The sequence below is a fragment of the Dyella jiangningensis genome, from assembly GCF_003264855.1.
In the GTDB taxonomy this organism is placed as follows: domain Bacteria; phylum Pseudomonadota; class Gammaproteobacteria; order Xanthomonadales; family Rhodanobacteraceae; genus Dyella; species Dyella jiangningensis_C.
The window spans coordinates 115,344-173,014 of record NZ_NFZS01000005.1 but is presented as its reverse complement, the minus strand read 5'-3'; the positions used below and the strand labels follow the sequence as shown (position 1 = coordinate 173,014).

Genomic DNA, 57,671 nt, shown 5'->3' with positions numbered 1-57,671 from the left:
GGTGGGTTGACGATCGCCAGCCTAGGGCGGACAGTACCATTCTGAAAATCGGAAAATATGGGACTAATGGTCCCAAAAAGCCGGATGGTTACCATGCGACGCGTAAACTTCGATCTCGACGTGCTGCGCACGTTTGTCACGGGCATCGAGCTGGGCAGCTACGCCAAGGCGTCTGACCGGCTCGGCCGTTCCACCTCGGCAGTCAGCGCCCAGCTGAAGAAGCTGGAGGAGCAGGCGGGCACGCCCGTGCTGCGCAAGTCCGGGCGCGGCATGGTGCTGACCGAGGCGGGCGAGACAATGCTCGCCTACGCCCGTCGCCTGCTTGAATTGAACGACGAAGCCGCCGCGGCCCTGCATGGGACCGAACTGGAGGGATGGGTTCGCCTCGGCCTGCAGGAGGATTTCGGCGAAAGCCTGCTCACCGACGTGCTGGGCCGCTTCGCGCGCGCTCATCCGCGCGTGCGGGTGGAGGTGCGTATCGCGCGCAACACGGAGCTGCTGGAGCGGGTGACCTCCGGTCGCCTCGATCTGGCGCTTGCATGGGACGCCGGCGTGCTCAGCCCACACGTCGACCGCCTGGGCGAAGTGCCGTTGCGCTGGATTTCGGCCGCGGGTGCCGGCATGCCCTGGCCGGCGAATGAGCCGCTGCCGCTGGTGATGCTCGAGGCGCCATGCATGATGCGCAGCGCCGCCACCGCCGCGCTCGATCGCGCCCATGTGCCTTGGCGCATTGCGTTCACCAGCGCCAGCCTTGCGGGCACCTGGGCCGCGGTGGCGGCGGGACTGGGCGTATCGCTGCGCACGCCGCTGGGCCTGCCAACGACGGTGCAGGCGCTCTCGCCCCACGAAACACCGCTGCCCGCGCTTGGCAGCCTGGGCTTGTGCCTGCATCGCGCCGAAGCCGAATCGTCAGCGCCGGTGCAGCGACTGGCGACCCTGCTCGCGCAGCAATGGCAGGGCCTGTCGGTGGCTGCCTGATGCAACGGGTGTGACGCGCGTCGACGCCGATGGCCGACGTCGACCGGCCCATGGCAGCGGTCGCGTGGAATAATGATCGTTCCCCGAATGGAGCGTGCGAGTGGATAGCCACCATTTTCTGGAGACGGCGCTGGTATTCCTGGTGGCGACCGTCATCGCAGTGCCGCTCACCAAGCGTTTCAAGCTGGGCTCGGTGCTGGGCTATCTGCTGGCCGGCATCGTCATCGGCCCGAAGGAGCTGGGGCTGGTGAACGACACCGCCGGCGTCAGCACGATCTCCGAATTCGGCGTGGTGTTGATGCTGTTCGTCATAGGCCTGGAGCTTTCGCCGCAGCGCCTGTGGGTGATGCGCAAGCAAGTGTTCGGCACCGGTCTGCTGCAGGTGCTGGCGACCAGCCTGGTGATTGGCGCGGCGGCCTATTACCTGTTCGGCTTGACGGTGAATGCAGCCACCATCGTCGGTGGCAGTCTTGCCTTGTCGTCGACGGCGTTCGGCCTGCAGATACTGGCCGAACGCAAGGAAGCCGGATCGCGCTACGGGCGCCAGGCGTTCGCGATCCTGCTGTTCCAGGATCTCGCCGCCATTCCGCTGATTGCCGCGGTGCCGCTGCTCGCCAGCGCATCGGGCAAGCATGGTTTTGACCTGTACGCGGTGCTGCGCACCGGTGGCGCCATCGTTGCGGTGATGGTGGGCGGCCGTTACCTGTTGCGCCCCGTATTCCGTTTCGTCGCCCGCACCGACAGCGTGGAAGTGTCCACCGCCACGGCGCTGCTGGTGGTGATGGGCACGGCATGGTTGATGGAAATGGTGGGCCTCTCGTCCACGCTGGGTGCGTTCCTTGCCGGCGTACTGCTGGCCGATTCGGAATACCGGCACGAGCTGGAATCGCACATCGAACCGTTCAAGGGCCTGCTGCTCGGCCTGTTCTTCATCAGCGTCGGCATGTCGATGGACATCACGCTGCTGTTCGACCAGCCGCAGCGCGTGCTGATGCTGGTGGCGTGCCTGCTGCTGATCAAGGGCGCCCTGCTGTGGCCGCTGGGCCGCGTGGTGGGCGGGCTGGATCGGCGCGACGCGCTGCGCCTGGCCGTGCTGCTTGCGTGTGGCGGCGAGTTCGCCTTCGTCGTGCTCAAGCTCGCGCGCGAGCAGGACCTCATCACCAGCGAACAACATGGCCTGCAGGTGCTCGCCATCACGCTGTCGATGGCATTGACCCCGCTGCTGGTGGCGCTGCTTGGCCGCGCGCTGGGCGCCAAGCCCAAGAAGACGCGCGAATTCGACACCATCGTCGCCGACTCGCCGCGCGTGATCATCGCTGGCTATGGACGCATGGGCCAGATCGTGGCGCGCGTGCTGCGCGCGCAGGGCATCTCGTTCGTGGCGCTCGACCATTCGGTGGAGCAGATCGATCTGGTGCAACGGTTCGGCGTGCAGAACAACATCTTCTACGGCGACCCGGCGCGCCCGGAACTGCTGCGTGCCGCGCAGGCCGACCAGGCGGAGGTGTTCGTGCTCGCGGTGGACGATGCCGAGGCGAGCCTGCGCACCGCGCGCGTGGTGCGCCGCATCTATCCGAACCTGAAGATCATCGCGCGTGCGCGCAACCGCCAGCATGTGTGGCGACTGATGGACCTGGGCGTCGACATGCCGGTGCGCGAGACCCTGTATTCCAGCCTCAAGATGACGCGGCAGACGCTGGAGGCCATTGGCCTGTCGCCCGAAATGGCCGCCGATCACGTGGAGCGTTTCCGCCGCCAGGACGCCGAACTGCTCAAGCGCCAGTACCTCGTGTACGACGACGATGCCCGCATCGTGCAGACCACGCGCGAAGCACTGGCCGACCTCGACCAGCTGTTCCAGGCCGACGCCTCGCCCGAAGCCGAACGCGAGCGCGAGAAGCCGACGGACGTGACGCCGGACGATGAGGACGTGACGCGCTGATCCGGCGACGCACCCTCCTGTAGGAGCGCACCCAGTGCGCGACCGTGGCGCTGCAGTGTGCAGAGCCGATGGATCTTCGCCACGCCATCGCCTCCCCGCTCTGTCGGCTCGTCGCGCACAGGGTGCGCTCCCACAGAGCGCGCACAAAATAGTCCTGCACTGCATATGTAGGAGCGCACCCAGTGCGCGACCGCGGCGCTGCAGTGTTCAGAGCCCTTCGGCCCTTGCCACGTCATCGTTTCACTGCGCTGTAGGCTTATCGCGCACTGGGTGCGCTCCTACAGTTGAGCGGTGCGAACATGAAAAGGCCCGCTTGCGCGGGCCCTTTCGTTTCAGTCCGCCGGCTGCGCCGGTTGCCGTAGCATCTGCCGCACGCTGGGTATGGCGCCGGTGCTGCGTGCCGCCAGTTCGTGCGCGATATCGACATAACCGATGGTGCGCGCCACGTCAGCGGCGGTACGACCGAAGGCGTCGGCGGCCTGGCGGTCGGCGCCACGCGCCAACAGCACGCGGGCCGGCGCCAGCAGTGCATGCATCGCGCATGCATGCAGCGCGGTGACGCCGCGCTGGTCGGCGTGTTCGAGCGATGCGCCCGCGTCGAGCAGCACCGGCACGAGCGCGCCGATATGCGTGGCGTCGCATTCGCTGCCCGGTCGCAGGTGCGCGCCCAGCAACAGCAGCAACGGCGTCTTGCCTTCCTTGTCGGCCACGCTCACGTCGGCGCCGCGCTTGAGCAAGGCGTCGAACAGGCGACGCGCACGCAGGCTGTCGTTGTGGTCGAAGCCGTACTGCGCGGCGGCATGCAGTGCGGCATGGCCGCGCGCGTCCACCGCGTTCACATCGGCGCCGCCATCGAGCAACTGCTCGGCGATCTCCGGATAGCCCATGGCGGAGGCGATCATCAGAACGGTGGCATCACCGGGCAATCGCTGGTCGACGGCCACGCCGTGCTGCAGCAGCAAGGCCACCAGCGCTTCGCGTCGCGCGCTCACCGCGGCGGCGAGCGGCGTGATGCCGTTGTTGGCGGCGAGCGTGGCGTCGGCGCCTTTCTCCAGCAGCAGTGCCGCGACGTCGCGATGTCCCGCGCCGCAGGCATGCAACAGCGCCGTCGCTCCCTGGTGATCGCGTGTATCCACCGCGAAGCCGAGTTCGAGCAGGCGGTCCACCGCGGTAAGCGCCCCTGCTGCCGCGGCATGCGGCAGGTCGTCGGCCCGCACCGGGCGAGCGGGACGCTTCCACTCGCCCCAGTTCAACCAACGCTCGACCGCATCGTGTTCCAGCGCGAGGCCGAGCGGCGTCTCGCCGTTGGCATCGATTGCCTCCGGATCGGCGCCATGCGCCACCAGCGCGCGGACCAGCGGTAGCGCGAGTTCGCCGTGTTCGAGCGCGGCGAACAACGGCGTGCGGCCGTTGATGTCGCGGGTGTTGGGATCGCAGCCACGCGACAGCAGCGTCTGCAGCAGCGGCAGGTGGCCGAACGTGGCGGCCAGGTGCACCGGCGTGCGCTCGCGCGCGTCGGCACCGAACGGATCGGCGCCGCGCTCCAGCATCGCCAGCGGCAGCCCGGCACCTTGCACGCTGTCTTCCAGGCGCAGCAGCGCCTGCGTCAGCAGGCCGGCACCGGCGGGCGTGGCGCCGGCCTGCAGCAGGTCTTCCACCGCTTCGGTGGCGGCGGGCAACTGCTGCAGCAGCGCATCGAACAGGCGACGACCCAGCGGCGGCAGCTGCGCTTCGCGTGGTTCGTCGACGTCGGCGTCATCCACCAGCTGCGGTTGGAGGCGCGCTTCGGGTTCGAGTGCGTGATCGAGCAACCAGCGGCGAGCGGCGCCCAGGCCTGGCGTGGCGAGGTCGAGATAGAGCTGGGCGAGTTGCGCCTGCGGCCACTCGCGTACCCGCACGGCGAAGGTGGAGACGATGGCCCAGTGGCCGAAGCGCAGCGCGTCGAGCAGATGGGCCGGCGTGTCCGCGCCTTCGGGCAGCGCGTCGAGGCTGAGGCTGGCCGGCAGTGGCGTTTCCGGATCGAGCAGCGCCACCAGATCCCAACGACCGGCGGCAGCGGCATGGTCGAGGGCGCTGCGGCCGTCGCTGCCCGGCGTCTTGGGCTCGGCGCCGAGCGCGAGCAGCGCACGCACCATCTCGGCATGCGCACGCGGCGACTGGCAGGCGAGCGTGAGCGCATCGCGGCCGTGGCTGTCGCGCATGCGCGCGTCCGGCTGCGCTTCGGCAAGCAGCTTCACGATGCCGACAGCGCCGGCGCGGGCGGCCTCCATCAGCGCCGTGCTGCCATGGCGATCGAGCAGGTTCACGTCGGCGCCGGCTGCGCGCAACGCGCGTGCGATCTGCTCGTGGCCTTCGGAGCAGGCGGCCATCAGCGCGCTGCGGTGGCGCGAATCGACGGCGTTCACCGAGGCGCGATGCTTGAGCAGCAGCTTGATGCCTTCCACGTCGTCGTCGGTGACGCCCGCAGCGGCCACCAGTGCGGGTTCGCCGTCAGCCGGCGCGGGCTTGGCGCCGCGCTCCAGCAGGAACTTCGCCACGGACCAGTTGGCGGCGCGGCAGGCGACGGTCAGCGGACTGAGGCGCGTCTTGTTGAGCGCGTTGATCGGTGCGCCTGCATCCAGCAGCATCGCCGCCACGATGGGTTCACCGCTCAGCACGGCGCCATGCAGCGGCGTGTTGCCCTCGGCATCGGTGGCCAGCGCGTTGGCGCCGTTGGCGAGCAGGGTCATGACCGCTTCGGCACGGCCATGCCAGCTGTCGCGCGTGGCGGCGAGCAGCGGCGTGAGGCCGCCGGTGGCACGGTTCACGTCGGCGCCCTTGGCGATCAGCGCGCGCAGCAGTCGCGTGTCGGGCAGCAGGGCCGCGAGCATCAGCACCGGGCGCTGGTCACGATCGCCATGGGCCGGCGCGGTATTGGGATCGGCGCCGGCTTCCACCAGGGCGAGCGCGCGCTCGATGTCGCCGTCGCGCGTGGCCGCGAGCAATGCCTGCGCCTGCTCGGGCGTGCCGGCAATGCGTTCCTGTTCGCTCAGCTGCGGCGCGGGCCTGGGCTTCGGCGCGGGCGCCGGCTCGACCACGCCGGCAGCAGGCTGGCGGCTGGGGCGGCGACTTTCGCAGAGCAGGGCGCGCAGCGTGCGGTTGGCGATGACCAGGCAGCCGAGCGGCATCAGCAGCACGCCATAGACGACAAGCGCAGCCGTGCGCAGCTCGGATGGCATCACGCCGTAGAGCCCGGTCAGCGCGATGCCGATGAAGGCCAGCACCAGCAGTGAAAAGGCCGCCGGCAGGAAATGGGTGAAAAAGCGTTCTTCGCGGGAAAGATGGCGACCGAACGCCAGGCTGCGCGCAGTGGCGGTGAAGATCCACGAACCGTCGCTCTGCGCCGGATAGGCGTCATCCCATACGTAGACCAGGCCGAACGCCGGCCACACGCGCCACAAGGCCGCGAGCGCGACCACCAGCGCACCCGCCAGCAGCAGCGCGGCGCCCAGGCTGGGCGACTGGTTGAGCCGCAGCATCGGCCAGGCCACCAGCGCGAACACCAGCACCACGTAGCCGGTGAACATCACGAGGTAGGCCGCACCACGACGCAGCACGGTGCGGCCGAAACGCGGTTCCGGATCGAAACCGATCGCGTGGCACACCGCCGCCATGGTCAGCGCATTGGCGACCAGCAGGGGGATCAGCGCGAGCGGATGCGCACCGAGCGCCGCGATCGCCGTGGCGACGAGACCAGGGATGAACCAGGCGAGGGCTTGCAGGAACGGAGGCGGGCGACGCGTTTTTGAATAGGCCATGGCGCGAAGTATAGGAATCGTGATGGCGCCAGACGGTAATCCCGTGTTAACCGCGGCCCCGCGGGAACATCATTGGTCGCCGTGCGGCTTGCTCTTGTACTCAGGATGGTTGGCCGAGGCCAAGGTCTCCTGCGGCGGCAGCTGCAGGTGCCAGCCCTGTCCTTCGAGATGGTCGAGCACCACCTGCGGGTCTTCGTGCGGCAGCTTGCGCTGCCCGGTCAGTTCCACTTCGAGCGCCAGCCGCAGGTCGCCGAGCATCAGCGCCAACGGGGCGGGGATGCAGGCGAAATCGTCGCGTTCGCGCAGCCACAGGTAGCTGTCGGGCTTGCGCTGGCTTGCATAAACGTAACAGTGCATAGCGACACCCCGTCGGTTGCTTCGGAAGAGGAGGGCGCACGGGCACGGCGCGGGTAGACAAGGTTACCAGCCCGACACCGACGAGTCCCGGTTCGCAAGTGGGTCTCATCTTCGCCATTTATCGACGATCGTCATGGAACCGGGCGGCGAGATGTGAAATTTTTGCTGCGGCCGCACTTGCAAGCCCCGCAGCGAGTGGGCACAGTCTCGCCCTGGGGTGTCAAACGCGCGTATGAAAATCAAGCGCGCTCGTCAAGTCCCTGTTACACACCGAGCAGACCAACGATAAGCAGGAGCACGCAGATGCAGATGTCTTTCCGCCCCTTTTCCCGTACGGGCCGTCCGCTCGCGCTCGCCGCGCTGAGTCTGGCGATCCTCGGTTCGTTTGCTGCGCCGCAGAGCGCCCAGGCGAGCGCGTTCCAGCTGCACGAAAACAGCGCCGCCGCCATGGGCCGCGCCTACGCCGGTTCGGCCACCGCGGGTGGCGACGTGTCGGTGGTGGTGAACAACCCGGCCGCCATGACCGAGCTGCAGGGCACCTATCTGCAGGCTGACGTCACCGCGATCAATTTCGGCACCACCTTCAGCGGTACCGCCCATGACGCACTGGGTCGCCCGATCAGCGGCGGCAACGGTGGCGATGCGGGCACCACCATGCCGGTGCCGGCGCTGTTCTTCGCCACCCAGTTCGCCGACAAGTGGCACTTCGGTGCGGGCTTCACCGTGCCGTTCGGCTTCCAGACCGAGTACGACTCGAACTGGAAGGGCCGCTACAACGCCATCAAGTCCAAGTTCGAATCGCTGGACGGCACGCTGTCGCTGTCCTACGACGTCACCGACACCTTCTCGCTGGGCGTCAGCGGCATTGCGCAGAAGACCTCGGCCGAGCTGACGTCCGCCATCAACTACAACGCCGTGGGCCTGGGCCTGGTGCAGCAGGCGGTTGGCGCTGGCGCGATTCCGCCGGCCGCCGGTGCGCAGCTTGCTGGCCAGGTCAACACGATCGTGCCGCCGGGCTCGGACGGCCTCGCCCGCATCAAGGGTGACGACTGGGCCTATGGCTGGCAGGTCGGCGCATTCTGGAAGCTCTCGCCGAAGGACAAGTTCGCGCTGAGCTACCGCTCGAAGATCGCGCACACGCTGGAAGGCACCGCCAACTTCACCGTGCCGGCCAACGTGCAGGCCCTGCTGTCCAACCCGACCGTGGCCGCGCTGCTGGCCGGTGCGGGCGGCGTGCCGTTCACGCATACCGACGGCACCGCGCCGTTCACCACCCCGGCGGTGGCCACGGCCAGCTACTGGCACCAGGAAGAGAAGTTCGGCCTGGGTATCGATGCAGCCTGGACCAAGTGGGACGTGTTCAAGAACTTGAACGTGTACTACGCCAACCCGGCCCAGCCGACCACCACCGAAGCGTTCAACTGGAAGAACAGCTGGTACGTCTCCATCGGTGGCGACTATTACGTCAACGACAAGCTGACCCTGCGCGGCGGTCTCGCGCTCGACACCACGCCGACCCAGACCTCCACCCGCGACCCGCGCGTGCCTGACGGCACCCGCCAGCTGGTGAGCTTTGGCGTGGGCTACAAGGCCAGCGAGCATTTCGTGATCAACGCGTCGTACGCGCACATCTTCGTGAACAGCGCGCGCATGAACGTGGCGAGCTCGACCGGCGACGTGATCACCGGCAGCTCGGACGACTACGGCAACCTGCTGAGCCTGTCGGCGCAGTACAAGTTCTGATCGCGCGAGCGACGTAGAAGAACGAAAGCCACCCCGCGAGGGGTGGCTTTTTTCTTGCCCGTCTTCTTTTGTAGGAGCGCACCCAGTGCGCGAAAAGCCTACGGAGCGGTGACGCCGTTGCTCTGCGGTCGCGCACTGGGTGCGCTCCTACATAAGAGGCACTGCTTGCCTCAACCCAGCCGCATCAGCAGCTTCAACATCCGCTTGAACTGCGCGCCGTAAGGCGGGTTGAGCATGCCGGCGCCGTTGATGCGCGATTGATGGAACACCGGCTTCATGTGCGAAAAGGTGCGGAAGCCCGCCTCGCCGTGATAGCCGCCGATACCCGATGGCCCCACGCCGCCGAATGGCAGGCCGTGCTGGGCGATGTGGTACAGCGTGTCGTTGACCGTGACGCCGCCGGCATGCGTGCGCGACAGCACGCGATCGATCGCGGCACCATCCTGTTCGAACAGATAGAGCGCAAGCGGCTGCGGATGAGCGGCGACGTAGCCGATCGCTTCGTCCAGCGAGTCGTAGGGCAGCACGGGCAGCAGCGGGCCGAAGATCTCTTCCTGCATCACCGCCATGTCGTCGTTCACGCCGGTCAGCATGACGGGCGCGAGCAGGCGCTTTGCCGGGATGTCCTGCGCTTCGCTCAGCGGCACGATGTTCGCGCCGGCGGCAAGCGCACCGTCACGCAGCCTGGCCAGACGCTCGTATTGACGGTCGGAAATGACCGAAGCGTATTGCTCCTGCTTGCCCAGCGAGGGATACAGGCGTGATGCCGTGGCGCGCGCGGTATCGATGAACTCGGCCATGCGCCCGCGCGGAACCAGCACGTAGTCCGGCGCGATGCACGTCTGTCCTGCGTTGACCAGTTTGCCCAGCACGATGCGTTCGGCCGCATGGTCCAGGCGCGCGCCCGGACCGACAATCGCGGGCGACTTGCCGCCCAGTTCCAGCGTTACGGGCGTCAGGTTCGCGGCCGCGGCGCGCATGACGTGATGACCTACGGCGGTGGAGCCCGTGAACAGCAAGTGGTCGAACGGCAAGGCGGAGAACGCCTGCGCGACCTCGGCGTCGCCGGTGACCACCACCACCTCGTCGGCCGTGAAGTAACGCGATACCTGTTCGGCGAACAGCGCCGAGAAGCGCGGCGTGTATTCGCTCATCTTGAGCATCACGCGGTTGCCCGCGGTGAGTGCGTCGATCAACGGGCCCACGGCGAGGAACAGCGGATAGTTCCACGGCACGATGATGCCCACCACGCCGCGCGGTTGCGGCATGAGCGTGGTGCGCGCCGGCAGGAACACCAGGTTGGCGAGGCCACGCTTGGCGCGCATCCAGCGCTTGCCATGCTTCAGCGAGTGACGCAGGTTCGAGATGCTGGGATAGAGCTCCAGCAGCTCGGTTTCCTCCACCGGGCGATGGCCGAAGTCGGCGTTGATCGCCTCGGCGAAAGCCCCTCGCTGTTCCGTCAGCAGCTTTTCCAGTGAACGAAGGCGCGTGGCGCGCGTATCCCAGCTGGGCATGGGATCGCGCGCCTGCGCTTCGCGCAACCGCAACAGCGTGGCGTGCAGGGAGGGGCTGGGCTCTTTCATGGTCAGAACTTCGCGCGCAGTTCGAGGCCCCACATGCGGGGCGGAGAGATGGACGCGAACGGTGTGCCGAACACGGTGGTGGTGATGTTGTTCACGCCGGTCACGTAACGCTTGTTGAAGACATTGGTGCCATACAGCGCGACGCCCCAGCGGTCGCCCGGCGCGTGCCAGTCAAGGCGCGCATCGGTCCGCTGCTGGCTGGTGCCGACCTTGAAGCTCGGGCTGATCACGCACTCGCCCTGGAACTCCGAGTCGTTGTTGCAGCGCGACTTGCCACGGTAGGCCTGCGCCACGTCGAACTCCAGGTCGCCGTTGAACACCTGATGCCAAGTGTAGGCCAGCGATGCCGTGCCGGAGAACTTCGGCGTGCCGGTGGGCTGGCCGGTGAGCACGATGCCGTCCGGCGCGACGCCCTTGCGATAGGTCGAGTCGATATACGCGCCCATGAAGCTGAGGCGCAGGCTGTCGACCGGCTGCCACTGCGCTTCAAGCTCCAGGCCCTTGGCCTCCTGGTCGGTGCTGTTGACGATGTAGATCGGCACGCCCGAGCCGCTGTAGTTCGGATCGAGCTGCAGCGATTGCTTGTTGTCGTAGCGGTAGTAATACGTCGAGGCGTTGAGCAGCAGGTTGTGCTCGGGGAACAGCGTCTTGATGCCCGCTTCGTAGTTGATCACCTTTTCCGGCGCGAACTCCGAACCCACCTGCACGCTGTTGTAGCCGCCCGCCTTGTAGCCCTTGGTAACGGAGAAGTAGCCCATCACGTCAGGCGTGAACTTGTAGCTGGCCACCACGCGCGGGCTCACGTTGTTCCACGTGTTGCTCGCCTTGATGTGCTCGCCCACGGCGTTGGGGAAGATCACGTTGCCGCCGAACGCGGCCAGCGCCATCTGCGCTTCCGGCGGCAGCATGTCGACGATGCCAAGGCCCTGCAGGCCGGCGATCGTCGCATCGAACTGCGGCGCGCTGCGCGGCATGGTGTACCAGCTGAAATCCTTCTTGTCGCGCGTGTAGCGCAGGCCGGTGGTCAGGTCGAAGCGGTCGGAGATGTGCCAGATCACGTCGCCGAACGCGGCATAGGCCTTGAAGTTGCCGTCATTGCTGATGCCCTCGTGCCACGGATCGCCCAGCAGCGATACCGGCAGCCCCATCGCCGTGATCGCATTGCCGATGTCGGTGAGCGGCGTGCCTACGCCCATGACGTTCTGCGCCAGCGTATCGAGGCTGTCCGTGAAGACATTGGTCTGGCTGGTCTGGCGCGCCTGCTCCTGGTAGTAGCTCACGCCCCCGACCCAGTCCATCAGGTCCGTATTGCCGGAGAGCTTGAACTCCTGGTACCAGCTGTTGTTGTGCTCGATGTTGGCAGTATCGAGGTAAGTCACGATGTGGTTGGTGCCGTCGTAGTCACCCTTGTTGAACGTGTCGAAGCCGCGCCAGGCAGTGGTCGACACGAGGTCGCCCCAGGAGAACGCGTGGTCGATCTGCAGCGTGCCATCGTCGAACCGGCGCGTCTCCTTGCCGCCGACGGTGTCGTTGTAGAGCGGCGCGTGCAGCGGGTTGTAGTACGTCGACGGATCCGCGGGGAAAGGCGCGCGTTGATTGGTGTCGTTGGACAGCGGCACCAGGCCGATCGCCGGCTGTGGCGGCTGGTTGAGCTTCTCGTGGTCCCATGACAGAAGCACGCGCGTGTTGTCGGTGACGTTCCAGCGGAACACCGCGCGGGTGCCCCAGTCGTTGTCCTTGCCGTATTCCTTGCCGGTGGCGGCATCCTTGATCCAGCCGTCGCTCTGGTTGTCGACGACGCTCAGGCGCAGCGCCATGTCCTTGTTGATCGGAATATTCACCAGTGCATCGGCGTAGCGGCGGCCGTCATTGCCCACGCGCACGCGCCCCTTGCCTTCGAACTTGTCGGTCGGTTCGTTGGTGACGATGGAGATCGCACCTGCCGCCGCGTTGCGGCCGAACAGCGTGCCTTGCGGTCCCTTCAGCACTTCGATGCGCGCGATGTCGTTGAAGGCCAGCAGCGAGCCGCCGGAGCGCGCGGCGTACACGCCGTTGATATAGACACCCACGGCCGATTCGGTGCCGATGCCGAAGTTGCTGGTGGCGATGCCGCGCAGCTCGTAGGTCGGCTGCGTGGGCTGCTCGGCGCCGATCACCAGGCCCGGCACGAAGATGTCCATCTTGCTGAGGTCGGTGGCGGCCAGCGTGTCGATCTGCTTGGACGTCACGATCTGCACCGGAATCGGCACCGACTGCACTTCCTGCGTGCGGCTCTGCGCCGTCACGGTGATGTTGCCGAGCAGCTTGGCCTTCTCGGGATCGGCCTGTGTGCTACTGCTGCTGGCGCTGCTGTCTTGTGTGCCGCTCGGTGATGCTTCGGCGGCGAAGGCGCCAAGCGGGACGCCGGCGATCAACACGGAACTGCCGAGCAACAGGCGGCGCAGACAGACGGACAGCGGACGCGGATGAATCATCATCACCAGATCTCCCCTCGAATAAGAAAAGGCCGCGACCTTGGGGTCGCGGCTTGGTGCTTCCTTAGTGAATCGCGACGCAGCCCCCCGACTGCGCCGCAATCCATGCCTTGATCAGTGCAACACCCTCTCGATGCACCGTACTTCGGCCCAACTCCGGCATCATCACGCCCGGGTCGGCGGAATCCATGCGATACGGCAGGATGGAGTCCTCCGGCAAACCGGGAACGATGTCGAACAGATGGTCGCCGGTACCACGTCCCGCCGCGACCGGCGGCTTGCAGACGCCCAGGTGGCGGTCTTCCGGAACACTCACGTCGAGCGTCAACCCGGTCGTGTTGGCTGCACCCTTCGGGTTGTGGCAGTGACCGCAGTTGATGTCGAGGTAGGCGCGCGCGCGGGCGTCGAGCGACGCCTGCTCATCCATCCAGTTCGCGTTGCGCGGGGCCTGCCCCGGTTCCGGCGCACCCGCGAGGTAGCCCGCCTTCATCAGGTGCGCGAGTTGGTTTTCTTCGCCGGTCGCGTAGTGGTAATCGCGATTGAGATGGCGCGCCTTCGGTCCGATCGGATGGATCTTGCGCGTCACCCAGTCCTGCGCGTGGCAGCTCGAGCACTGGCTTTCGTCGGGTACGACGTAGTTGAAGTCTTCGCGGTCGGCGTTGTCGGCGACCAGGGTCAGCGGAATGACGGCACCCGTGCGCGCCAGTTCCGCATCGCTCTGGTCGTCCTTCCACACATACGGGATCGCCGCCCAGCCTGATTCGCGATGCACCAGGATGCGCGTCTCGATCAGGTGCACGTTCGCCAGGTCCAGACCTTCGCCGGCGAAGTCGTGCGAACTGTCGTACGTGCGCGCCACGTCGCTGAACTTCCCGGTGCCCGAACGCGGGTAGTAGAAGGTCTTGCTGATGATGGTGCCCACCGGAAAATCGAACGTGTCGGTCGGGTCGTATTTGGCCGATACGCCCTTGGGCATCCAGACCGTGCGCAGCTTGTGCGCGTAGTCGGTGAACAAGGGCGTGTTCAAGTCGTACGGCACGACGCCCTGGTTCAACACCAGCTTGCCGCCACGCACTTCCACCACGTGCCAGTCACTCAGGTGCGGTGGACGGCCATCGGCATGGAACGCCACCGGATCGAGATCGCGGTGGCATCCAGCCGCCAGCAATGCCAGGGACAACAACAGCAAACGCAGGCAGGACTTCATCAACACGCGCACCTCAAGCCTTCGGTTCGGGATCGAGCACAACCGGCGGCAGCTTCGGCAGCGTGCACTGGTACGCCTTGGTGTCGGTGCTGGGGTTCTTGTAGTCGTGCGGGCCATCGGCGTTGATCACGCCCACGTCGCCGTTCTGGATGCAGAAACGGTCTTCCGCCGGCGGCAGGCCATTCACCAGTTTCTTCTCGTCGACATAGCCGTCCCACAGGATGTCCGGGAACTTGCCGCTGAGGCCGTACACCGCGGTCTTCAGGGTCTTCAGCTTGAAGCCGTCCGGCGAATCGCCGCCGCCCTTGAAGCGGTTGTCATAGATGAAGATGCCCTTGGGATAGGGGTTGTAATCGGCCGCGACGCCCTTGGTGTTGTAGTAGTTGGTGGAGAAGTAGCTGGAGATGATCACGTTCGCCGTCTGGTTGTCGGCGATGTCGTTGTCGAAGATCTCCACCTTGTCGTTGGAGTTCACCACCACGCCCGAGCCGCGCGGCACGCTGGCCACCGCCGCGCCCTTGGCGGCGAAGTTGTCGGTGTTGTTGGCGAACGTCTTGTTCTTGAACACGCGCGTGCTGTGGCCCGCCTGCGAGAGGTTGGGCATGTTGAACACGAGGATGCCGCCGGTGTTGTTGGTGGCGGTGTTCTCGTACACGTCGGCGTTCACCGAGTTCTCGATCTCGATGCCGGCCACGTTGTACTCGGCGCGGTTGCGGCGAACGATGATGTTGTTGGACTGGCCCACGTAGATGCCGGCATCGGAGGCGCCGATCACCACGGAGTCTTCCACCAGCACGTTCTGCGTCTTCACCGGGTACAGGCCGTAGGCGCCGTTGGTGGTCTTGGGGCCACCGGTCCATTCCACGCGCACGCCGCGGATGGTGATGTTCTTGCCCTGGTTGATCTTCAGCGCATCGCCCTTGGTGTCCTCGAACGCCAGGTTCTCGATGGTGAAGTCATTGGCATTGACCAGCAGGCCCTCCGGGCCGACCACCTGTCCCTTGAAGGACAGCACCGTCTTGTCCATGCCGGCGCCCTTGATGGTCACGCCGTCGGTGCGCAGGCTCAGGCCGCGCGTGAGGTGGTAGTGGCCGGCCGGAATCTCGATGACCGTGCCCGGCTTGGCATCCAGGAACTGCTGCTGGAGCTTGGATTCGAACGTGGCATCGGCGCTGTTCTGCGCCGGCGGTGCTTCGTGGTTGCAGGCAGCCAACGCCAACGGCAAAGCAAGAAACAGAAGGGTCCTGCGCATGGTCGCTTACTCCCCAGTAGCGGTTGATTGCGTGACGAGCCACTGTCACGAATTGTTGACGGGCTGGGGAGGGCGGCAGTGGCGGCGAAGGGGGGTAATTCGGCCAGTGTGACAAGCGTTTGAATTTCCCCGAGCCGTTGCTCTTCGGAGCGCGGCGGCGCCACCCCGTCCAGGTTCGATGATGCGGCAGCCCGACAGGAGGCAGGGTGGTCGCACGCTGTGGGGCATCCGTGAGCGGACGCGGCAGCGCGTCTCGCCGGAGCCCGTGTGTGTTCGCTTGACTGGCCTCGCTGACGTCGCGCTGAAAGCCATACCTCCTCTGACAGGGAAGCAGATGGCCGGGCGGAGCGTAGACTCCCTCGTTGGAGGCGAGGCTTTCCCTTCGCGGGAACAGGGCCTGCCTATTCGGGATGTAGATCGCACTCCGGTACGGTGCACGTCAGCCCACTTCGTCTGGCGCGCTTCGATTCCACCCATGTGTGCGAGGCACTCCCATGACCAGGTCAATCTCGATGGGGCCGCCCGGGCTCAAGTCCTGCCTTTTCCGCACCCTGCTGGCGTTTTCGGCGGCGTTCGGATTCGTATCCCTTGCCGACGCCGTGCAGCCGGCGTCGTCCACCAACCACGGCCATGACCGGCGCATGCTGCCCGCGCCGCCGCAGCCGCCCAGCGCGGCCCTGCCGACGACGTTGAACGTGGTCCACGCGACGAGGATCCATGCGGCCAGCCTGACCTACGTTCCCCCCGTCCCATCGAACGGATACACCGGGGCGCCGGGATCGAACCCAAATCAGAAGACGCTGGTGGTCTACGACAGCACCGGACCCTACGGCTGGCTGGGCGAGGCCTACGCGGTTATGGCCGCCAACCTGGCCAGCCACGGCAGCCAGTACACGCTGGAGCGTGCGGTGGACTATGCCTCCGGTGATCTCAGTTACTTCACCGGCATGATCTACGTCGGCTCGGCCTACAACGAGCCCATCCCGGTGGAAATGCTCGACGACGTGCTGGCGACGACCAAGCCGGTGCTGTGGATCAACGACAACATCTGGCAGCTCTCCGCACGTTCGGCGAACTTCGCCGGCAAGTACGGATTCACCCCGATGTACTTCGACTTCAGCAACACGCTGAAGGTGACCTACAAGGGCGTGGCGCTGCAGCGCGATCCGAACTCAGTGCCTTCGGGCCTGCTGCAGACGGTGATCAACGACCCCGCCAAGGCACAGGTGCTCGCCTTCGCCACCAATGGCACCGGCGGCATCGTCAACTGGGCGACCAAAGGCGGCAACCTCACCTACATCGGCGAGATTCCCTTCAGCTATGTCGGCCCGAACGATCGCTATCTGGCCGCGGTGGACCTGATCGGCAAGGTCTCCAACCCGGCGATGCTGGCCCGCAAGCACGCACTGGTACGTATCGAGGACGTCGACCCCATGGCCGACCCCACCGAGCTGCGCGCGGTCGCCGACTACCTGTACAGCAGGCAGGTGCCCTTCAGCGTCGCGGTCATTCCGGTCTACGTCGACCCGAAGGGCTACTACAACAACGGCGTGCCGCTCACGAAGCGCCTCAGCCAGACGCCCGCCGTCATCAGCGCGTTGAAGTACATGGTCTCCAAGGGCGGGCTGATCGTGATGCACGGCTACACGCACCAGTACTCGAGCGTCGCCAATCCGTATAGCGGCGTCACCGGCGACGACTTCGAGTTCTATCGCGCGCACATCAGCCCGGACAACTACGTGGTCTACGACACGCCGGTGGCCGAAGACTCCATCGACTGGGCACTCGGGCGCATCCAGAACGGGTTCAATGAATTCGACCTGGCGGGTTTCAACTGGCCGAACTTCTTCGTGCCGCCGCATTACGCGGGCTCCGCGCTCGACTACCAGGCCTTCGATTCCCAGTTCAACGCCCGCTACGACCGCGGACTGTTCGCCAGTGGCTGGTGTCCCAAGGGGGCATGCGGTGCGGGCACGCCCGATTACACGAAGATCTACGGGCAGTACTACACCTATGTGGTGCGCGACATCTTCGGCACCATCGTGATCCCGGAAGAACTCGGCAACGTCGAGCTGGTTCCGTTCAACCACAACCCGGCGCGCTTCCCCGCCGACATCCTGTACAGCGCCAACTGCAACACGGTGGTCCAGGACGGCGTGTTGAGCTTCTTCTTCCACCCGTATCTCGACATCAGCTACCTGAAGCAGATCGTCGAAGGCGTGCAGGGCATGGGCTACACGTTCGTGACCTCACGCTCGATCAAGCAGGGCAATTGAGCGTCGATGCCGGCAGGCCATCGCATGATGATGGTCTGCCGGCCATCTGCATGGCCGCGGTATCGATGCGTGACTGGGCGAGTTTCAGCCATGGGCGCCGTTCGTCCATCGTGCCGGCCGCCTGTCGGCTGACCGGACCCGCGCGCATCACCAGCGGTAGCGTGCCGACACCGTGATCTCGCGCGGGTAACCGTAGTAGCACCAGATCGCGCTGTTGCAGGCGCTGACGTATTCGCGGTCGAACAGGTTGGCGGCCGTGACCTGGAAGCGCCAGTGGTCGATGTCGTAATGCGCGTGGGCATCGAACAAGGTGTAGCCACCGGTGCGGAACTGGTTGTTCGCGTCGCCGTAGTGCTCGCCGATGAAGCGCACGCCGCCGCCAAAGCCCAGGCCTGCGAGCGTGCCTTCGTGCACCGTGTAATCCGCGGAGACAGATGCCTGCTGCCTGGGTACCAGCGCGACCTGCTTGCCGAGCGTGGCGTCATTGGCGTGCGTCACCTTCGCGTCGGTGTACGCGTAAGCGGCAGTCATGTCGAGGTGATCGGTGACCGCCACGTTCGCTTCAAGCTCCGCGCCGCGTGTACGCGTCTGGCCCTGCTGCAGCGAGAAGAACAGGTGATCGGGGTCGACCGTGAGCGCGTTCTTCTGCGTGAGCTGGTAGACAGCGCCGGTGATCAGCGAACGGCCATCCGGCGTCTGGTACTTGAGGCCGCCCTCGTACTGGTCGCCGGTGATCGGCTTGTAGGCGCTGCCGTCGAACGTGGTGCCCACCGTGGTCTTGAACGAGTGGGAGTAGGCGACGTAAGGCACCAGGCCGATATCGGTGGTGTAGTTGATGCCGAGGCGGCCGGAGAACGCGTTGTCGTCCTGCTTGCGGCGCGTGCCGGCGATCAGGTCCTTCACGTCGTTGCTCACCCAGTCCTGTCGGCCGCTGGCGACGATGCCCCACTTGCCAAGGGTGACCTGGTCCTGCACGTACGCGCCCAGTTGCTCGAGCAGGCTGTTGGTGTGGTACGTGAACGGCGCCGGCGGAATCGGCTGGCCGTAGACGGGATCGAAAATGTCGATCGGCGCGGCGGAGCCGAAGCCCGACTTGTAGTCGTTGTGGCTATGCAGGTAGTCCACGCCCATCAGCACGTTGTGCTGCACGCTGCCCTGGTCGAATTTCGCTTCCACCTGGTTGTCCACGGCAAACAGGTTGGCGTGGTCGACCAGCGGATAGTTGTAGCGATCGAGCGTGCGCAGGTCGTCCTCAAGACCCAGGCTGCCGATCGAGCGGTGGTCCACCTTGGTGTTCTGCAGGCGCAGGTCCTGACGGAACGACCACACGTCGCTGAAGCGGTGGTTGAAGGCGTAGCCGATCGACTCGTCGGTCTTCCAGTAGTGGTCGTAACCCGGCTCGCCCGGATTCACGTCGCGCGGAATCTGCCCGTTGGGGTTGGGATACAGCGTGCCCTGCGACGGCAGGAAACCGCCCACGCCGTCGGACAGCGTGCGCTGGTAGCGCGGCAGCAGGGTGAGGGAGGTGTTGTCGTCCGGCTGCCAGGTCAGGCTGGGCGCGAAGTAGTAGCGATCGTCCTTCGAGTGTTTGATGTTGGAGTCACCCTGGCGAGCGAGCGCCACGATGCGCCACAACCAGTGGCCGTCGTTGTCGAGCTGCCCGCCGGTGTCGCCGGCCAGCTGCTTCTGGTTGAAGCTGCCCACGGTGGCCTCGATTTCGTGCGGGGCCTCCAGGCTTGGACGCTTGCTGGTCATGTCGATCATGCCGCCCGGCGGCAGTTGGCCGTACATCGCCGACGACGGGCCCTTGTTCACTTCCACGCGCTCCAGGCCGTAGGGCTCGATGCGCGAATCGGCCGTCCAGTCGCCGTTGGGCAGCGCCAGGCCGTCGAGGAACTTGGCCGGGTCGTAGCCGCGCACGAGGATCCAGTCGCTGCGCGGGTCGGCGCCATAGCTGCCGCCGACGGCGCCGGCGAGATAGCGCACCGCTTCGTCCAGGCCCTGCACGCCGTAAAGCTGCATGCGGTCCGGCGTGATGCTGCTGACGGATTGGGGAATCTCCACCGCGGGCGTTTCGGTCTTGGTGGTGGAGTAGACGACGTTGACGGCTTCGAGATTGACGCTGTTCTTTTCGGTGGTGTCGTCGGTTTTCGTGGCCGTGTCGCTGGACGCCGCGGCAAAGGCCGGACCGGACAGGGCGAGCGAGATGGCAACCAGAAGCGCGGTTCTGGGCAAAAGGGCGGGCATGTGATGTTTCCCTACAGCGGAGCGGCAATGGTCCGCAGCCTGCCGGCGCGCCCATCGAATAACGGAATGATAATGATTCTTATTGTCCGCTCAAAGGGCCTGCGTCAAATCGACCGGGCAGGCGCAGGCCACACCCCGTCTGGCGAGGCGGAAGAGGTCATCGGGTGAGGGCGCTCAGGCGGCGTGCTGGCGCGCGCTGCGCGGGGCCATGCCGGTCCACCGCTTGAAGGCGCGGCGGAATTCGCGAGGATCGCTGAAGCCGATTTCCAGGCCGATCTCGGCCACGCTCAGCGTGCCGCCGTGGAGCAGTTCCAGTGCGCGCTCGGCACGCACGCGATCGTGGATCTCGCGGAAGATGCGGCCGCTCTCGGCAAGACGCCGACGCAGGGAGCGCTCGCTCATGTTGAGCATGCGCGCCACGTCCGGCAGGCGCGGTTGCTGGCGCAGATGGCTGCGCAGCAGCCGTTCCACCGAGGCGACGATTTCCTGCTGCACGCCGCTGGCGTCGTACTGCTGCATGCACAGGGCCAGCGACTGCTGGGCGGTGAGCGGGTTGTGCGTGGGCAGCGGCTGGGCGAGCCACGACACGTCGAGCACGACGCGGTTGTAGCGCGCGCCGAACGCCAGTTCGCAGCCGAAATAATCGGCATACGCGTCGGCGTACGCCGGACGGGCATACGTCACTTCCAGTCGCGACGGATTGAACGCACGGCCCAGCAATTCGCGGGCGATGGCCAGCGCGCTCGCGAACAGCTCCTCGCACAGGAAGGGCAGCAAGGGGGCGTCGTTGAAGCGCGGCCAGGCCGCCAATGCCACCTCGCGCGGGCCCACTTCCTCGAAGGTCACGTCCAGCAGGCTGCCACTCACCCGGTGATGGGTGATGCCCACCTTCATGGCATCGCCGAAGGTGGCCGAGGTCATCATGGCAAGGCCGAGCAGGCCGAAGCTGCCGAGCGTCTCGCGACGCCCCACGGCCAGGCCCAGGCCGGCCTCGCCGGTGGCCAGCAGCGCACGGCGGATGACCGAGCGCGTCTGCCGGTAGCTCACCCGCAGGGTCGGATCGTTGAGCTGCTCGCGGGTCAGGCCCGATCCGGCGAACCACTCATCGCAGCGGATGCCGCGCGCCAACGCTAGCTGGGTGAGGTGCACGAGGACGTTCGGCGGGGTTTCGGCCGCCGTGTAGCGCGGGTCGGCACTCAGCAGCGCCGTCACCGTGTCATCGATTGGATGGCCCGTGGATACGGACGTCATCGTGGCTGCTCCCATCCCCTCACGTCGGAAAGATCGGACGTGGATTTGATCTATATCATGGCGAACGACGAATCACCTTATGCAATGCACCACGACCCGGACCCAGCCGAGTAGGAGGGGGAGCCACGTGAACAGAGCCATGATCCCTGTCGCGCATGCCGGTTTTTTGCTCGCGCTGCTGCTTGCTGCCGGCTGCGCGCCGACAAAAACCACCACGAGCGCATCTGCCTCGGCGGTGGCCACGGCCACCGCCGAATTGCAGACCGCCGTGTTGCTGCCTGCGGCGCCCAAGGCCGGTTCGCCGCGCTACGAGGCCGATCGAGGTGTCTTCCGCGCCACCCGCGCCCTGGAGGGTTCGCCGCGTTGGCTGCTGGCCCAGCAGGATGTGGACTACGCCACGCCCAAGCTGATGGCGGACTTCAGCTGTGCGATGGGCGTCCCGCTCGACGCGGCGCGTCTGCCGAAACTGGCGGCACTGGTGGACCTGGCCAGCAAGGCGGCAGACGCCTCCACCAGCCCCGCGAAGAAGGCCAATCAGCGCCAGCGTCCGTTCCTGATCGACTCCGGCGCCACGTGCCAATCCACGCTGCAGCTGTCGCGCAGCTTCGACTATCCCTCGGGCCACGCCGCCCGCGGCTGGGCGGTGGGCCTGGTGCTCACGGAACTCGCGCCCGACCGGGCCACCGATCTGCTGTTGCGGTCACGTGCGTTCGGCGACAGCCGCGTGGTGTGCGGCGTGCACAATCTCAGCGCGATCGAGGCCGGCGCCATGAACGGCGCGGCCGTCGTCGCGGTCCTGCACGCCTCGCCGTCGTTCCAGGCCGGCCTGGGCGATGCCCGCCGCGAACTGGATGCCTATCGCCAGTCGAACACCGCTGGCGCCGGTCCGCAGTGTGCGGCGGAGAAGGCCTTGATCGAGACCACGCCCTACTGATCCTGACGGATGGCGAGCGCCATCCCAGGCTTGGTGGAAGGGTATGCCGCCGCCGTGTCACGCCGGACCAAGGGTGGGCACCCTGTAGGTGCGACCAGTAGTGGAATATCGGATTTGTCTGATGTTGTCGGACTTCGCTGATTTCTAGGCTATCGGCTCCCCATCGATTGCCTGTGTCAGCCCGTTCGCATGAGCTCCCATTCCACGTCTCCAGGTAAGCCAAGCTGCCTTTATCCACCCGTTCCGAGAAGGCTGCGCCTGTGGGCGCGTTACGTTGGCGTGCTGTTCGCGGCTGCAACCTTCATCGCCATGATGGCGTCGGCCGAGTGGAGCCTCTGGCGCGTGCTTACCGATCCGCTCGCCTGGATGATGCTGATACTCGCCTCGGCCGCAGGCGTCACCGCCGCTTATGCATTGGGTTGCCACGTGCTCGCACGGCGCATTGCCTGGTGAGACCCATGCCACGCAATTTCCTGCTGGTCATGTCGCTGCCGCACAGGGCGTAAGCTAGCCGCGCTCATCCCGTATGGGCGGCCACGGGGAACGATGCATGAACCAGGATGCTTCGTCTGCAAGCGACGTGTTGATCATCGGTGCCGGCCTGTCAGGCATCGGCATGGCCTGCCATCTTGCGATGGAGCATCCACGGCTGCGCGTGGCGTTGATCGAGCGCCGCACCGCCATGGGTGGCACGTGGGATCTGTTCCGCTATCCCGGCGTGCGTTCGGACTCGGACATGTTCACCTTTGGCTACGCGTTCCGGCCTTGGCATGCGCTGGATGTCATGGCGGACGGTGCGTCCATCCGCAACTACGTGATGGAGACGGCGCAGCAGTACGGCGTCGACGGAAACATCCACTACGGCCTGAAGGTCGTGTCGTCGTCGTGGTCCAGTCGCGAGCGCCGCTGGACCGTGCATGCGCTCGACGAATCGCGCAACGAAACGCGCGACTTCATCTGCCGTTTCCTGATCGTCTGCACGGGCTACTACAACTACGACCGCGGTCATCTGCCGAGTTTTCCCGGCGAAGAACAGTTCCGCGGCCTGCGCATGCATCCGCAGCAGTGGCCCGAAAACCTCGACTACCGAGGCAAGCGCGTGGTCATCATCGGCAGTGGTGCGACCGCCGTGACGCTGGTGCCGGCGATGGCGGTCGACGCCGCGCATGTCACCATGTTGCAGCGTTCACCGAGCTACATCCTCTCGCTGCCGCGCTTCGACAAGATATCCGAGGTGCTTGGGCGCTTCCTGCCGAAGTCGTTGGTGTTCCGCATGGCGCGACGGCGCAACATCTTCCTCACCCGACTCATCTACAAGGCCGCGCGCCGGTGGCCGGACAAGGTGCGTGCGTTCCTCATCGGTGGCGCGCGCAAGCACCTGCCCGCGGATGCCGACATGCGGCACTTCACGCCGGACTACCAGCCGTGGGACCAGCGCCTGTGCGTGGTGCCGGATGCGGATCTGTTCGAGGCGATCAAGAGCGGCAAGGCCTCCGTGGTGACCGATCGCATCGCGAGCTTCACCGAGCAAGGCATCCGTCTGCAGTCGGGTGAAGACTTGCGGGCGGACATCGTCGTCACGGCCACCGGACTGGAAATGCAGACGCTCGGCGGCATGAGCCTGCAGGTGGATGGCGAGCCGCGCGTGATGGGCGAACTGGTGACCTACAAGGGCGTGCTGCTGCAGGACACGCCGAACTTCGGCTGCATCTTTGGCTATACCAATGCGCCATGGACGTTGAAGGCCGACATTGCCGCACGCTACCTCTGCCGCCTGTTCGACTACATGGCGAGTCACGGCGTGGAGGTCGTCACCCCGCGCGCTCCCATGGGCGAGCGACAGGACGAAACCATCATGGGTTCGCTGACCTCGGGCTACGTGCAGCGTGGCGCACCCGTGCTGCCGCGGCAGGGACGTGAGGTGCCGTGGCGCGTGCTCAACAACTACGAGCGCGACTGCGACCTGTTGTTGCGGCAACCCGTGGCGGATGTCGCACTGGAGCTGGATCGCCTGGCCGTCGCGCCGGAGGCGCCACCGTTCGCGGTGCCTTCGCGTTGAATCAGCGCGTTCCGTTAGGCGGCGAGGCCGGCTCGACGCGCTTCCACTGCTCGATCCATCCCGTGAGATCCGCCAGTCGCTTGGCTTGATCGTCGCGCATCGCCATGCCCACGGCGGCGCCTGCGATGCGGCCGTCCGGATCGATCAGCATCAGCGTCGGATACACGCTCACGCCGAGTACGTCGATCAGGCCCTGGCCATCGTGCAGTATCGGCCAGTCGAAATGGCGGTCGGTGGCGAAGCGTTTCGCATCCGTGGCGTCCTCGTAGGTGATCGCCACGAAGTTCATGTCGGGATGTTCGCGTGCATACGCCATCAGCACCGGTGCTTCGGCGATGCATGGCGCGCAGTCGGCGAAGTAGAAACTCACGAACGTATAGCGGCCGTGCCAATCGCCCAAGCGTTTCGTGTCGCCATCGAGTGAGGGCAGTTCGAATGGCGGAAAGCGGTCGCCGCGGCCAAAGGCGAGACGGATGCCGCGATGCCCGGGCGCAGGCCCCGTGATGCGCAGCATGGCCGCGCCGGCCTGCGTGTCGCGCGTGCGGCTGTAGCGCTTGCCTTCGTTGACCTGCCGCATGAACGACCCGACGTCGAGCGGGCGCCCGGCCGCGTCGAGATAGCGTGTGTTGGCAGTGGCGCCGAGCTGAGCGGGATCGGTAAGCCCGGTGTCCTGCGGCTGCGCGTGCAGCGCGAACGTGCAGGCGAGGAAGGCCAGTGCGAGGAGCCGGGCGATCCGCATGCGTCCTCCAGGCGCAACGGGCCGGCGCATTGGCACCGGCCCGTGATGCGATTACTCGCCGATGGTCAGCAGCGAAGCGTTGCCGCCGGCCGCCGTGGTGTTGATGGTGAGTGTGCGCTCGCCGGCGAAACGCAGCAGGTAGTGCGGGCCGCCTGCCTTCGGGCCGGTGCCCGACAGCGCCTCGCCGCCGAACGGCTGCACGCCGACCACCGCGCCGATCTGGTTGCGGTTGACGTAGCAGTTGCCCACGCGCGCGTGGCTCTGGATGTAGTCCACGGTGTCGTTGATGCGGCTGTGGATGCCGAGCGTGAGGCCGTAGCCCGTGGCGTTGATCGCCTCGACCACCTTGGGCAGTTCGTCCGCCTTCCAGCGGATCACGTGCAGCACCGGACCGAAGATTTCGCGGGTCAGCGTCGACAGGCCCGGGATCTCGTAGGCGCGCGGCGCGAAGAAGGTGCCGTTGCCGGTGTTGGCGGCGTCGAGCGTCACTTCGCCGATCTTCTTCGCTTCCTTGTCCATGCGCGCGGCATGGTCGACCAGGATCTTCTTGGCATCCTCGTCGATCACCGGGCCCACGTCGGTGGAGAGCTGGCCCGGATCGCCAACCTTCAGCTCGGCCATGGCGCCGGCGAGCATCTCGCACACCTTGTCGGCGATGTCTTCCTGCACGAACAGCACGCGCGCGGCCGAGCAACGCTGGCCGGCGGACTGGAAGGCGGAGGCGACCACGTCCTTGACGATCTGCTCGGGCAGCGCGGAGGAGTCGGCGATCATCGCGTTCTGGCCGCCGGTCTCGGCGATCAGTGCGGCGATCGGCGCGTTGCGCGCCGCGAGAGCGCGGTTGATCGCCCACGCGGTCTCGGTGGATCCGGTGAAGGCGACGCCCGCGACGCGCGGATCCTTGGTGAGTGCGGCACCGACCGTGGCGCCGTCACCCGGCAGGTACTGCAGCACCTCGGCCGGCACGCCGGCTTCGTGCAGCAGCTTCACCGCGGCGTAGCCGATCAGGCTGGTCTGCTCGGCCGGCTTGGCGATCACGGCGTTGCCGGCGGCGAGCGCGGCACTGACCTGTCCCAGGAAGATCGCCAGCGGGAAGTTCCACGGGCTGATGCAGACGAACACGCCGCGGCCGTTCAAGAACAGCTGGTTGCTCTCGCCGGTGGGGCCGGGCAGCTGTTCCGGATGGCCGAACAGGCGGCGCGCCATGGTGGCGTAGTAGCGCAGGAAGTCGGCGGCCTCGCGGATCTCGGCGATCGAGTCCGGCAGGCTCTTGCCCGCTTCACGCACGCACAGCGCGATGAACTCGCCGCGGCGTGCTTCCAGCAGTTCCGCCGCATGCTCGAGGATCGCGGCGCGGCTGGCGGCCGGCAGGCGATCCCAGTTGTGCTGTGCGGCGACGGCGTTGGCCAGGGCCTTCTCCACGGTGGCGCTGTCGGCGGCGACATAGCTGCCCACCGACTGGCGGCGATCCGCCGGATTGGTTACCGCCACGGTGGCGCCCGTGCTCTTGGCGCCCGGCACCAGCGGCTCGGCGGTCCACGGACCCGACTTGGCTTGCACAGCCTCGGCGAGGGCCTTCAGTTCATTGTCGTTGGAGAAGTTGACGCCCATGGAATTCTTCCGCAGTTCACCGTAGAGATTCACCGGCAGCGGGATGCGCGGGTGAGGGATGGAGGCAAAGGCGCGCACGGTCTCGCACGGATCGGCGACCAGTTCGCGCACCGGCAGTGTTTCGTCGACCACGCGGTTGACGAAGCTGGTGTTGGCACCGTTCTCGAGCAGGCGGCGCACCAGGTAGGGCAGCAGGTCTTCATGCGTACCCACCGGCGCGTACACGCGGCACGGCACGTTGAGGTTCTGCTTGCCGATCACTTCGGCGTAGAGATCGGTGCCCATGCCGTGCAGGCGCTGGTACTCATACGGACGGCCCTGCGCCAGGTGATGCACGGCGGCGATGGTGTGCGCGTTGTGCGTGGCGAACTGCGGGTAGATCAGCTCCACGCCGGCATCGAACAGCTTGCGCGCGCAGGCGAGATAGGACACGTCGGTGTTCGGCTTGCGCGTGTACACCGGATAGCCGGCGAGGCCGTTCTCCTGGGCGCGCTTCACTTCGGCATCCCAGTAGGCGCCCTTCACCAGGCGCACGTACCAGCGGCGGCCGGTGGCGCGCGCGGTTTCGATCAGCCAGTCGATCACGAACGGCGTGCGCTTGGAGTATGCCTGCACCACGATGCCCAGGCCGTTCCAGCCTTCCAGCGAGGGATGCGCGAACACGTCGCCGATGATGTCGAGCGAGAGTTCGAGACGGTCCGCTTCTTCCGCGTCGACGGAGAGCGCGATGCCCTGCTTCATCGCCAGCTGCGACAGCTCCAGCAGCTTGGCGGTGAGATCGCGGCGGGCGATCTCGCGCTTGGCCACTTCGTAACGCGGGTGCAGCGCCGAGAGCTTCACCGAGATCGACGGCGCATCGGTGTGGTTGGCGAACGGGCCGCGTGAACCGATCGAAGCGATCGCGTTGCGGTAATCCTGCTGGTAGCGCTCGGCGGTTTCGCTGGTGAGTGCCGATTCGCCCAGCATGTCGTAGGAATAGCGATACACCGCGTATTCCTTCTGCGCGCAGCGGTCCAGCGCGTCGCCGATGGTCTGACCCATCACGAACTGGTGGCCCATGATGCGCATGGCCTGGCGCACCGCGAGGCGGATCGCCGGCTCGCCCGCGCGGCCGACCAGGCGGCGCAGCGCGCCGGTGAAGTCGTGGCGGGTTTCCTCCGACAGCGTCACCAGCTTGCCGGTGAGCATCAGGCCCCAGGTCGACACGTTGACGAACAGCGACTCGCTCTGGCCGAGATGCTTCTTCCAGTTGGCATCGCCCAGCTTGTCGCGGATCAGCTTGTCCGCGGTGCTCTTGTCGGGGATGCGCAGCAGCGCTTCGGCCACGCACATCAGCAGCACGCCTTCTTCCGACGACAGGTCGTACTGGCGCATGAAGGACTCGACCGCGCTCTGGTCCTTGGCGCGGGCGCGCACGCGGGTCACCAGGTCGGCGGCGAGGTCGATGACCTTTTCGCGTTCGACGGGCGGCAGCGTGGCTTGCGCCAGCAGGTCGTTGACCGCTTCGGTCTCGTCGCGCAGCCAGTTGGCCGTGATGCGCGCACGCGCCGGTTCGACGCCGGTCGGGAGTTCGGGGCTGAGAATGGGCTGGGTCACAGAGGTGTAGCCGAAAGGACAGGTGGGGAATCGCGGAATTGTACGCGCGGGGTAGGGCGCACGCACCCGTATGGGGTGTTGCGGTGCGGCAGGCGCCGTCGCCGGTCGCTACATATATATGTGCGAGGCCGGCCGGCCCCAGTGGCGGTTCAAGACGATCGATTGGCCGAGCGGATCGGGCGAACCGTCGCCGTCGTCGGCTCGCGGTCGCGGCGGACCGTGGCAAACGGTCGCACCCCTGCGTCAAGCGTCAGGCATGCTCACGGTGTCGTCGTTTCCGCGCGTCCCAAACCCATGGCGCGCAAAAGAATCGGCGCAGCGTGCGTGTTTCCCGCGTTGTGCGACCTGTGCACGCACCTATTCATGCGCGCTTCAAATCAAGGGGGTGCGGCATTCTTGCCCATCGACACCGTCGCGGCCTATCATGCCCGGGTTCCAGGCACGCCGGGTTCTCATGATCGTGCTTCGACCAGCTGCTGCCGGCTTGCCGTGCGCGACCATGTGGCTCAAGCCCAATCGTGCCCTCAGCCGTCGCGACCTGCGTCGATTGATCGGAGTTCTGGCGGCGCTGGCACTGACGACGGCCGTGCTGGGGGCGTGGCAGGGGAATGTCTTCGCTCCGCTGTTTGCGTTGGTCGAGTCTTCCGCGGTGGCTATCGCCCTTGGCGTGGCCTGGCGGGCCGGCGACCGCAGCGAGCGCATCACCCTCGACGAATCGTCGCTGGAGGTGCAATCCCTGCCAGGTCGGCGCAGTGCGCGCTTTCAGACGTATTGGGTGCGCGTGCAGCTGCAGGCCAGTCAAGGAAGGGATCGTCTATTGCTGACGTCGCACGGTAAGGAGCTGGAAATCGGGGCGTTTCTCGGTGAAGAGGAGCGCGCCGAGCTGTCAAGGAAACTCAAGGTGTTGCTGGCGGAGCTCAACCAAAAGCAGCGCAAGTAGGTTCAACAAAGGTGCAAGACATGACATCTGGCGGCATCAGGCCTGGCAGTATCAAGCGAGCAGTCGCGGCATGCGCGCTCTTCGCTCTCGCAATGTTCGGCGGCGCGGCATTCGCCAATCCGCAGCCAGGACAGTTGAACATGACGCGCGGCGTGACCGAGTGGTCGCCCGAGGCGTACTTCCTCAACAACGTCGCCCTGGGCGTCTGCGTCGTCATCGGCATCCTGGTGTTCGGCGCGATGTTCATCGCCATGTTCCGCTTCCGCAAATCGCGTGGCGCGGTGGCCGAGAAGTGGTCGCACAACACGCTGCTCGAGATCGTGTGGACCACCATTCCGGTGATCATCCTCATCGTGCTGGCCTATCTCGCCACGGGCGGCCTGCGCACCTTCGCCGATACCACCGGCTCGGAGATGACCGTGAAGGTCACCGGCTACCAGTGGAAGTGGCGTTACGACTACGTCGACTACAAGGGCAAGGCGATCGAGAAGGTCGGCTTCATGTCCAAGCTCGACCACGAGAGCGACGAGACCCGCCAGCTCAATTCGGGCCTTGACCCGCGCGCCGTGCAGGTCGACGGTTACAACACCTACCTGATCAACGTGGACAAGCCGCTGGTGGTACCGGTCGGCACCAAGATCCGTTTCGTGATCACCGCGGGCGACGTGATCCACTCCTGGTGGGTGCCGGCGCTGGGCTGGAAGATCGATGCCATCCCGGGCATCGTCAACGCCGCCTGGACCAACATCAAGGAGCCGGGTGAGTACCGCGGCCAGTGCGCCGAGCTGTGCGGCCAGGACCACGGCTTCATGCCGATCGTGGTCAAGGCGTTGCCGAAGGCCGAGTTCGAGAAGTGGTTGGCTGACCAGGAGGCGCAGGCGAAGCAGCCGGCGCCGGCTGCGGCTTCCACCGCCGCAGCACCTGCCACGGCCCAGGCCACCGACGCACCCGTTTCGCAGGGCCATCAGGGCTGATTACTCAGCTCGTCCAAACGTTTCCGCTTTAAGGTAGAGGTGTAAGGTTATGGCCCACGACGCCACCCACGATCACCACGACGATCATCACGGTGCGCCGAGCAACTTCTTCGTGCGTTGGTGCATGTCCACCAACCACAAGGACATCGGCACGCTGTACCTGGTGTTCTCGCTGCTGATGTTCTTCATCGGCGGCAGCTTCGCGATGGTCATTCGCGCGGAGTTGTTCAAGCCCGGCCTGCAGCTGGTGCAGCCGTACTTCTTCAACGAAATGACCACGATGCATGCGCTGGTCATGATCTTCGGCGCCGTGATGCCGGCCTTCGTGGGCCTGGGCAACTGGATGATCCCGCTGATGATCGGTGCGCCGGACATGGCGTTGCCGCGCATGAACAACCTGTCGTTCTGGATCCTGCCGTTCGCCTTCGCGCTGCTGCTGTCCACGCTGTTCCTGCCCGGCGGTGGCCCGGCCGGTGGCTGGACGATGTACCCGCCGCTGTCGCTGCAGGGTGACTCGGTGGCCTACCTGGTGTTCGCCGTCCACTTGATGGGTATCAGCTCCATCATGGGCGCGATCAACATCATCGTGACCATCCTCAACATGCGCGCGCCGGGCATGGATCTCTTGAAGATGCCGGTGTTCGTGTGGAGCTGGCTGATCACGGCGTTCCTGCTGATCGCGGTGATGCCGGTGCTGGCGGGTGCAGTGACCATGCTGCTCACCGACAAGTACTTCGGCACCAGCTTCTTCAATGCGGCTGGCGGTGGCGACCCGGTGCTGTTCCAGCACATCTTCTGGTTCTTCGGCCACCCCGAGGTCTACATCATGATCCTGCCGGCCTTTGGCCTGGTGTCCGAGATCATCCCGACCTTCGCGCGCAAGCCGATCTTTGGTTACAAGGCGATGGTGTTCGCGATCGCGTCGATCGCCTTCCTGTCGTTCATCGTGTGGGCGCACCACATGTTCGCCACGGGCATGCCGGTCACCGGCCAGCTCTTCTTCATGTACGCGACGATGCTGATCGCGGTGCCGACGGGCGTGAAGGTGTTCAACTGGGTCAGCACGATGTGGCGCGGCTCGATGACGTTCGAAACGCCGATGCTGTTCGCCATCGCGTTCGTCATCCTGTTCACCATCGGCGGCTTCTCCGGCCTGATGCTGGCGCTGGCTCCGGCCGACTTCCAGTACCACGACTCGTACTTCGTGGTGGCTCACTTCCACTACGTGCTAGTGACCGGTGCGGTGTTCGCGATCATCGGCGGCACCTACTACTGGCTGCCGAAGTGGACCGGTCACATGTACAGCGAGTTCTGGGGCAAGGTGCACTTCTGGAACAGCGTGGTGTGGGTGAACGTGTTGTTCTTCCCGCAGCACTTCCTGGGCCTGGCCGGTATGCCGCGCCGCATCCCGGACTACAACGTGGCGTTCGCCAACTTCAACATGATCAGCTCGATCGGCGGCTTCCTGTTTGGCGCCTCGCAGCTGATCTTCGTGGGCGTGATCATCCACGCGGTGTGGTTCTCGAAGAAGAAGGCGCCGGACCGCGTGTGGGAAGGTGCCAAGGGCCTGGAATGGACCGTGCCTTCGCCGGCGCCGTTCCATACCTTCGAGCTGCCGCCGGTGATCCACGACGAAGAACTGGCCCACGGCCACGTCGAAGATTGATGCCATGTTCAACCGCTCCGGTCTCGTGCCGGAGCGTGTGGAAGCGAGTCGGATGAAGCAGTCGAAGGCAATGATCGAAAAGATGCGCAAGAAGGGTGTGCGACGCACCGTCACGGTGTTCGGCGCCATCGCCATCGCGATCTTTCTGCTGTCGTTGCTGCAGGGACTGAAGTACTCCTGACGCGTTTTCGTCGCAGTATCCGTCCGTGAGCCGATGATCAGGCATGCGGGTTGTAGCTCCCGGAAAACCGGGAGTGGAAGCAAACAGAGATATCCACGGGGTCGCACCATGGGTCAGCAGCAAGGCGCTTATTTCGTACCGACCAAGAGCTATTGGCCCATCGTGGCCGCGGTCGTCATGTTCGTCACCGTGTTCGGTGCCGCGCACTGGCTCAACGCGCCTCCGGGCGAGGCGAGCTTCGGTAAGACCGTGATCACCGTCGGCTTCGTCGGCATCCTGCTGATGTTCTTCGGCTGGTTCCGCTCGGTGATCCGCGAATCGCTCGCGGGCAGCTACAACAGCCAGGTGGACCGCTCGTTCCGCATGGGCATGATGTGGTTCATCTTCTCCGAGGTGATGTTCTTCGCGGCGTTCTTCGGCGCCCTGTTCTACGCCCGCATGTACGCGGTGCCGTGGCTCGGTGGCGAAGGCCATGGCCTGCTGACCCACCAGTTCCTGTGGAGCGATTACTCCGCTTCGTGGGGCTCGGCCGGCGGCGGTGGTCCGGAGCACATCGGCGGCGATTTCCAGACGGTTGCCCCGTGGGGCCTGCCGCTGCTCAACACGCTGATCCTGCTCACCTCGAGCGTGACCGTCACCATCGCGCACCACGCGCTGAAGGCCGGCCATCGCGGCAAGATCCTGGTGTTCCTGGCGCTCACCGTGCTGCTCGGCGCGACGTTCCTGTACTTCCAGGCGCACGAGTACATGGAAGCCTACAAGGAGCTCAACCTGACGCTGCAGAGCGGCGTGTACGGTTCGACCTTCTTCATGCTCACCGGCTTCCACGGCATGCACGTGACGCTGGGCACGATCATGCTGGCGATCATCTGGCTGCGCGTGGCCAAGGGCCACTTCAGCAAGGACCACCACTTCGCCTTCGAAGCCGTGGCCTGGTACTGGCACTTCGTCGACGTGGTGTGGCTCGGCCTCTTCATGTTCGTCTACATCCTCTGAGGCGCTCGCGCGTCGCAGCAAAAAGCCCGCCGAAAGGCGGGTTTTTTTGTGCCGTTACTTTGTAGGAGCGCACCCAGTGCGCGACCGCAGACTGTCATTCTGCCTCTGGTGTTCGAGACAGGCCGATCGCGCACTGGGTGCGCTCCTACAGAAGAGCGATGAGGGCCGTCCAAAACAAAGGCCCGCCAATGGCGGGCCTTCGCTCAAACCGGTTGTCGCAACTGGGGCGCCGAACGCCCCATAACGCTACAATTACTGGCCCACGCCGTGCGGGTGCAGCCAGCCCATCCAGATGCCGAGCACGACCATCAGGATGAGCAGGACGGACAAACCGATGCGGCGGGTCAACGCCCATACCGTGCGCTTGCTGCCGTCCTTGTCGGTCATCATGAAGAACAGGGCCTGACCAAGGTTGAACAGCACCACCAGCAGCAGGATCACCAGCGCATATTTGTAGATGGTTTCCACGTGATTGGTCCGAACGTTTTTGACATCCGCAGTATAGCGGCCGTGCGTGGTGCCACTGCGTGAAGTGGTTGCGCCGTCCGTCGTGGTTCGCCTTGCTGCTGACGGCGGCAGGTGCCTTGCTGTTCATACGCTTGGGCGTGTGGCAGTTGCATCGCGCGAACGAAAAGGAAGAAATTCTGCGACGGTATGCCGCAGCGGAAAACGCTGCGCCACGCGATTTTTCCGCGGTGGCCGCAAAGCCCCCCATCGATGCGTTTGCGCGCGTGAGCGTGCAGGGCGAGTACGTGCCCGATCGCCTGTATCTCCTGGACAACCCCAAGCACGACCAGCGCGGCGGTGCGGAAGTCTATGCGCCTTTCCGTCCGCAGCACGCCGATCGCTTGCTGCTGGTGGATCTGGGTTTCCTGCCCGGCAATGGCACGGATCAGCCCCCTCAGCTGCCTCCGCTTCCCACAGGCAAACAGGTGCTGCAGGGCTTGTATGTACCCGCGCCCGGTGTCGGTTTCGAGATGGGCGGCAACGCCCTGGCGCGCCAGGCACGTTGGCCCAAGACCACCGTCTATCTCGAACTGCCACAAGTGGCCGCCGACCTCGGCGCCACGCTTTACCCGCAAGTGCTGGCGCTGGACGCCGACCCCGCGTCGATCTATGTGCGCGAACACACCATCGATTTCTCCTCGATGCCGCCCGCCCGACATCGGGCCTATGCGTTCCAGTGGTTCACCTTCGCCGTGGCGGCGGTGGTGATCCTGCTGGTGCTGCATCGTCGCCGCCCCTCCAAACCGTTGGACAGGTCATGAACCCACCCGATCAGCGCGCGATGCGCGCGAGCCGTCTGAAACTGCTGTTGATCATGCTGGTGTTCGCCGCACCGATCATTGCCGCCGGTGTGCTTACCGCGGTGGGCTGGCAGCCGGGCGGCAAGGCCAATGGCCTGCCGATCACGCCGCAGCGCAATTTTGCAAACGAACAGCTCCAGGTGATCCTGGCCGACGGCAAACCGTGGGCATGGCGCGCAAGCGAGCCGCAGTTGACCCTGGTGGCCGTCGCGGGTCCTGGTTGCGCGTCCCACTGCGTGGACACGCTGACCAAGATCGCCGCCGCGCGCATCACCTTGAATCGCAATGCCACGCGCCTGCGCCTGCTTTACGTGGGTGTACCTCCGGCAGATGCGGCGACCAACGGCATGGCCAACTATTGGCAGGTGGGTCAGGACAGCAAGGACGCGCTTGCTGCGTTTCGCCCGTCGGAGCCCGACAGCGTGAGCGCGTTGCTGGTCGAGTCCGATGGCACGGCGCTGTCGCTGTATCCCGCCGGTTTCGATCCTTCCGGTCTGCGCAAGGATCTGCAGAAGGTGATTCGCTGATGACCGCCCGTTCCTCACGAGTGCTGCGCGGACTTGCGCTGCTCGCTGCGGTGTTCGCCTTTGGCGTGGTGATGTTTGGCGCCTTCGTGCGGCTGTCCAACGCGGGCCTGTCGTGTCCCGATTGGCCGACGTGCTACGGCCGTGCCACCTGGCCCGAACAGCAGCACGAGATCGCGCAGGCCAACCAGGCGTTTCCTGATCGCCCGTACGAAACGCACAAGGCCTGGCGCGAACAGGTGCACCGCTTTCTCGCCGGCACGCTGGGCACGCTGGTGTTCGTCCTGGCGCTGGTTGCGAGCTGGCGTGATCGCTGGGCGCGCCATGCCGTGATCGTCGGCGCGATCTGCGCGGCGATCGGCGTGGGCATGTACATACGAGGCGAGCATCACTGGTCGTTGCTGCTGTCGATCGTGGCGATCGGCCTGCCGATGATCGCGGCGATCAGGCTGCACCGTCCTGGTGCGTGGCGCATCAGTGTGCTGGTGCTGGCGGTGGTGGTGTTCCAGGCCATGCTCGGCATGTGGACGGTGACGTTGCTGCTCAAGCCCATCGTGGTGATGGGACACCTGATGGGCGGCATCACCACGTTCGCGCTGCTGGCCTATGCAGCGCTGCGATTTGCCGGCGTCGGCGCGCAGGACGACAGTTATGCCGGCCTGCGCAAGGTCGTGGTGCTCGGCATCGTGTTGTTGCTCGCGCAGATCGCGCTGGGCGGCTGGACATCCTCCAACTATGCGGCGCTCGCCTGCGGCACGGACTTCCCCAAATGCCTCGGCCAATGGATGCCGCCGACCGATTTCCGCGAGGGCTTCGTGCTGTGGCGCGGCGTCGGTGTGAACTATGAAGGCGGCGTGCTCGACATGGCGGCACGCAGCGCGATCCAGATCGCGCATCGCTTCGGCGCGCTGGTGGTGTTCTGCTACCTCGCCTGGCTGTCTCACCGCGTGTCGCGTCGCGGCCTGCGTTCGCTGGGCCTGCTCATCGCGGTGGTACTGGTCACGCAGGTGCTATTGGGCATCAGCAACGTGCATTTCGGCCTGCCGCTGCCGGTGGCGACCATGCACAATGGTGTGGCGGCGCTGTTGCTGTTCACTTTGCTGGCGACACTGGCACGCACGCAGAAGCGTCACGACGACGCGATGTTCCTTTCCCTCGGGCACTGATGATGACGAGCCGTTTCCACGAATACATGGAGCTGACCAAGCCGCGCGTCGTCGCGCTGCTGGTGTTCTGCGCCATCATCGGCATGTTCCTCGCCGTGCCCGGCACCCCGCCGTGGCGCGCGCTGGTGTTCGGCACGCTGGGCATCTGGATGGCGTCGGGCTCGGCCGCCGCGTTCAATCACCTGATCGACCAGCGCATCGACAAGGTGATGGCGCGTACCGCGCATCGCCCGCTTGCAACGGGACATCTCAAGCCGCACCAGGTGCTCGTCTTCGCGTTGGCGCTCGGTGCGGTGTCGATGGTCATCCTCGCCGTGCTGGTAAATCCGCTCACCGCGCTGCTGACCTTTGGCGGCTTGATCGGTTATGCGGTGATCTACACGGCCTACCTCAAGCGCGCCACGCCGCAGAACATCGTGATCGGCGGCCTGGCCGGCGCGATTCCGCCGGTGCTCGGGTGGACGGCCGTCACCGGTTCGCTGCATCCGTTTGCGCTGCAGCTGTGCCTGATCATCTTCGTGTGGACGCCGCCGCACTTCTGGGCGCTGGCGATCTTCCGTCGCGATGATTACTCGCGCGCACAGGTACCGATGCTGCCGGTGACGCATGGCGTGGTGTTCACGCGCTGGCATGTGCTGTTCTACACGATCCTGCTGGTGCTGGTGACGCTGCTGCCCGCGCTGACGGGTTACAGCGGGATGGTCTATCTCGGTGGCGCGGCGGTGCTTGGCGTGGGGTTCCTGTACTACGCGATCCGTCTGTTGAATCCGCCGGATGAGTTCTTCGCGATGAAGGTGTTCAACTATTCCATCGTGTACCTGATGGCGCTGTTTGCGTTCCTGCTCGTCGACCATTGGGTGATGGAGCCGCTGATGCAGCACCAGGGGCTCGTGTTCGAACGCTCCATCTGAGCGGACGCGTTTTCTCCCTCTCCCCTCCGGGGAGAGGGTTGGGGTGAGGGGCCAACCTTGCCTCGCCGTTTGTCTGTGCCGTCCTTGTTCGGGCCCTTTTTAGCGATATTGCGACCTGGCTCGCCTGCGGCGGGCTTCCGCTGCCCTGCCGGGCAGCGGGTCACTTCTCTTTGCGTGGCCAAAGAGAAGTAACCAAGAGAAAGGCCACCCCGATGCCGCGCCTTCCGGGCTATCCCCCGGAAGGTCCGCGGGCGGGTTGCGGGGTTTGTCGACAGGACATCCTGTCCTGACGACAAACTCGCCGGCGTCCTGCCGGCCACCCTTCGGGCTGTTCCTCCACCCATAGGGGAGGGGAGGTCAAGAGCCAGGGCGCAGAGCGGGTTCTCTCCCTGTAGGAGCGCACCCAGTGCGCGACCGCGGCGTAGGGCATCACCTCTGCGGTCGCGCACAGGGTGTGCTCCCACAACGAACGGCGAACGCCACCTCCTCGAAGCGATGTGCCGCGCGGCGGCACGAGCCGTCACGGGTCCCCTGTGTGGCGGTGAGGGGCAGACGAGCAGGCCCCGCAGGGGTGCCCGACAAGGACGTCGGGCACTTTTCGTCCGGGCAGGAGCCCGGTCGAAAAGCCAGGCCGCCCCTCACGAACTGGCTGGGCGTAGCCCAGCCAGCGCCACGCGGGGTGCCGTTCTCTTTGGTTACTTTCTCTTGGGCAAGCAAGAGAAAGTGACCCGGGCCGCGGCAGCGGTCCGGAAAGCCCGCCGCAGGCGAGCACGCCGGCAGAAACGCTGAAAGTCGCCCGATTGCCGCTTTCGCAGCAATGACGATGAGGACCGAGGCGAAAGGCTTTCGCGCGCTGGGTGCGCCCCTACAAGGGGAGAGTGCATGCCGCGAACCGTGCACGCCACATAACGCCAACGTCACATCCAGCTCGACAAGTCTCGGCCCTAAACGCAACAACTTTCGCCACCAAATTCCACGTCACGGGGTTGACACTACCGCACCGCAGCAAGACAATTTGCGCGCCACCGGGCGCGGTTTCGCCCTCAGTGGCCTCTGTCCTATCAACCCAAGGCATATGGACGTTTACCCTAGTCGCAACGTCGACATCCGCGAGCATCGGGTGCCGGCATTGCATAACAAGCTGATCTGCTGCGGCGACCGCCTGCGGTCGGCTGGCGCTTTCCTCGACTAGGGAAGTCCGGCCCTCCTCTGATGGCGCCGTTGGCGCCGTTAACGAGGAGAAAGGGCCATGAAGCTCCTTCGCGATTTCTTCCGTCTGCGTACCGCTGTACGTTCGGTCTCGGGCCGTCGTGCAGACGCACGTTCCTGGACGATTACCGTCCCCGCTCCCCTGGACGAAACCCAGGCCCCGGCTGTGCTCGAATCGCAGCAGGCCAATGACGCGCAGGCCTACCAGGCCCGTCGCCGTGAACATGCGACTTCGCAAGCTCATCGTCATCTGCAGCTGGTATCCAGTCACTGATGAACGCTTTGTTGCGCCAGGCGATGCCGACCAAGGGCTGGCCCCCGCCAGTCTCGTGGCGTCGATTGCGACGAAGTCCGTAGCGCAGGTCTTGGCGTCACGCGCGGGATGACCCCGCCGGCTCGCTGGTCCGGCCCAGATGTCACCGATTTCACGGAAGCGAGTCATGTTGAAGCACTCCACCCAGACCGTCACCGGCAAGGCGGCCGTCAAGAGCGCCAACGCGCCGGTGCGCGTGGCCGTGGCGCAGGAAGCGTTCCGCCACAACGAAGCGCTTTATGCGGCGTTGGATACCAGCGCGGCTGGTCTGAATGAAGAACAGATTTCCGAGCGCCTCGATCGTGATGGCCTCAACGAGGTCTCGCACGAGAAGCCGCCGCACTGGTCGGTGCAGCTGCTGCGCGCGTTCAAGAACCCTTTCATCATCGTGCTGCTGGTGCTGGCCGTGGTGCAGCTGGCCACCGACGCCAGCGACATCACCGGTCCGATCATCATTGCGGTGATGGTCGGCATCAGCGTGCTGTTGAGCTTCACGCAGGAATACCGTTCCTCGCTTGCCGCCGAAAAGCTCAAGGCGATGGTGCGCAACACGGCCACGGTGACGCGTCGCGCGTCCGATGGCCACAGCGAGCGCATCGAAGTGCCGGTGGGCGAATTGGTGGCCGGCGACATCGTTCACCTCGCGGCAGGCGACATGGTGCCGGCGGACCTGCGATTGGTCTCCGCGAAAGACCTCTTCATCAGCCAGGCCATCCTCACGGGCGAATCGCTGCCGGTGGAGAAGTCCGCGCCCGCGCACAGCCATCGCGACGATGAGCTGGACGGCGGCGCGCACGGCGACAATCCGCTGGACCTGCCCACCGTCTGCTACATGGGCACCAACGTGGTGAGCGGCAGCGCCACTGCGGTCGTGGTGTCCACCGGTTCGCGTACCTACCTGGGCTCGCTCGCGCGCACCATCGTCGGCCAGCGCGTGCAGACCAGCTTCGACAAGGGCGTGAACAGCGTCAGCTGGCTGCTGATCCGCTTCATGGCGGTGATGGTGCCGATCGTTTTCCTGATCAACGGCCTGGACAAGCACGACTGGCTGCAGGCGTTCCTGTTCGCGCTGTCGGTGGCGGTGGGCCTCACGCCCGAGATGCTGCCGCTGATCGTGACGGCGAATCTCGCCAAGGGCGCGCTGGCGATGTCCAAGCGCAAGGTGGTGGTGAAGCGCCTCAACGCGATCCAGAACTTCGGCGCGATGGACGTGCTGTGCACCGACAAGACCGGCACGCTCACGCTGGACAAGATCGTGCTGGAGCGTCACCTCGATCTGTACGGCGAGGAGTCGGACGAAGCGCTGGAATACGGCTACCTCAACAGCCGCTTCCAGACGGGCCTGAAGAACCTGATGGACAAGGCGGTGTTGACGCATCGCGACCTGGAAGAGGTCGCGCAGCACTACCGTATCGTCGACGAGATTCCGTTCGACTTCCAGCGTCGTCGCATGTCGGTGGTGCTGGGCAATGGCGATGGCCACGAGCTGCTGGTGTGCAAGGGCGCCGTCGAAGAGATGCTGTCGATCTGCTCGTCCGCCAAGTCGGGCGACGACATCCTGCCGATGACCGACGAGCTGCGCGCCGACATCAAGGCGATGACGCGCGGCCTCAATGAAGACGGCTTGCGCGTGCTGGTGGTCGCCATCAAGCAGCAGCCGCCAGCGGGCCGCGCCTACGGTGTGGCGGACGAGAGCGGACTCACCGCGATCGGCTGCCTCGCGTTCCTCGATCCGCCGAAGGACAGCGCGGCCACCGCCATCGCCGCGCTGCATCACCATGGCGTCGAAGTGAAGGTGATCACCGGCGACAACGAGGCGGTGACGCGCAAGATCTGCCGTGAAGTGGGCCTGGACGTGGAGCACTCCGCGCAGGGCAAGCACATCGAGCCGTTGACCGACGATGAGCTGGACGCACTGGTCAGGCGCACCACCGTATTCGCCAAGATGTCGCCGCTGCAGAAGGCGCGCGTGGTGAAGTCGCTGCAGCGCCAGGGCCATACCGTGGGCTTCCTCGGCGACGGCATCAACGACGCGCCGGCGCTGCGCGAGGCCGACGTGGGCATCTCGGTGGATACCGCCACCGACATCGCCAAGGAGTCGGCGGACATCATCCTGCTCGAAAAGAACCTGATGGTGCTGGAAGAGGGCGTGATCGAAGGGCGCATCACCTTCGGCAACATCATCAAGTACATCAAGATGACCGCCAGCTCGAACTTCGGCAACATGTTCTCGGTGCTGGTGGCGAGCGCGTTCCTGCCGTTCCTGCCGATGCTGCCGCTGCAGATCCTGGTGCTGAACCTGCTGTACGACATCTCGCAGCTGTCGATCCCGTTCGACCGCATGGACGACGAGTACCTGCGCAAGCCGCGCAAGTGGGACGCCAGCGACATCGGCCGTTTCATGATGTGGATCGGACCGGTCAGCTCGATCTTCGACATCACCACGTTCCTGCTGCTGTGGTACCTGTTCGGCGCCAACTCGACGGAACATCAGTCGTTCTTCCAGTCGGGCTGGTTCATCGAGAGTTTGCTCACGCAGACCCTGATCGTGCACATGATCCGCACGCGCAGGATTCCGTTCCTGCAGAGCTTCGCCTCCGCCCCGGTGCTGGCGCTCACCACCGCCATCATCGTCATCGGCATGCTGGTGCCGTATACCGGGCTCGGCGCGAAGATCGGCATGATGCCCCTGCCTGGCGTGTATTTCGGCTGGCTGGCGGCGACGGTGCTCACGTACTGCGTGCTCACGCAGCTGATGAAACTGATCTACATCCGGCGCTACGGTCGCTGGTTGTGAGGTGACGATGCGACGAACGCCCGCGCGGTCGTCGCATCCTTTGCACGCGTGATCCTGGCGCGAAGGCGGCGCATGGGCGCTGTTTGCCCGCGTCCCTGGGTGCGTCACGACAAGCCTTCATGTATGCGGATTCGTTGCCAGGGGCCGTCGGCAGGCATAGTCCGCACGTCATCCGTCCTACGCCGGAAGGACGCACCGCAACGTCAATCGCGCCTCTATCCAACGGATCGCCGACCAGGCCATCCATCCGTCCAAAGACTCCCGCAAGGGAGTGCGTGGATGCTTCGCATCACGTTCCTGCCAGGGAGGTCCCGCCCATGAAAGGCACCTTCGCATTGCTCGACATCGCCGGTTATGTCGCCTTGCTGCTGTGGGGTACGCATATGGTCACCAGCGGCGTGCTGCGCGGCTATGGCAGTGCGCTGCGCCGCTGGATGGGCCGCTACCTGGGCCATCGCTCCGCCGCGCTGGGTTTTGGCGTGTGCGTTACCGCCATCCTGCAGAGCAGTACCGCGACCGGGCTGATGGCGACCTCGTTCGCCGCGAGCGGCTTTCTCGGCCTGGCACCGGGGTTGTCCGTGATGCTTGGCGCCAACGTGGGTACGACGCTGATCGTGCAGGTGATGTCGTTCGACATTTCCATCGTGGCGCCGGTGCTGATCCTGATCGGCTTCACCGTCCATCGCCGCACCGACGACGTGAGCTACGAGAACCTGGGCCGGGTATCGATCGGCCTGGGACTGATGCTGCTGGCACTGCACCTGCTGGTGGGCGCGATGGCGCCGGTCGAGAACGCGCAGGTCTTGCGCGCGATCCTGCAGAGCCTGGCCAGTGAACCGGTGCTGGCGATGCTGGTGGCGGCGCTACTCACCTGGGCATGCCATTCCAGCGTGGCCGTCGTGCTGTTGATCTTGTCGCTGGCCAATGCGGGCGTGGTCAATGCGCCGGGAGCGCTGGCCCTGGTGCTGGGGGCCAACCTCGGCAGCACGATTCCCGCGCTGATGGAGGCGCATACGCCGGTGGCGCGACGCCTGCCGATGGGCAACCTGCTCGTGCGCGCGTTCGGCTGCGTCGTGTGCCTGCCACTGTTGCCGTGGCTGGCGCATGTGCTGGCGCCGCTGGGCGATACCGCCGCACGCATCGTGGTGAACTTCCATACCGCGTTCAATCTCGCGCTGGCGCTGGTGTTCATCGGGCCGGTCGATGGCCTGGCGCGCTTGCTGGTCCGCTTGCTGCCCGAACCTCCCAAGCCCAACGATCCCGGCGTGCCGATGTATCTGGATGAAGGCGCGCTGGATTCGGCCAACGTGGCGCTGGCCAATGCCGTGCGCGAATCGATGCGCATGGCCGACATGGTGGAAGCCATGCTGCAGGGTCTGGTCAAGGTGTTCGGCAAGGACGATCGCGCGAGCGCGGCGGCAATCGGTCGTGCCGACCAGTGGCTGGACCGGCTGGGCGTCGCCATTCGCGACTATCTCGCCGACCTTGGCGGTGAAGCACTCAATGAGGAAGACGGCGAACGCAGTCAGGAGATCCTCGCGTTCGTGATCAACCTGGAGCATATCGGCGACATCACCGCCAACAACCTGATGGAATTCGCCGCGAAGAAGGCCCAGGCCGGGCAGGACTTCACCGCCGAAGACATCCAGGACCTCGCCGCGATGCACGCGCAGGTCATGGAGAGCCTGCGACTGGGGCTGACGGTTTTCCTGCGTGGCGACCTGCGCGCGGCGCAGCAGCTCGTCGCGCGCAAGGAAGTGCTGTGGCGGCTGGAGAACGACGCCTCCGAGCGGCACATCAAGGCGCTGCGCGAGCGACGCGATGGCGGCGGTGGCGCGGATATCTACCTGCGCATCCTGCGCGACCTCAAGCGCATCCACTCGCACCTGGCGGCGCTGGCTTATCTTCCGCTCGAACGCGCTGGCATGTTGCAGGATCGCCTAGTGCGCGAACCTGCGCCGACCTGAGCGGGGAAACTGCGAGTGGCGAATGGCTGGCGCGATGCATCAACCCAGCCATGGCATGCGGGACTCAGCGTGGCCCCGTCTCGCAGGCCACCCGGCGCCTGTGCCGCCACCACAGCAGCAGCACCACCAGCACGACCAGTCCGCCGAACAGCCACAGGCCGTTCTGCCCGCGACGGATCCACATCGCCAGCCACTCGTGGTTGTTGGCACCGAAGTAGCCGAGGTAGACCCAGATCGGCACGCTGATCAGCGCGGCGCTGCCATCGAGCAGGAAGAAACGCAGGAACGACACGCGATGCGTGGAGCCGGCCGTGATGAATACCGCCGTGCGCATGCCCGGCAGGAAGCGTGCGATGAACATGAGCCGGTTGCCGTAGCGCTCGAACTTTTCCTGCACCTTGGCATAGCGCTCGGGCGTGAGCACACGGGCCACGAGTCGCCACTGGCGAATGCGCGCGCCGTAGTGGTGCCCCAGCAGGAACATGCCCGCGTCGCCGACCAGCACGCCCGCCATCCCGACGCCGAACATGACATGCACGTTGCCGTAGCCGAGGCCGGTGATGACACCGCCGGCGACCAGGGTGATGTCTTCCGGCAAGGGGGCGCCCGCGCCGCACAGCAACAACGCGATGAACACCGCGAGGTAGCCGTTTTCGGCGAACAGGGTCACCAGTCGTTCAAGCAGTTCCATCTACATCCATGCCCGGGCAAGCACCCATGCCTACAAGTAAGGTCCGATGATCCCATAGGAGGGCGTCAGCACGCTTGCGGCAGCGCACGGACGCTTTGTTCCACCCCGTGGAGGGCATCGGGTGCACATCTTGCGGTCAGGCAAGTTAGAAGGCTGTTCTTTGGGATGCGGGTGGCCGCATGGGCGTGCGGCCGGCACGGGCGATGCGGACGCGGGAGAGGGTGATCACGGTACCTTGACCGGCGCGACGCGAGCTGCCAACAACTCGCGCAACTCGGCCTTCTCGGCGCTGTCCAGCGTGCCTTCGCGACTCTTGGCGGTCAGCCAGTCGCGCCGTTGGACGATGGCCTGTTCCTCCATGCGGGCCAGCGCATCGAAGAACTCCGCGCGCTGCGTTTCGGGTTCGCCCACCACCATCGCCGCCATCAGTTTCTGCAGGGCGGGGTATTCGGGACGTTCGGCGAAATGTTCCACCAGCATGGCCGGATTGATGCCCGGCCGCGAGCGCGCGAGGTCGATCAGTTCGGCCAACAGTTCGACGCCCGGCTTGTCCATGCGCAGGAAGCCGTAAGGACGCTCCACCTGATCGGCCACGCCGGGCTGCGCCAGCAACAGGGCGATCGCGCTGCGCACCAGCGAACGCTGCACGACGATCGGCCGCTGCACGGCACGTCGCGCCGATGGATCGGCGTCGAGCACCGCACGTGCGCCGGTGCGCTTCTCCAGCTCTTGCGCCATCAGGTCGCGGAACGCGCCGTCCGGCAGTCGTGCGATCAGCGGACGAGCGCGCTCGGCCAGCCGCGCGCGACCATCGAGGCTCGCGGTATCGACGTCGTGCGCGAGCTCGCCGAAGAAATAGGCCGACAGCGGCATCGCTTCCTTCAGGCGCTTCTCGAAACCGTCCTTGCCCTCCTTGCGGATCAGGGTGTCCGGGTCTTCGCCGTCGGGCAGGAACAGGAAGTACGCCTGCCGTCCGTCGCGCAGCCGCGGCAGCGCCGATTCCAGCGCTTTCCATGCAGCGGCGCGACCGGCGCGGTCGCCGTCGAAGCAGAACACCACGTCGGGCGCCGCGCGGAACAGCACCTCGGTGTGTTCGGGCGTGGTCGCCGTGCCGAGCGTGGCCACCGCGATCGGCAGGCCGGCCTGGTGCATGGCGATGACATCCATGTAGCCCTCGACCACCACGATGCGTGCGAGGCTCGGGTTCGCCTGCTTCACCTGCCACAGCGCGAAGAGCTCGCGGCCCTTGTGGAACAGCGGCGTTTCCGGTGAGTTGAGGTATTTGGGGCCCGGCTCTTTTTGAGGAGTGCGGGCCGGGATGTCCGCTTCTTGACCTTCGCGCGCAGGAGGCGCGCTGGAAATGATTCTGCCGCCGAAGGCGATCACGCGGCCGCGGCGGTCGAGAATGGGAAACATCAGGCGTTCGCGGAAGCGGTCGTAGCGATTGCCGCGCTCGTTGCTCGCCACCATGCCGGCTTCGTTGAGCAGGTGCATGCGCTTGTCGCTGCCGCCCAGCGCCTTGATCACGCCGTCGAAGCCGGCGGGCGCCCAGCCGATGCGAAAGCGCTCGATGGTCTGTGCATCGAGGCCGCGCTTCTTGCAGTACGCCTTCGCCTCCGCGCTCTTGGGCAACTCGTTTTCGTACCAGCGCGCGGCGGCGTCGAGCATGGCGTAGAGATCGGTCTTGTCTTCGCGCGGCGCGCGATCGTCGCCGCCTTCGCGCGGCACGGTGAGGCCGACGGATTGCGCCAGTTCTTCCACCGCATCGGGGAATTCCAGGCGTTCGTAGTCCATCAGGAACTTCACCGCGCTGCCATGCGCGCCGCAGCCGAAGCAGTGGAAGAACTGCTTGGCCGGACTGACGTAGAACGAGGGCGTGCGCTCGTTGTGGAACGGGCAGCACGCGGTCCACTCCCGGCCCGCCTTCTTCAACGGCACACGCCGCTCGATCACATCGACGATGTCGACGCGGGCAAGCAATTCGTCGATGAAACTGTCCGGGATACGTCCGCGCATAAGACCGACAGTTTAGAGGGTGTTGCGCTTCCGAGCATGCCTGGCCGATGCGACCCCCACGGCGGCCGACAGTCCCTCTGCGCGGGCCATGGGTGCTGGCCTATGCTGCGGAAACAAGGGTTTCGCTCGGGGTGCGAAATGGGGGATCCGGCAGGTATGGCCCGGTCTGGTTTGCAGATGCACTTTCGTCCGGCCACGCCGGGCGATGCCGATGCCGCGGTGCCGTTGATCTACAGCTCCGGCCCGGATGCGTTCGACTACGTATTCATGACCCGCGACGGCGGCGATGCGCAGGCCTTCCTGCGCTACTGCTTTGTCGACGGCGCCGGCGAATTCGGCTGGCGCAATCACTGGGTGGGCATGCTTGAGGATCGCGTGGTTGCCGTGGGCGCGGGCTATGGCGGCGAGGCGAAATGGCCGTTCACCCTGGCTGCCGCCAGGCAGATCATCAGCCACTACGGGCTGCGCGGCGTGGGCGTGATTGCTCGCGGACTACGCGTGGAATCGGTGATCCGGCCGCCCGAGGGGGATATGTACTACCTGGCGCATCTGGCCGTGCGGCCCGAGTTGCGGGGGCGGGGCGTGGGTCGCGCGTTGATCGATCACCTGATCGGAAAGGCGCGGGATGCCGGCCGTCGACGCATCACCCTGGATGTCGCGACCAGCAACCCGCGCGCGGAAGCGCTGTACCAGCGCAACGGTTTCCGGGTCACCATCGAACGCAAGTCGCATCTAGCCAACGAACGCGGTCGGGTGGCGGATCACCGCCGCATGGAGCGCCTGCTCGACTAAGCGCCGCTACACGGCGTGGAAGATGCCTGTCAGCGCGAGGAGTGCCAGCAGGAACAGGATGATGAAGATCGCAAACAGGACCTTGGCGATAGTGCCGGTGACACCCGAAACCGCACCGAAACCCAGCCAGCCTGTGACCAGCGAGACGATGGCAAAAATGATGGCCCACTTGAGCATGAGTCGCTCCCTTTTCGTTGGAAGAGACCCGTCGTCGACGGGTCACCGCCGGTTGTAGGGAGCCGGCCGTGAAGGTCTTGCAGGAAAAGCCTTCGCGTGGCGTGCAGAGCGTGGAGTTCGCTCACCTTTGAGACAGCCGCGCCTTGGCGGCGCGACAGTTTTGTGAAGGCAGCGTGTTCAGCCGGCGAGGCGCGCCTTGATGCGGCCGGACACCACGCCCATGTCGGCACGGCCGGCGGCCTTTTCCTTCACCACGGCCACCACCTTGCCCATGTCGCGCGGCGAGCTGGCGCCCGTCTCGGCGATCGCCGCGGCGATCAGCGCGTCGACTTCCTCGTCGCTGAGCTTGGCCGGCAGGTAGGCTTCGATCACGCGCATTTCGGCGCGCTCGACGTCGGCCAGGTCCTGGCGGTTGGCGGCTTCGTACTGGCTGATCGAGTCCTTGCGCTGCTTGACCATCTTCTCCAGCACGGCCAGCGTCTGGACATCGTCCAGCTCGATGCGCTCATCCACTTCGCGCTGCTTGACCGCGGCCAGGATCAGGCGGATCACGCCCAGACGGTCCTTGTCGCCGCCACGCATGGCGGTCTTCATGTCTTCGGTGAGCTGCTGCTTGAGAGTCATGATCTATCCTCGGAAACACACAAAGCCGGCGTTGCTCTGGGCAACGCCGGCTAGTGTAGGTCTACAAAGTCAGCGGCAGCGGATGGACGCGCCAGCTGCCAAGCTACCTGCGGCGCCAGAAGCGCCAGAGCCTCAAGTCGTCCGCGGGGCGGACGGGAGGCCTCAGTACAGGCGCGTGCGACGCGAGGTGTCGCGCGAGAGACGGCGCAGGTGACGCTTCACCGCGGCTGCACGCTTGCGCTTACGCTCCTGGGTCGGCTTTTCGTAGAACTCGCGCTTGCGGGTTTCGGCCAGGATGCCGGCCTTTTCGCAGGTGCGCTTGAAGCGACGGAGGGCAAGCTCGAACGGCTCGTTCTCGCGGACTTTTACGCTGGGCATGGAGACTCCAAATGTTAGACTGGCCCGCCTTGACGGACCGTAGGAATACGGTGAGCCGCGAAGTATACCGTGGAAACGACAGCATTTTCAAAGTCCCAGTTGACCAAGCCGGTGCTGGGCATCGAAACCTCCTGTGACGAGACCGGCGTAGCCCTGCTGCGCTGGTATCCGGAGGCGCCCGGCGAGGGCCTGCTTTCACATGCCCTCTACAGCCAGATCAAGCTCCACGCGGAATACGGCGGGGTCGTGCCCGAGCTGGCCAGCCGCGATCACGTGCGCAAATTGCTGCCGCTGGTGCGTGAGGCGTTGGCCCAGGCGGGCCTGACCCCCGCGGATCTGGGCGGCGTGGCCTATACAGCCGGCCCCGGCCTCGTGGGCGCCTTGCTGGTGGGCGCCTCGGCGGCCCGGGCCATGGCCTGGGCGCTGGGCGTGCCTGCCATCGGCGTGCACCACATGGAAGGCCACCTGCTGGCGCCCTTGCTGGAGGAAGACCCGCCGGAGCCGCCCTTCGTGGCCCTGCTGGTGTCCGGCGGCCATTCGATGCTGGTGGAGGTGAAGGGCATCGGCGAGTACCGGATCCTGGGTGACACGCTGGATGACGCAGCCGGTGAAGCCTTCGACAAGACCGCCAAGCTGATGGGCCTGCCGTACCCCGGCGGCCCCGCGCTGGCGAAGCTGGCCGAGCAGGGGCGCCCCGGCGCGTTCCGCTTCTCGCGCCCGATGACCGACCGACCCGGCCTGGATTTCAGCTTCTCGGGGCTGAAGACCCAGGTGCTGCTGGCCTGGCAGCAGTCGGACCAGAGCGAGCAGACCCGCGCCGACATCGCCCGCGCCTTCGAGGAGGCGATCGTCGACACCATGATCATCAAGTGCCGCCGTGCGCTGCAGGCGGCCGGCGCCAAGCGCCTGGTGATTGCCGGTGGCGTGGGTGCCAACAAGCGTTTGCGCGCCGAGCTGGCCGCAGCGGGTGAAAAGGACGGTTTCAAGGCGTATTTCCCACGCCTGGCGTTCTGCACCGACAACGGCGCGATGATCGCGCTGGCCGGCGCCATCCGCCTCGCGCACGGGCAACACCAGGACGAATCGGTGCAGGTGTTCCCGCGCTGGGATCTGGAAACGCTGCCACCGGCGATGTAGCGGCGCCCGCAAAAGCAGGCCACCCGAAGGTGGCCTTTTTCTATTTCGCGGTCCGGGTCTGCCGTGTGTTTTGCTCGAGGCGGCCGAACGTAAGCACCTGCAGCAGCAACATGAGCATCAGCAGCGGGCCACCGAGGCGCATGAGCGAGCGCCAGGCATTGGCTTGCTTCTCGTGATCCATGACGTCGCGGTCTTCGTGAAGATTGCTGACCGTGGTGACCTGTTCGGTGAAATCGCTATCGAATTGGTTGATCAGGGCGTGGGTGATGTCCATGGCTGTGGCGTCGTTGGCCCATGCGTCTGCCTTGCGCGCGTCTGGCGCGCGCAGCAAGGCGTCGATCCTGGCATCGGCTAGCGCGCGCTCCAGCGTATCGGCAAGGCCGGCGGCGTACGCGGCTTTCAGTTCGGGGGTGTCCTGATAGCTCACTTTTTCGCGGGCAAACGAGATCACATCGTCTACGCTCAAGTCTTCGTCCGACGGATGCTTCTCGGCGAAGGCCGCTACGGCCCTGCCGATACGGTCATATGCCGTACGGTTGGGATCATGAGTGCTGATGGGGTCCACCGATTGGCCGGTCTGGCTGGCGACGACGCGCTTGATGAGATCCTCGCTGGCGACCTTGGGAGGCGCAGGCTGCGCCGCTTCCTTGCGAGGCGATTCGCTTGCGGTAGCGCGCTGCCAGTTGAACAGCGCCACCACCGAAACGACCAGCAGCGTTACGGTCAGCAGGGCTGTAAGCAGGCGGATGAGGCCACCATAGAGGCCTTCGAGTTTGTGCAGCAACGACATGCTATGTCTCTGATCCAGGCAAAAAATAAGTCGGCAGACGCCCGGTTGGCGTCCGGGGGCGGACAACATACGCGCGGCAGCGCGCATGTACATTAGGATTCGTCCGAAAGTTGCGCCTTGATGCGTCTCTGCGTGGACGCCGGGACTCGTTACAATGGCGAGGTGATCGCCGGGCATCTCATTGTGGCGTTGCCCCATTACTACGGTGTCGCCGCCCCATGGATACTGTTTTCATCGAAGACCTGCGCATCGATGCCGTGATCGGCATCTACGACTGGGAGCGCCGCGTGCGCCAGACCTTGTCGTTCGACATCGAGATGGCGTTCGACAACACCGCGCCGGCCGCCACGGACGACATCGCGCTCACGCTCAACTACAAGGACGTGTCCAAGCGCCTCATCGATTACGTGGGTGCGTCGAGCTTCGGCCTGGTGGAGACGCTGGCCGAGCGTTGCGCAGCCATCATCCGCGAGGAGTTCGGCGTGGCGTGGGTGCGGCTGAAGCTTTCCAAGCCCGGCGCCGTGCGTGGCGCGAAAGCCGTGGGCGTGCGCATCGAGCGCGGCGTGCGACCGCAATAGCGATGGCGCGCGTCTATCTGAGCCTTGGCTCGAATCTCGAGCCGCATCGTTACCTCCGCGCCGCCCTGGATGAACTGCGTGCACGCTTCGGCGTCATCGCAGTGTCGCCGGCGTATCGCAGCAAGTCGGTGGGTTTCGATGGCGCCGACTTCATCAACCTCGCCGTGGGCCTCGATACCGATCTCTCGCCCGAGGCGCTGAACGACTGGCTGCACGCCCTGGAAGACCGTCATGGTCGTCGCCGCGACGTGCCGCGGTTCTCCGATCGCACGCTGGATCTGGACATCGTGCTCTATGACGACCTGGTGCGGCAGGGCGAAGGTCATCTCGACATCCCGCGCAAGGAGCTTCGCCACGCGTTCGTGCTGAAGCCCATCGCCGATATCGCGCCGGAGCTCAGGCATCCGGTGAGTGGAAGGACGATGGGGGAGTTGTGGGCGGGGTTTCCGGTGGAGAGCGAGCCGCTGGTGGTCGAGGCGTTGTAGCGCTCCTTTCGAGGCGTGCGCTCGGGCGGTTATCGCGCACAGGGTGCGCCCTGCAAAAAGCGGTGTGGCACTGTTGTCCGTAACCTGCGGATGCTAGAAATCGCGCATCCATCACAAGGAGGTTGTTATGGCAGGCAAGTTCTCCCGCAGCTGGGAGTTGATGAAGGCCAGCGCAGCGGTGCTGCGTTCGGACAAGTCGCTGTTGATGTTTCCGCTGGCATCGGGCCTTTGCTGCCTGCTGGTGGCCGCGAGTTTCCTCATTCCCATGATCCTCGCCTTTGCCGGCGCGGAAGGCGCGGGTGAAGTGCATGGGCGCGCGTTGTCCATGGGCGGTTACGTCGTGCTGTTCCTGTTCTACCTGGTGCAGTACTTCGTGATCATCTTCTTCAACACCGCGTTGGCCGGCGCGGCGCTGATGCGCCTGCGCGGCGAGCCGACCAGTTTCGCCGCTGGTTTCGCGATCGCGCGGGCGCGCATCGTGAACATCTTCGGCTACGCGCTGATCGCCGCCACCGTCGGCCTGGTACTGCGCGCGCTGCAGGAACGGCTGGGTCTGATCGGTCGCCTGGTGGCCGGTTTCCTCGGGCTGGCCTGGACGGTGGCCACCTTCCTGGTGGTACCGGTGCTCGCCAGCCAGGACGTGGGCCCGACCGACGCGATCAGGCACAGCGTGGATCTGCTCAAGCGCACCTGGGGCGAGAACATCATCGGCAACGCCGGTCTCGGCGTGGTGTTCGGCCTGCTGATGTTCCTGGCCATCCTGGTGTCGGCCGGCATCATCGTGGGCGCGGTCGCCATGCAATCCGTGGCGGCGATCATCGTTGCGGTAGTCATCGTGGCTGTCGGCATCACGCTGCTCGGCCTGATCCAGGCCTCGCTGCAGGGAATCTACGCCGCCGCGCTGTATCGGTATGCGGAAGAAGGCCAGGTCGGCTACGGCTTCGACCAGGCCATGCTTGAGCAGGCGTTCAAGCCGAAGAAGTAAGTCGCACGATCGCGGTGCGCTCCCTACGAAGGTCTTTTGTAGGAGCGCACCCAGTGCGCGATCGGCTGCGTAGCGTTGCTCCATCGCTCGCGTCCCGCCTGTAACGCCGATTGATCCCCTGTGGGAGCGCACCCTGTGCGCGACAACCCGACGGAGCGGGATATATCAAGCTCTGCGGTCGCCCACTGGGTGGGCTCCTACAGATATAACGCGATGCCCTAGACGGACAGCGTCCGCCCGCCGTCCACGCGAATGATCTGCCCGGTCACGAACGGCGCATCACGCAACAGCCACAGCACGGCGCCCGCTACATCTTCCGGAGAGCCGGCACGCTGCAGCGGCGTGCGAGCGAGCATGGCCTGCTGGTCGTCGTACGGCTTGCCATCGCTTGGCCACATCACCGCGCCGGGCGCGACGCCGTTCACGCGCACATCGGGGCCAAGATCGAGTGCGAGCGACCGCGTCATCGCGGCCAGGGCTGCTTTCGCCATGCAGTACAACGGATGGTTGGCGAGCGGGCGCTCGGCGTAGATGTCCACGAGATTGACGATGGCGCCTCGCGCCTCGCGCAACGCGGGCGTCGCAGCCTGCGCGAGGAAGAACGGCGCCTGGGCGTTCGATGCAAAGAGTTCGTTCCACTGCGCCGGCGTCGCGGTGCCGACGGGTGTGGGGTAGAACGCCGAGGCATTGTTGACCAGTGCGTCGAGACGGCCGAAACGATTCAGCACGCGTTGCACCATGTCGGGCAGCACATCGATGTCTGCCAACTCGCCTTGCACGGTATAGGTACTGCCGCTGCGCTGGCGTTCCAGTGACGCAGCCAGCAGCTCGGCGTCGGCGGCGGATCGGCGATAGTGCAGGGCAAGGTCATAGCCTGCCGCGTGCAGCGTCCGCGCGATGACCGCTCCGACCCGCTTGCCTGCCCCGGTGACGAGGACGACGGGACGCTCGTGGCGTGGGCTCATGCGTGGGCTCCTGCGTGACGCGACTGGATCGCGAGCTTGCCGCAAAGCGTCGGGGACGTCATCCCGTCGGCGTGATGCCACCCGGCTCGCTCGCCTGTTCTGTCTCGAAGGAGGCGCTGAACATCGCGATCGCGGTGCGCGCCACCTGTCCCGTGTCGTAGTACGCATAGGCGCCTACGCCCATCGCGCCCACTACCGGCAGCCAGCGCGAGATGCCCTTGCCGACCGCACGCTGGGTGACCTTCACCCCGACGGTCTTGGCGATGCGCTCGGCCACGCTATAGGTCACCCGGCGGAACAGCAGGCGATCGCCCACGCGTACCACCAGGTCGCGGAACGCCTGCGCCGCGGTATGGCGGAACAGGCACCACAGCATCTGCTCGCGGCCCAGGTCCGAATGCTTGCCGTAGGCGGCCGCGATGTCGCTGACCATCTGCGCCTGGATCTTCCAGATGGCGATGAGTTCCGGCAGCACGGTCAGCCAGCCCAGCGGCCCGGGCGGCAGGGCGAGCGAGCCGGCGGTCAGTGCAGCCCGCTGGGAGGCGCGGGCCGCCAGACGCTGGGCTTCCTGCTCGGGCTGCCGGCTGCCTTCGATGGTGCTGTCGGGAATCTGGCTGACAAAGTCGAGGATGGCCTGGGTGACCCGGCTGTGGTCGGTGATCACCGCGGGAAGCTGGGATGAGGGTGCGGTCATGGGCCCTGACTCGAAGCGACGTACGGCAGCCAGTCTAGAGGCCGCCCGTGAAATCCCGCTGAGCTGGCCGGACGAATCGCGCCGGGCCGCAGAATGTTTCGGCGCCAGGCATGACTTTTGGGGCAGGCGCGGCCTGGGGTAGAATGGCAATGTTATAACGTATCGAAAATAAGAACTTCACCGCCCCTCTCTGGATCCCTATGAAACGTTCCCTGCTTGCCTTGAGTCTTGCTGTTGCGCTGGGTGCCGTCCCGGCCGCGTTCGCCCAGACGAACAGCCGTGCCGACATGAATGAGGTGGCCCCCGGCGGCGGCGCTGGCGGCAACGACGGCGACGCGGCAACCGCGGGCACCAAGCCCGGCAACAAGGTGAAGCAGCTCAGCGCCATCGACGTGTCGGCAGCGCTCGACCAGTCGCGCAATTCGTTGTCGCCGGACACCGGCAGCAGCCAGTACGTGATCGACCAGAAGGCGATCCAGCAGCTGCCGCTGGGCGATTCCACGCCGCTCAACCAGGTGATCCTGCAGGCACCGGGCGTGGTGCAGGACTCCTACGGTGGCTTGCACGTGCGCGGCGACCACGCGAACCTGCAGTACCGCATCAATGGCGTGATCATCCCCGAGTCCATCTCCGGCTTTGGCCAGACGCTGGATGCGCGCACCATCCAGAGCGTGAAGCTGCTCGATGGCGCCCTGCCGGCGCAATACGGCCTGCGCACGGCCGCCGTGGTGGACATCGACACCAAGAGCGGCCACGAGCTGGGCAATGGCGGCAGCGTCGGCATTACTGGCGGCTCGTTCGGCACGCTCAACCCGAACGCTTCGCTCTGGGGCAGCAGCGATCGCTGGAGCTGGTTCGTCACGGCGAACTATCTGGAGAACGACGTCGGCATCGAGAATCCGACGCCCAGCCGCACGCCGATCCATGACCACACCAACCAGGTGAAAGGTTTCGGCGATATCTCCTATCTGATCAACGACAACACGCGCGTGAGCTTCATGTTCGGCGCGACCAACAACCGCTTCGAGGTCCCCAACAATCCGAACCAGCAGCCGCAGTTCGGCTATCTCGACCAGACCGAATTCAATTCGGCCGATCTCAACGAGCGGCAGAAGGAGCAGACGCGTTTCGGCGTGCTCTCGCTGCAGGGCAAGTGGGGCAAGACGGATTACCAGGTGTCGCTGGGCCAGCGCTACAGCACGGTGAATTTCCTGCCCGACGAAGTGGGCGACCTGATGTTCAACGGCGTGGCTTCCACCATCAACCGCTCCAACCGCGCCAGCACGCTGCAGGCGGATTTCGCCACGCCGCTGGGCGACGCCCACACGCTGCGCTATGGCATCTACGGTGAGTTCGAGCGCGGCAACATCAGCAACAATTCGCTGGTGTTCCCGGCCAATCCGGATGGCTCGCAGGCCAGCACCACGCCGATCGGCATCTACGACGCCACCAAGCTGCTGGCGCGTACGTGGTCGGCGTACCTGCAGGACGAGTGGAGCATTGGCGACAAGTGGACGGTGAACTACGGCGTGCGTGGCGATCGCTACGAGCTGTTCCGCACCGAAAGCCAGCTGAGCCCGCGCCTTGGCGTGGTGTACCAGGCCACGGACAGCACGACGATTCATGCGGGTTATTCGCGCTATTTCACGCCGCCGGCCACGGAGGTGATCGACGACAGCAACATCGCGCGGTTCAACGGCACGACGAACGAACTGCCCAGCGGCGGCAACAATCTTCCGCTGTCGGAGCGCTCCGACTACTTTGACCTGGGCGTCCAGCAGCACTTCGGCTCCACGCTCACGGTGGGCCTGGATGCCTACTACCGCAAGGTCAAACGCCTGCAGGACGAAGGCCAGTTCGGTGCGGCGCTGATCTACTCCAACTTCAACTACGCGCAGGGTCGCATCCGCGGCGCGGAGTTCACCCTCAACTACGACAATGGCCCTGTCTCGGCGTACTTCAATTTCGCCTTCAGTCGGGCCATGGGTAAGCAGGTGATGACTGGCCAGTACAACTTTGGCGAAGACGAGCTGGCGTACATCAACGACAACTGGATCCACCTGGACCACGACCAGAAGCTGTCGTCGTCCGGTGGCATCACTTACTCGTTCACCGACACCACGCGCGTCGGCGCCGACTACCTGTTCGGCAGTGGCCTGCGCAAGGAGGCACCGGGCGTCCCCAACGGCGCCTCGCTGCCGTACTACTTCCAGCTCAACCTCAACGTGGCGCACGACTTCAACGTCGGCAGCTTCGGCAAGGTGAAGACCCAGCTGGCATTGATCAACGCGTTCGACCGCACGTACGAACTGCGCGACGGTACCGGCGTGGGCGTGGGCGCACCGCAGTTCGGTCCGCGTCGCGGCGTGTACCTCACGCTGCAGAAGGACTTCAGTTTCTAAGTCAGCTGGGCCGGTACCCCGCCATAGTCTTCCTCCCTCACGGGGCTATGGCGGGGCATCGGTTATTCTTTGCGCGTTCTCCATCACCGATGCACGCGCATGTCTTCCCAACTTCCCGCTCCGAGCGCCGACGAACGCGCCCATTCCGACCGTCTGCTGACGCATCTGCGCGAGGAGATCGCTGCGCACGGTGCGATGCCGTTTTCGCAGTTCATGGAGCGTTGCCTGTATGCGCCGGGGCTGGGCTACTACAGCGCCGGCAAGACCAAGTTCGGGGAGGCCGGCGATTTCATCACGGCGCCTGAGTTGGGCGAGCTATTCGCGCAGTGCGTGGTCAATGCCACGCATCCGGTGATCGCGCTGCTCGGCGATGATGCCGATTTCCTCGAACTGGGCGGTGGCAGCGGCCGTTTTGCCGAGGCCGCATTGCATGCCTTCGCCGCCGTGGGCACATTGCCCCGCCGCTATCTCATCCTCGAACCCAGCGCCGACCTGCGCGATCGCCAGCGCGAGCGACTGTCTGCTGCATTGCCCGCGGAAGTCTTCGCACGCGTGTCCTGGCTGGATCGTCCGCCGGAACAGGAATGGCGTGGCGTGCTATTCGCCAACGAAGTGATCGACGCGCTGCCGACCACGCGCTTCGCGATGCGCGCCGGCGAGGTCTACGAGGAATACGTGGCGCTGGACGGCGAGGGCCGCCTGATGCGCGTGGATCGTCCCGCCGACATGCTGGTGTCGGGCGCGGTGCGCCACGTGGAGCGCGATCTCGAAACGAGCTTCCCCGACGGTTACCGCTCGGAGATCCTCCCGCAGCTGCCGTACTGGATCCAGGCCGTTGCCGGCTCGCTCACTGCCGGCCTGATGCTGTTCATCGACTACGGCTACGTACGCCGCGAGTTCTATCTGCCGGAGCGCACCGACGGCACGCTCATGGCCCACTACCGCCACCGCGCTCACCACGATCCGCTCTACCTGCCCGGTCTGAACGACCTCACCGCCTCCGTGGACTTCACCGCCTTGGCGGAAGCAGGCAACGGCGCAGGCTTCGGCGTGGCGGGATACCTCTCGCAGGCCCAGTTCCTGATCGGCAGCGGCCTGCAGGAAGCATTCGAGCACGCCTATGAGCAGTCGAACGATGAAACCAAGCGCTACCGCCTCGCCCAGGAAGTAAAAAAGCTGACCCTTCCCGACCAGATGGGCGAGCGCTTCCAGGCCATGCTGTTCGCCCGCAACATGGATGTACTCCCGCTGCCAGCGGAGTTGCTGGAGACGGATCAGGGGGATCGGCTGTGATCAGCTCGATCCTTCACTCGGCTTCGATCAGGTAAAACGCGGGCACGCCATCCCGCCGTGTGTACACGCGCTCAGTGATGTTCTGTGCGCCAGCAGCGAACAAAATTTGGCTATAGCGCTCGGAATCGGCCGCATTCCAGAATGCCAGGCGAAACGTGCGATACCCGCGACTGCGTAACTGCATGAGCGTGCGGCCTTCGGCGTTGTCCACGTAGCGCACGCGGTTGCCGGTGAGAAAACTAAAGGACGTGTAGAAGCCCCATTCTGGAAACAGGTAGGCAACCTGGGCAGATGAACCGCGTGCTTCCTCGGCCAGCGTATTCAACGCTTCGGGCATTTTGCCGGTGCCGCCGGTGCGGGCGAGTTCTCGGTGGAAGTCGGCCTGTTGCACGAGGTTGCACGCCAAGCAGGCTCCCAAAGCCACGGCTATGACTGCCTTGTTCACAAAAGGAGAAGCCCGTAGCGCATCCAGGCATTCAAGCAACAACAGTGCACCCAGCAAATAGACAAAGGGCACCAGGACGCTAAAGTGATGCGCCCACAGGCGCGTGCCGAACAATGATGCAACGGCGAGAAACGACCACGGAAGCAGTACAGGCAATGTCCGCACCAGGCGTTCTTTCCGTCCGATCAGGCGAAATATCAGCAGGCCAGACATGATCAACAG

46 protein-coding genes (1 of these 46 only partly in view) are annotated in these 57,671 nt (G+C 65.6%); 26 read left to right on the top strand and 20 right to left on the bottom strand.

The window, feature by feature from the left end; genetic code table 11:
- Positions 1-93 precede the first annotated feature (93 nt).
- Both CA260_RS18715 and CA260_RS18710 read left to right on the top strand, forming a co-directional pair.
- Positions 94-978, top strand: a complete 885-nt coding sequence (locus tag CA260_RS18715) for a LysR substrate-binding domain-containing protein (protein WP_111984586.1) — start codon at positions 94-96, stop codon at positions 976-978.
- 100 nt (positions 979-1,078) lie between these two features.
- Positions 1,079-2,920 (top strand): monovalent cation:proton antiporter-2 (CPA2) family protein, encoded by a 1,842-nt coding sequence (locus CA260_RS18710; protein ID WP_111984585.1) that lies wholly within the window; start codon positions 1,079-1,081, stop codon positions 2,918-2,920.
- Between the two features lie 332 nt (positions 2,921-3,252).
- Here CA260_RS18710 and CA260_RS18705 read toward each other — a convergent pair whose 3' ends face one another.
- Together CA260_RS18705 and CA260_RS18700 are read right to left on the bottom strand one after the other, a co-directional pair.
- Positions 3,253-6,717 carry an ankyrin repeat domain-containing protein gene (locus CA260_RS18705; RefSeq protein WP_111984584.1) on the bottom strand — a complete coding sequence of 1,155 codons (3,465 nt, stop codon included), beginning with the start codon at positions 6,715-6,717 and terminating at the stop codon, positions 3,253-3,255.
- Between the two features lie 69 nt (positions 6,718-6,786).
- Entirely contained in the window at positions 6,787-7,074 is a 288-nt protein-coding gene (locus CA260_RS18700) for a YcgL domain-containing protein (protein ID WP_111984583.1), read from the bottom strand.
- 303 nt (positions 7,075-7,377) lie between these two features.
- Here CA260_RS18700 and CA260_RS18695 point away from each other — a divergent pair, with 303 nt between their 5' ends.
- Positions 7,378-8,817, top strand: a complete 1,440-nt coding sequence (locus CA260_RS18695) for an OmpP1/FadL family transporter (RefSeq protein WP_111984582.1) — start codon at positions 7,378-7,380, stop codon at positions 8,815-8,817.
- Between the two features lie 170 nt (positions 8,818-8,987).
- Here the strand turns inward: CA260_RS18695 and CA260_RS18690 are convergent, their stop codons facing one another.
- The 4 genes from CA260_RS18690 to CA260_RS18675 all read right to left on the bottom strand — a co-directional run bounded on the left by CA260_RS18690 (position 8,988) and on the right by CA260_RS18675 (position 15,333).
- On the bottom strand, positions 8,988-10,400 hold the full coding sequence (locus tag CA260_RS18690; protein WP_111984581.1) for a coniferyl aldehyde dehydrogenase: 1,413 nt from the start codon (positions 10,398-10,400) through the stop codon (positions 8,988-8,990).
- Positions 10,401-10,402: 2 nt separating this feature from the next.
- Positions 10,403-12,877 carry a TonB-dependent receptor gene (locus CA260_RS18685; protein ID WP_111984580.1) on the bottom strand — a complete coding sequence of 825 codons (2,475 nt, stop codon included), beginning with the start codon at positions 12,875-12,877 and terminating at the stop codon, positions 10,403-10,405.
- A gap of 61 nt (positions 12,878-12,938) precedes the next feature.
- The gene (locus CA260_RS18680) at positions 12,939-14,081 is read right to left on the bottom strand and encodes an SO2930 family diheme c-type cytochrome (protein ID WP_111984688.1); all 1,143 of its coding nucleotides are present in this window, start codon (positions 14,079-14,081) and stop codon (positions 12,939-12,941) included.
- Positions 14,082-14,094: 13 nt separating this feature from the next.
- Positions 14,095-15,333: a parallel beta-helix domain-containing protein gene (locus tag CA260_RS18675; RefSeq protein WP_111984579.1), complete on the bottom strand. Its 1,239-nt coding sequence runs from the start codon at positions 15,331-15,333 to the stop codon at positions 14,095-14,097.
- A gap of 494 nt (positions 15,334-15,827) precedes the next feature.
- Here CA260_RS18675 and CA260_RS18670 point away from each other — a divergent pair, with 494 nt between their 5' ends.
- On the top strand, positions 15,828-17,609 hold the full coding sequence (locus CA260_RS18670; RefSeq protein WP_111984578.1) for a DUF2334 domain-containing protein: 1,782 nt from the start codon (positions 15,828-15,830) through the stop codon (positions 17,607-17,609).
- 147 nt (positions 17,610-17,756) lie between these two features.
- Here CA260_RS18670 and CA260_RS18665 read toward each other — a convergent pair whose 3' ends face one another.
- Together CA260_RS18665 and CA260_RS18660 are read right to left on the bottom strand one after the other, a co-directional pair.
- A complete protein-coding gene (locus CA260_RS18665; protein WP_111984577.1) occupies positions 17,757-19,856 on the bottom strand; it encodes a TonB-dependent siderophore receptor in 2,100 nt (699 codons plus the stop codon).
- Between the two features lie 174 nt (positions 19,857-20,030).
- Positions 20,031-21,107 (bottom strand): AraC family transcriptional regulator, encoded by a 1,077-nt coding sequence (locus tag CA260_RS18660; RefSeq protein ID WP_111984576.1) that lies wholly within the window; start codon positions 21,105-21,107, stop codon positions 20,031-20,033.
- A gap of 127 nt (positions 21,108-21,234) precedes the next feature.
- On the opposite strand from CA260_RS18660, the gene CA260_RS18655 reads away from it, so the two are divergent.
- From CA260_RS18655 to CA260_RS18650, 3 genes are all read left to right on the top strand, one after another.
- A complete protein-coding gene (locus CA260_RS18655; RefSeq protein WP_172461912.1) occupies positions 21,235-22,041 on the top strand; it encodes an acid phosphatase in 807 nt (268 codons plus the stop codon).
- Positions 22,042-22,320: 279 nt separating this feature from the next.
- The gene (locus CA260_RS21220; RefSeq protein WP_172461911.1) at positions 22,321-22,494 is read left to right on the top strand and encodes a hypothetical protein; all 174 of its coding nucleotides are present in this window, start codon (positions 22,321-22,323) and stop codon (positions 22,492-22,494) included.
- A gap of 97 nt (positions 22,495-22,591) precedes the next feature.
- Positions 22,592-24,100: a flavin-containing monooxygenase gene (locus CA260_RS18650; RefSeq protein ID WP_111984574.1), complete on the top strand. Its 1,509-nt coding sequence runs from the start codon at positions 22,592-22,594 to the stop codon at positions 24,098-24,100.
- Position 24,101: 1 nt separating this feature from the next.
- Here the strand turns inward: CA260_RS18650 and CA260_RS18645 are convergent, their stop codons facing one another.
- Positions 24,102-24,839 (bottom strand): TlpA family protein disulfide reductase, encoded by a 738-nt coding sequence (locus CA260_RS18645; RefSeq protein ID WP_172461910.1) that lies wholly within the window; start codon positions 24,837-24,839, stop codon positions 24,102-24,104.
- A gap of 51 nt (positions 24,840-24,890) precedes the next feature.
- Positions 24,891-28,046: a bifunctional proline dehydrogenase/L-glutamate gamma-semialdehyde dehydrogenase PutA gene (putA, locus tag CA260_RS18640; RefSeq protein ID WP_111984572.1), complete on the bottom strand. Its 3,156-nt coding sequence runs from the start codon at positions 28,044-28,046 to the stop codon at positions 24,891-24,893.
- Between the two features lie 499 nt (positions 28,047-28,545).
- Between putA and CA260_RS18635 the strand changes: the two genes are divergently transcribed.
- The 5 genes from CA260_RS18635 (at position 28,546) to CA260_RS18620 (ending at position 32,803) form a co-directional block, all read left to right on the top strand.
- Complete coding sequence (locus CA260_RS18635) at positions 28,546-28,986, top strand: DUF2244 domain-containing protein (protein ID WP_111984687.1); 441 nt, start codon at positions 28,546-28,548, stop codon at positions 28,984-28,986.
- Positions 28,987-29,006: 20 nt separating this feature from the next.
- The gene (gene coxB, locus CA260_RS18630; RefSeq protein ID WP_111984571.1) at positions 29,007-29,960 is read left to right on the top strand and encodes a cytochrome c oxidase subunit II; all 954 of its coding nucleotides are present in this window, start codon (positions 29,007-29,009) and stop codon (positions 29,958-29,960) included.
- A 49-nt stretch (positions 29,961-30,009) separates the two neighbouring features.
- Positions 30,010-31,626 (top strand): cytochrome c oxidase subunit I, encoded by a 1,617-nt coding sequence (ctaD, locus tag CA260_RS18625; RefSeq protein WP_111984570.1) that lies wholly within the window; start codon positions 30,010-30,012, stop codon positions 31,624-31,626.
- A 4-nt stretch (positions 31,627-31,630) separates the two neighbouring features.
- Positions 31,631-31,807: a hypothetical protein gene (locus tag CA260_RS21215; protein ID WP_172461909.1), complete on the top strand. Its 177-nt coding sequence runs from the start codon at positions 31,631-31,633 to the stop codon at positions 31,805-31,807.
- A gap of 108 nt (positions 31,808-31,915) precedes the next feature.
- On the top strand, positions 31,916-32,803 hold the full coding sequence (locus CA260_RS18620; protein ID WP_111984569.1) for a cytochrome c oxidase subunit 3: 888 nt from the start codon (positions 31,916-31,918) through the stop codon (positions 32,801-32,803).
- 252 nt (positions 32,804-33,055) lie between these two features.
- Here the strand turns inward: CA260_RS18620 and CA260_RS18615 are convergent, their stop codons facing one another.
- The gene (locus CA260_RS18615; RefSeq protein WP_038621797.1) at positions 33,056-33,271 is read right to left on the bottom strand and encodes a twin transmembrane helix small protein; all 216 of its coding nucleotides are present in this window, start codon (positions 33,269-33,271) and stop codon (positions 33,056-33,058) included.
- A 59-nt stretch (positions 33,272-33,330) separates the two neighbouring features.
- Between CA260_RS18615 and CA260_RS18610 the strand changes: the two genes are divergently transcribed.
- From CA260_RS18610 to CA260_RS18580, 7 genes are all read left to right on the top strand, one after another.
- Positions 33,331-34,071, top strand: coding sequence for an SURF1 family protein (locus tag CA260_RS18610; protein WP_111984568.1), 741 nt, complete (start codon positions 33,331-33,333; stop codon positions 34,069-34,071).
- Positions 34,068-34,637 carry a hypothetical protein gene (locus CA260_RS18605; protein WP_111984567.1) on the top strand — a complete coding sequence of 190 codons (570 nt, stop codon included), beginning with the start codon at positions 34,068-34,070 and terminating at the stop codon, positions 34,635-34,637. Before CA260_RS18610 ends, CA260_RS18605 begins: the two co-directional genes overlap by 4 nt.
- Entirely contained in the window at positions 34,637-35,800 is a 1,164-nt protein-coding gene (locus CA260_RS18600) for a COX15/CtaA family protein (RefSeq protein WP_111984566.1), read from the top strand. The genes CA260_RS18605 and CA260_RS18600 overlap by 1 nt, the downstream gene beginning before the upstream one ends.
- Positions 35,801-35,802: 2 nt before the next feature.
- Positions 35,803-36,711: a heme o synthase gene (cyoE, locus tag CA260_RS18595; protein WP_111984565.1), complete on the top strand. Its 909-nt coding sequence runs from the start codon at positions 35,803-35,805 to the stop codon at positions 36,709-36,711.
- Between the two features lie 1,249 nt (positions 36,712-37,960).
- Positions 37,961-38,194 carry a hypothetical protein gene (locus CA260_RS21005; protein ID WP_146745383.1) on the top strand — a complete coding sequence of 78 codons (234 nt, stop codon included), beginning with the start codon at positions 37,961-37,963 and terminating at the stop codon, positions 38,192-38,194.
- 166 nt (positions 38,195-38,360) lie between these two features.
- A complete protein-coding gene (gene mgtA / locus CA260_RS18585) occupies positions 38,361-41,030 on the top strand; it encodes a magnesium-translocating P-type ATPase (RefSeq protein WP_111984563.1) in 2,670 nt (889 codons plus the stop codon).
- A gap of 317 nt (positions 41,031-41,347) precedes the next feature.
- Positions 41,348-42,997, top strand: a complete 1,650-nt coding sequence (locus CA260_RS18580) for a Na/Pi cotransporter family protein (protein ID WP_111984562.1) — start codon at positions 41,348-41,350, stop codon at positions 42,995-42,997.
- A gap of 64 nt (positions 42,998-43,061) precedes the next feature.
- On the opposite strand, the gene CA260_RS18575 is transcribed toward CA260_RS18580, so the two are convergent.
- Positions 43,062-43,688, bottom strand: a complete 627-nt coding sequence (locus CA260_RS18575; protein WP_111984561.1) for a DedA family protein — start codon at positions 43,686-43,688, stop codon at positions 43,062-43,064.
- 225 nt (positions 43,689-43,913) lie between these two features.
- Positions 43,914-45,704 (bottom strand): DNA primase, encoded by a 1,791-nt coding sequence (gene dnaG / locus CA260_RS18570; RefSeq protein WP_111984560.1) that lies wholly within the window; start codon positions 45,702-45,704, stop codon positions 43,914-43,916.
- 177 nt (positions 45,705-45,881) lie between these two features.
- On the opposite strand from dnaG, the gene CA260_RS18565 reads away from it, so the two are divergent.
- Complete coding sequence (locus tag CA260_RS18565) at positions 45,882-46,496, top strand: GNAT family N-acetyltransferase (RefSeq protein WP_238149834.1); 615 nt, start codon at positions 45,882-45,884, stop codon at positions 46,494-46,496.
- A gap of 6 nt (positions 46,497-46,502) precedes the next feature.
- Here CA260_RS18565 and CA260_RS18560 read toward each other — a convergent pair whose 3' ends face one another.
- The 3 genes from CA260_RS18560 to rpsU all read right to left on the bottom strand — a co-directional run bounded on the left by CA260_RS18560 (position 46,503) and on the right by rpsU (position 47,675).
- Positions 46,503-46,673 carry a DUF1328 domain-containing protein gene (locus CA260_RS18560; RefSeq protein ID WP_111984558.1) on the bottom strand — a complete coding sequence of 57 codons (171 nt, stop codon included), beginning with the start codon at positions 46,671-46,673 and terminating at the stop codon, positions 46,503-46,505.
- Positions 46,674-46,850: 177 nt separating this feature from the next.
- Positions 46,851-47,297: a GatB/YqeY domain-containing protein gene (locus tag CA260_RS18555; protein ID WP_111984557.1), complete on the bottom strand. Its 447-nt coding sequence runs from the start codon at positions 47,295-47,297 to the stop codon at positions 46,851-46,853.
- 162 nt (positions 47,298-47,459) lie between these two features.
- On the bottom strand, positions 47,460-47,675 hold the full coding sequence (gene rpsU / locus CA260_RS18550) for a 30S ribosomal protein S21 (RefSeq protein ID WP_038621768.1): 216 nt from the start codon (positions 47,673-47,675) through the stop codon (positions 47,460-47,462).
- A 69-nt stretch (positions 47,676-47,744) separates the two neighbouring features.
- Between rpsU and tsaD the strand changes: the two genes are divergently transcribed.
- The gene (gene tsaD, locus CA260_RS18545; protein WP_238149833.1) at positions 47,745-48,812 is read left to right on the top strand and encodes a tRNA (adenosine(37)-N6)-threonylcarbamoyltransferase complex transferase subunit TsaD; all 1,068 of its coding nucleotides are present in this window, start codon (positions 47,745-47,747) and stop codon (positions 48,810-48,812) included.
- A gap of 40 nt (positions 48,813-48,852) precedes the next feature.
- On the opposite strand, the gene CA260_RS18540 is transcribed toward tsaD, so the two are convergent.
- Positions 48,853-49,602: a hypothetical protein gene (locus CA260_RS18540; protein ID WP_111984556.1), complete on the bottom strand. Its 750-nt coding sequence runs from the start codon at positions 49,600-49,602 to the stop codon at positions 48,853-48,855.
- A gap of 218 nt (positions 49,603-49,820) precedes the next feature.
- Here CA260_RS18540 and folB point away from each other — a divergent pair, with 218 nt between their 5' ends.
- The 3 genes from folB to CA260_RS18525 all read left to right on the top strand — a co-directional run bounded on the left by folB (position 49,821) and on the right by CA260_RS18525 (position 51,650).
- Positions 49,821-50,180: a dihydroneopterin aldolase gene (folB, locus tag CA260_RS18535; RefSeq protein ID WP_111984555.1), complete on the top strand. Its 360-nt coding sequence runs from the start codon at positions 49,821-49,823 to the stop codon at positions 50,178-50,180.
- 2 nt (positions 50,181-50,182) lie between these two features.
- The gene (gene folK / locus CA260_RS18530; protein WP_111984554.1) at positions 50,183-50,665 is read left to right on the top strand and encodes a 2-amino-4-hydroxy-6-hydroxymethyldihydropteridine diphosphokinase; all 483 of its coding nucleotides are present in this window, start codon (positions 50,183-50,185) and stop codon (positions 50,663-50,665) included.
- A 127-nt stretch (positions 50,666-50,792) separates the two neighbouring features.
- Positions 50,793-51,650 carry a DUF6159 family protein gene (locus CA260_RS18525; RefSeq protein WP_111984553.1) on the top strand — a complete coding sequence of 286 codons (858 nt, stop codon included), beginning with the start codon at positions 50,793-50,795 and terminating at the stop codon, positions 51,648-51,650.
- A gap of 218 nt (positions 51,651-51,868) precedes the next feature.
- Here CA260_RS18525 and CA260_RS18520 read toward each other — a convergent pair whose 3' ends face one another.
- Positions 51,869-52,615 (bottom strand): pteridine reductase, encoded by a 747-nt coding sequence (locus CA260_RS18520; RefSeq protein WP_111984552.1) that lies wholly within the window; start codon positions 52,613-52,615, stop codon positions 51,869-51,871.
- Between the two features lie 58 nt (positions 52,616-52,673).
- Complete coding sequence (locus tag CA260_RS18515; RefSeq protein ID WP_111984551.1) at positions 52,674-53,309, bottom strand: hypothetical protein; 636 nt, start codon at positions 53,307-53,309, stop codon at positions 52,674-52,676.
- 200 nt (positions 53,310-53,509) lie between these two features.
- Between CA260_RS18515 and CA260_RS18510 the strand changes: the two genes are divergently transcribed.
- Entirely contained in the window at positions 53,510-55,711 is a 2,202-nt protein-coding gene (locus CA260_RS18510; RefSeq protein ID WP_111984550.1) for a TonB-dependent receptor, read from the top strand.
- A 99-nt stretch (positions 55,712-55,810) separates the two neighbouring features.
- Positions 55,811-57,004, top strand: coding sequence for a class I SAM-dependent methyltransferase (locus CA260_RS18505; protein ID WP_111984549.1), 1,194 nt, complete (start codon positions 55,811-55,813; stop codon positions 57,002-57,004).
- A 13-nt stretch (positions 57,005-57,017) separates the two neighbouring features.
- On the opposite strand, the gene CA260_RS18500 is transcribed toward CA260_RS18505, so the two are convergent.
- On the bottom strand, positions 57,018-57,671 hold the 3' end of the coding sequence (locus CA260_RS18500; protein ID WP_111984548.1) for a glycosyltransferase family 39 protein. 972 nt of this gene lie beyond the right edge of the window; the window shows 654 of its 1,626 coding nt (coding positions 973-1,626); its start codon lies beyond the right edge, outside the window; its stop codon occupies positions 57,018-57,020.

Coding starts and splice junctions, on each gene's coding strand:
- CA260_RS18555 (WP_111984557.1), bottom strand. CDS start 47,297: ATGACTCTCAAGCAGCAGCTCACCGAAGACATGAAGACCGCCATGCGT.
- CA260_RS18695 (WP_111984582.1), top strand. CDS start 7,378: ATGCAGATGTCTTTCCGCCCCTTTTCCCGTACGGGCCGTCCGCTCGCG.
- CA260_RS18635 (WP_111984687.1), top strand. CDS start 28,546: ATGTGGCTCAAGCCCAATCGTGCCCTCAGCCGTCGCGACCTGCGTCGA.
- CA260_RS18700 (WP_111984583.1), bottom strand. CDS start 7,074: ATGCACTGTTACGTTTATGCAAGCCAGCGCAAGCCCGACAGCTACCTG.
- CA260_RS18680 (WP_111984688.1), bottom strand. CDS start 14,081: ATGAAGTCCTGCCTGCGTTTGCTGTTGTTGTCCCTGGCATTGCTGGCG.
- CA260_RS18600 (WP_111984566.1), top strand. CDS start 34,637: ATGACCGCCCGTTCCTCACGAGTGCTGCGCGGACTTGCGCTGCTCGCT.
- coxB (WP_111984571.1), top strand. CDS start 29,007: ATGACATCTGGCGGCATCAGGCCTGGCAGTATCAAGCGAGCAGTCGCG.
- CA260_RS18685 (WP_111984580.1), bottom strand. CDS start 12,877: ATGATGATTCATCCGCGTCCGCTGTCCGTCTGTCTGCGCCGCCTGTTG.
- CA260_RS18705 (WP_111984584.1), bottom strand. CDS start 6,717: ATGGCCTATTCAAAAACGCGTCGCCCGCCTCCGTTCCTGCAAGCCCTC.
- CA260_RS18505 (WP_111984549.1), top strand. CDS start 55,811: ATGTCTTCCCAACTTCCCGCTCCGAGCGCCGACGAACGCGCCCATTCC.
- CA260_RS18515 (WP_111984551.1), bottom strand. CDS start 53,309: ATGACCGCACCCTCATCCCAGCTTCCCGCGGTGATCACCGACCACAGC.
- cyoE (WP_111984565.1), top strand. CDS start 35,803: ATGACGAGCCGTTTCCACGAATACATGGAGCTGACCAAGCCGCGCGTC.
- CA260_RS18650 (WP_111984574.1), top strand. CDS start 22,592: ATGAACCAGGATGCTTCGTCTGCAAGCGACGTGTTGATCATCGGTGCC.
- dnaG (WP_111984560.1), bottom strand. CDS start 45,704: ATGCGCGGACGTATCCCGGACAGTTTCATCGACGAATTGCTTGCCCGC.
- CA260_RS18520 (WP_111984552.1), bottom strand. CDS start 52,615: ATGAGCCCACGCCACGAGCGTCCCGTCGTCCTCGTCACCGGGGCAGGC.
- ctaD (WP_111984570.1), top strand. CDS start 30,010: ATGGCCCACGACGCCACCCACGATCACCACGACGATCATCACGGTGCG.
- CA260_RS21215 (WP_172461909.1), top strand. CDS start 31,631: ATGTTCAACCGCTCCGGTCTCGTGCCGGAGCGTGTGGAAGCGAGTCGG.
- CA260_RS18580 (WP_111984562.1), top strand. CDS start 41,348: ATGAAAGGCACCTTCGCATTGCTCGACATCGCCGGTTATGTCGCCTTG.
- CA260_RS18605 (WP_111984567.1), top strand. CDS start 34,068: ATGAACCCACCCGATCAGCGCGCGATGCGCGCGAGCCGTCTGAAACTG.
- CA260_RS18665 (WP_111984577.1), bottom strand. CDS start 19,856: ATGCCCGCCCTTTTGCCCAGAACCGCGCTTCTGGTTGCCATCTCGCTC.
- CA260_RS18670 (WP_111984578.1), top strand. CDS start 15,828: ATGACCAGGTCAATCTCGATGGGGCCGCCCGGGCTCAAGTCCTGCCTT.
- CA260_RS18675 (WP_111984579.1), bottom strand. CDS start 15,333: ATGCGCAGGACCCTTCTGTTTCTTGCTTTGCCGTTGGCGTTGGCTGCC.
- CA260_RS21005 (WP_146745383.1), top strand. CDS start 37,961: ATGAAGCTCCTTCGCGATTTCTTCCGTCTGCGTACCGCTGTACGTTCG.
- CA260_RS18510 (WP_111984550.1), top strand. CDS start 53,510: ATGAAACGTTCCCTGCTTGCCTTGAGTCTTGCTGTTGCGCTGGGTGCC.
- CA260_RS18660 (WP_111984576.1), bottom strand. CDS start 21,107: ATGACGTCCGTATCCACGGGCCATCCAATCGATGACACGGTGACGGCG.
- mgtA (WP_111984563.1), top strand. CDS start 38,361: ATGTTGAAGCACTCCACCCAGACCGTCACCGGCAAGGCGGCCGTCAAG.
- CA260_RS18525 (WP_111984553.1), top strand. CDS start 50,793: ATGGCAGGCAAGTTCTCCCGCAGCTGGGAGTTGATGAAGGCCAGCGCA.
- CA260_RS18690 (WP_111984581.1), bottom strand. CDS start 10,400: ATGAAAGAGCCCAGCCCCTCCCTGCACGCCACGCTGTTGCGGTTGCGC.
- CA260_RS18575 (WP_111984561.1), bottom strand. CDS start 43,688: ATGGAACTGCTTGAACGACTGGTGACCCTGTTCGCCGAAAACGGCTAC.
- folK (WP_111984554.1), top strand. CDS start 50,183: ATGGCGCGCGTCTATCTGAGCCTTGGCTCGAATCTCGAGCCGCATCGT.
- CA260_RS18540 (WP_111984556.1), bottom strand. CDS start 49,602: ATGTCGTTGCTGCACAAACTCGAAGGCCTCTATGGTGGCCTCATCCGC.
- CA260_RS18565 (WP_238149834.1), top strand. CDS start 45,882: ATGCACTTTCGTCCGGCCACGCCGGGCGATGCCGATGCCGCGGTGCCG.
- CA260_RS18715 (WP_111984586.1), top strand. CDS start 94: ATGCGACGCGTAAACTTCGATCTCGACGTGCTGCGCACGTTTGTCACG.
- CA260_RS18645 (WP_172461910.1), bottom strand. CDS start 24,839: ATGCGGATCGCCCGGCTCCTCGCACTGGCCTTCCTCGCCTGCACGTTC.
- folB (WP_111984555.1), top strand. CDS start 49,821: ATGGATACTGTTTTCATCGAAGACCTGCGCATCGATGCCGTGATCGGC.
- rpsU (WP_038621768.1), bottom strand. CDS start 47,675: ATGCCCAGCGTAAAAGTCCGCGAGAACGAGCCGTTCGAGCTTGCCCTC.
- CA260_RS18560 (WP_111984558.1), bottom strand. CDS start 46,673: ATGCTCAAGTGGGCCATCATTTTTGCCATCGTCTCGCTGGTCACAGGC.
- CA260_RS18620 (WP_111984569.1), top strand. CDS start 31,916: ATGGGTCAGCAGCAAGGCGCTTATTTCGTACCGACCAAGAGCTATTGG.